The organism is Mannheimia kashgarensis, assembly GCF_041807705.1.
Taxonomy (GTDB): Bacteria; Pseudomonadota; Gammaproteobacteria; order Enterobacterales; family Pasteurellaceae; genus Mannheimia.
Window position 1 is genome coordinate 1 of the sequence record NZ_JBGTYY010000016.1, and the last position, 47,495, is coordinate 47,495.

The following is a 47,495-nucleotide window of genomic DNA, read 5'->3' on the forward strand; positions in this document are numbered from 1 at the left end:
CTGTTCGGTTTTTGTGATGAAAGTTATCGGCTCTCTAAGCTACACAACGAAGTGCTTTCAAGGGACGAGACGAGATGCCGATAACGGGTTGTGTTGCTTAGTTTAACTCATTTGAGATATACAAGACCCGTCCCTACACACAATTATTATTTAGAACTTTGCTAAACTCTATACACTAATGCGCCTCGTCCCAGTTATCGCCAATGCCCACTTCTGCAATTAGTGGCACTTTAAGCGAAATCGCTTTTTCCATTTCAGCTTTAATGAATTGGCTATATTGCTCTAGTTTATCGGCTTTTACTTCAAACACTAATTCATCGTGTACTTGCATAATCATCTTGATTTCATCATTACCACAAATCGCCTTATCAATGCCGATCATCGCTACCTTGATAATATCTGCTGCTGTGCCTTGCATTGGGGCATTGATTGCTACACGTTCTGCGGCTTTACGCAAAATCGCATTGCTTGATTTAATATCTGGCAGATATAAACGGCGACCAAACAAGGTTTCCACATAACCTTTTTCAGCCGCAACTTCACGAATATCCGTCATAAACAGCTGTACTGCAGGATAGCGTTGGAAATAGAGATCCATATATTTTTGAGCTTCAGCTCGCCCAATACCCAGTTGGTTTGAAAGCCCGAATGAAGACATTCCATAAATCAGCCCGAAGTTGATCGCTTTGGCACTGCGGCGTTGATCGCTCGTTACTTCATCTAATGCTACACCGAAAATTTCTGCCGCTGTTGCTCGGTGAATATCTTTGCCCTCTGCAAATGCGGTGATCATTCCTTCATCATTCGCTAAGTGAGCCATAATGCGTAGCTCAATTTGGGAATAATCCGCAGCTACAATTTTATAGCCTTCTCGTGCCACAAATGCTTGGCGAATACGTCTGCCTTCTTCATTTCGGATCGGAATATTCTGTAAGTTTGGATCGCTTGAAGAAAGTCGCCCCGTTGCCGTTACCGCTTGGTTGTATGAAGTATGCACTCGCCCTGTTTTTTTGTTAATAAGCTGTGGCAGTTTGTCCGTGTAAGTTGATTTCAGCTTACTTAAGCCACGATGTTCCATTAACAATTTCGGCACAAGATGACCTTGTTGAGCCAGTTCATCTAACACTTCTTCATTGGTTGATGGCGCACCTTTTGGCGTTTTCTTCAACACAGGCAAGCCTAATTTATCAAACAAGATTTCTTGTAGCTGTTTGGTTGAAGCAAGGTTAAACACTTGTCCTGCTTCTGTGTGGACCAGCTGCTCGACTTCACTTAAGCGTTTTTCAATTTCTGCCGATTGCGTTAATAATTTTTTCGGGTCAATCAAAACACCATTGCGTTCAATACGAGAAAGCACGCTAACTAACGGCATTTCAATTTCATTAAACAATTTTACCAATTCAGGCTCTTGTGCTAATTTTTGCCATAGCATTTGGTGTAGTTTCATCGTTACATCAGCATCTTCTGCGGCATATTCCGCAGCTTTGCTGATCTCAATTTTATCAAAGGTCAGTTGATTTTTGCCTTTGCCCGCTAATTCTTCAAACGGAATGGTTTTATGCCCTAAATAGCGGTAAGCCAAATCGTCCATATTATGACGACCTGTGCTGTTAAGCGTGTAAGATTCGATCATCGTATCAAATTCAACGCCTTGTAATTCAATGCCGTAGTTAGCAAAAATGGTTAAATCATATTTGATGTTCTGCCCGATTTTTTTGATCGAACCATTCTCCAAAATCGGCTTAAGTTGAGCTAAACAAGCGGTCAAATTTAACTGATTTTTTACTAATTCATCGCCTATTTCACTCGTTGAATCTTCACTCTCACCAAACATATCAGCTTGTTGTGGCTGTACTTTTTGTTTATGACCAAGCGGAATATAGCAAGCCTCGCCATTTTCAACAGCAAAGGAAATGCCTACTAAATTGGCAGACATAGAGTCTAAACTATCGGTTTCAGTATCCACCGCAATAATATTTGCTGATGTGAGTTTTTCAATCCAAGCAGCTAATTTTGCTCCTGTATCCACCGTTTCATATTTGCTACGGTCAATAGCGATAGGTTCTGCAAAATTTTCCTCATTTTTAACCGCTTGTGTTGCTTGGTAGTTATTCGGCACTTTCTCCGCTGGCGTTTGAGTAAGCGGATTTGCATTATGATTGACTTCATTTAACCAACGCTTAAATTCGTAATGTTCAAATAATGTGGCAAGCTCCGCACGATTTTGTGGCTGTGTTAAAAGCTGATCGTGAGTAAGCTCTAATTCCACATCGGTTTTGATGGTGGCTAACAGATAAGATAAATCCGCATTTTCTTTTTCTGCCTCTAACTTCGGCGCAAAATTTTTTGCACCACGAAACGAAAGTGTCGCAATTTGATCTAAATTTTCATAAATCTGTTTGAGCGAACCAATCCCTTGTAATAACGCTAATGCTGTTTTTCCGCCTACGCCTTTTACACCCGGGATATTATCGGCAGAATCCCCCATTAAGGCTAAGAAATCGATGATCAACTCAGGCGGAATGCCGTATTTTTCGATCACGCCTTCACGGTCAAGCAAGGTATTATTCATCGTGTTAATCAACATAATGTGATCGTTCACCAGTTGTGCCATATCTTTATCGCCCGTGCTGATTAACACGTCTTTTCCATCTTTGGCTGCTTGTACCGCTAATGTGCCGATCACATCGTCTGCTTCCACCCCCTCAATCGAAATCAGCGGAATGCCTAAGGCTTTGATGATAGCGTGTAACGGCTGAATTTGAGCTCTGAGCTCATCGGGCATTGGTGGGCGGTGCGATTTATATTGCTCAAACAATTCATCTCGGAAGGTTTTGCCCTTTGCATCAAACACTACCGCAATATGGCTTGGGTTTACTTGTGAAATCAGGCTTTTTAACATATTCAACACGCCATACATCGCCCCTGTTGGCTCACCATTGCGATTAGTCAGCGGCGGGAATGCGTGAAATGCTCGATATAAATAAGAAGAACCGTCCACTAGCACCAGTGGATTTTTTGCGATAGTTGCCATAAAAAATCTCTTGAAAATCAAATAAATATTGGCGTTATTATACAAGAATAGTGAAAGAAAGGGATAAAAAAAGCGTATTTCAGTCATAGCTAAAATACGCTTATTATTTTATTGAGTATTATTGCCCGAGAGAACCCATTCCCATCATAATCACAAATAACGCCATTTGGATTTCATCTTCAGTTAATTCACGACCATTTAAGATTAATTTTTCATTCTCAACTGATAATTCAATCTTCACATTGTTTTCATCTACTTTTCTCAAACCATTTTCAGCTTCTGCGTTTGAAAAGACAGCATCAACTTGTTGTTTGGCAACCGCTTTCGCCTCTTCTTCGCTTAATTTCTCTTTTACCATCGAGATTTGGCGAATAATATCTTCTGCATATTGACGGTTTATATTTGAAGTAAATTTACTCGTTGAAAGTGCTTTTAATACCTCTTGCGTATTGACTATATTTTGCGGATCAATTTGAGCGATATTCAATAATAGTGCTAAATCAACTTTACCTTTGCCATTTTCAAACGAGAAATTATTAAGATGGAACTTCACCGATTTTGCCAGCAACTGCATTAAAAGTTCTGTTGTTTGCGGATCTTCAAATCCTTCAGGTCTAGATAATAGTGGGGTAATATCATTGGTTAATTTGGCATCGAAATCATATGCCATATCCATTTTTAATTTACCCATTTCAACACCTTCAATGTTAAAAGATGCTGCCTCTAAATCGCCCGTAGACACTACACGATCACCTTTTAATAAGCTATCGCCTTTAACCACAATATCTTTTATTTGCGATAACTCGCCCTCTTTAGACTTAAATTCAATAGCTTTAACTTTACCACTGCCTTTTCCTAAGGTTAAATGTGGATAGCTTTCATTGTTCTCGGTTTGCATTTCATAAGAAACACCTTGAAGTTGCAAATCAAGTTCTTCTGCTGTTACTTTGACATTATCTAACTCAACGCTGCTATCAATTCCTTTCGCTTTCTGATCATAGCTATATTGCATCTTAATTGGTGTTGTTTCAAGAACACCTGTTTCATCACTATATTTAATTGGAGAAACATCAAAATACCCTTTCACATCGCCCGAATAGCTGATATTAGCCACACCAGAACCAATATGTTCTCCCATTAATTTTTTAAATGGTTCAGGGGCTTGGAGTTTGCTTTCTGCACTCATCATTACAGGTGCAAGATTAAGTTTCGCTAAGCGATTAAGCGGTAACGGCCCGTGATGAAGTTTATCATTACCGATAAAGTCTAATTTTTCTCCATCACCAAAATCCACTTCTAAACGATATTTCGCATCAGAGCTAAAGAAATGGCGATCAATCTGCACATCTTTAAGCTCAATATTTGCACCGAATTCATTACTTACTTGTTTAAGTTGATTATTTGCTGTAGCGACTAATTCTTGATATTTCTCTTCAACTTGTTTACCTGTGTACCAGCTACCGCCAACTACAGCTACACCAAGTACCGCGACTACTGAAAGAGCAATTTTACTTAATTTCATAATGTTCCTTTTAAATGTTAAAAAATAGTTACGCCGTTAGATTATCATTTTTTATAATTTATTCAACTTAAAAATAGATTTCAGATTTCTAAGAAATATTAAGGCGGATAAATTATCCGCCCAATAAATATCATAATTGCAAAATTATTTAAAAAGATGGCCGCTTGTTATTATCTTCTGCTTGCTTCTTTCATTGATTTCACAAACTCCGCCAACTCTTTAAGCAAATTGGCTTGATTGTCTAAATTACGTTCAATAATTTTCACAATCGCAGAGCCTGAAATTGCACCGTCAGCACCAAGTCGCAAAGCATCTTTTACTTGTTCCGATTTAGCAATACCAAAGCCTTGTAAGATTGGGGCAGCTCCGGCTTGCTTTAAACTTTCCACTAAATTATCTAAATTACTTGCGTGAGCTTGGTTTTCGGCACTGGTTACACCTGCACGAGAAACTAAATAAGTGTAACCTTCGGTTAATTGTGCAATACGTTCAATCGTATTTTCATCTGCATTTGGCGGACAAATAAAGACAGGCTGAATACCATATTTTTTAGCCGTTGGGACGAATTCTTCTGCCGCTAAAATAGGTAAATCCGCAATTAATACGGCATCAACGCCTGTTTGTTGGCAGCGTTGGAAGAATCTATCTGCACTTGGCACAAAAATTAAGTTCGCACAAAGCAATAAACCGATTGGAATGTCAGGATATTTCGCTCGAATTTTTGCGATTAACTCAAAGCAAGCATCTGTGCTATAACCTGCGTCTAATGCACGCTTGTTTGCGGCTTGAATAACTGGCCCGTCTAATAATGGATCTGAAAATGGGAAGCCTAATTCTAACGCATCTGCTCCATTGGCAATCATCGTTTCGATGATTTCAAAACTACGGTCGAAGTCAGGGTCGCATAAGGTTACAAATGGAACGAAAGCTCCTTCGTTTTTTGCCTTTAAGTTGTTAAATAAAGCATCAAAACGGCTCATTTTACTCTCCTCCATTTAAAATTTTATCGACCGTGAAAATGTCTTTATCGCCACGCCCTGATAAATTTACTACTAACAACTGCTCTTTTTCAGGATTTTGCTTAATCAATTTCAAGGCATAAGCCAATGCGTGTGAAGATTCTAATGCAGGAATAATCCCTTCATTTTTAGCAAGAGCTTGGAAAGCCTCTAACGCTTCTTGGTCAGTAATAGAAACATATTCTGCTCGCCCTGTTGCATTTAAATAAGCGTGCTGAGGCCCAACCGATGGGAAATCCAAGCCTGCGGAAATAGAATAAGATTCTTCAATTTGTCCGTCTTTATCTTGCATAATAGGCGATTTCATACCAAAATAAATACCCGTTGTACCGTGCTTAAGCGGTGCACCGTGTTCGCCTGTTTCAATGCCTTTACCTGCCGGCTCTACACCAATTAATTTCACTGATTTTTCTTCAATAAAGTCTGCAAACATACCAATCGCATTAGAACCACCACCCACAGCCGCAATCACTGCATCTGGCAAGCGGTCTTCTTTTGCTAGAATTTGGCGTTTGGTTTCTTCGCCAATCATTTTTTGGAATTCACGTACTATTGTCGGAATTGGGTGAGGGCCTGCTGCCGTACCAATTAAATAATGGGTAGTCTCATAGTTCGCTGCCCAATCACGCATTGCCTCACAGCAGGCATCTTTTAATGAGCAAGAGCCTTTCTGAACAGGTATCACCTCTGCTCCCATCAAATGCATACGGAATACATTTGGCGATTGACGTTCCACATCTTTCGCCCCCATATAGACCACACAAGGCATACCCAGCATTGCACAGGCAAGAGCAGTTGCCACACCGTGCTGCCCTGCTCCTGTTTCAGCGATGATACGGGTTTTGCCCATACGTTTTGCCAGTAAAATTTGCCCTAGCACTTGGTTGGTTTTATGGGCTCCACCGTGTAATAAATCTTCACGTTTTAAATAAAGTTTGGTATTCGTGCCTTTAGTCAAGTTACGGCAAAGGGTCAATGCTGTTGGTCGCCCTGCGTAGTTTTTTAATAAATCGGCAAATTCTGCTTGGAATGTTGGATCTTGTTGAGCATCAACAAAAGCCTGCTCTAATTCTTTGAGTACAGGCACTAAAATTTCGGGTACATACATACCACCAAATTCGCCAAAATAAGGATCAAGAAGTGTGTCTGACATAATATTTCCTTTTCTATTATCTACCCCTCTCCCATTGGAGAGGGGTATTAAATTATAAATTTCTAGCTACATTCAAGGCTGATGATGTTTGAGCCACCGGCATTACTTCAACTCGGTTAATATTAACGTGTTCCGGCTGTTGATTTAGCCAAAGCACAATATTAGCCACATCTTCAGGGCGAACAAATTCGACATTTTCATAAATTTTTGCGGCTTTCTCATCATCGCCTTTAAAGCGAACGTTGGAAAATTCTGTTCCTCCACATAGGCCTGGCTCAACGTTAGACACTCGCACTTTTGTACCCGCCAAATCGGCTCGCAAATTTAAGCTAAACTGTTTTACAAAGGCTTTCGTGCCACCATACACATTACCGCCTGGGTAAGGGTAAGTTCCTGCAATCGAGCCGATATTAATAATATGACCAGAATTTTGTTCCACCATTTCAGGAAGAACTAAACGGGTCATTGTGACTAAACCTTTAATATTAGTATCGATCATTTGATACCAATCATCTAAATTTGCTTTATGAGCAGGCTCTAAGCCTAGTGCTAAACCTGCATTATTAACCAATAAATCAATCTTTCGCCAACCTTGAGGGCGGCTGTTTAAGGCTTTTTCAACTTCCGATGAGTCTTGAATATCAAATGCAAGCGGTAGAAAATTATCGCCAAATTGCAAATGTAGCTCCTTTAAACGCTCGGCTCGTCTGCCTGTGCCAATCACTTTATAGCCTGATTGAAGAAGTAATTTACAAATTGCTAAACCAAAACCAGCAGTTGCACCTGTTACTAATGCTGTTTTCATCTTTTTCCCCTTAAAAATAAAATGTACTATTATAGTAGTACAAAAAAATTAAATTGCAAGAAATAATATAACCTATAAACGAAAAAAGCGTACCATAAAGGTACGCTAAATACATAGGAGGATCTTATTTTAAGATTTATATAACACAACATTCGATATCCATATCTTGAGTTGCATTCTATACCATAAAGAAATTTAATTCTGTGATTGCCTTCACATTTTTAGAAATTAATCTTTATTTTTCTGCTTTTTTGCTTTAAATATTAAAATTAAAACTGCCATCACTGCTGCTGTTGCCACAAATCCGAATAAAGCAGATTGCGTGAAACCTACGACTAAGTAGCCAACAATAGAAGCAGCAGCAACCAATAACGCATAAGGCAACTGAGAAATAACGTGATCCATATGGTTACATTGCGCTCCTGTTGAAGACAATATAGTGGTATCTGATACTGGCGAGCAGTGGTCTCCGCATACTGCTCCAGCCATTACTGCCGATAAGCACGGAATGATTAATGCAGGATCAGTATGAACCGCCATTGCCGCACCAATTGGTAACATAATACCAAATGTTCCCCAGCTTGTACCTGTTGAGAATGCCATAAATGCGGCTAATACGAATAAAATCGCCGGTAAGAAACCTGCGGCGATATGCTCGCCAACTAAACTAGATAGATATTTACCCGTTTGCATATCGCTTACTACACCGTTGATTGTCCACGCAAAGAATAAGATAGTAATTGCACCAGACATCATTTTTACACCTAAACCATAAGCACGAACGTAATTTTTTAGTGAAATATAACCGCTTGCCATAATACAAATAGTGGCAACAATAACTGATGCTAAACCGCCTACTACTAATGAAATGCCTACGGTGGTATTTTCAAAAGCACCTAAAATAGAGAATGGCGAACCTGCTTCGGCTAACGCATCAGCCCCCGTTTTGATCATCATTGCAACTGTAACCACAATTAAGGTAATAATCGGGAATACTAAATTACGCATACGACCTTTAACTTCAATAGCTTCTTCCTCTGTTTCTGCTAAAAGTTCGGCTTGGCGTTCAAAACGAGCCATTGAGCCAATATCAAATGAGAAATATGCTACAAAGAACACCATAATCATTGCAAAAATTGCATAGAAGTTCATCGCACTCATTGTCATAAATGCACCAAGTGGTGAATAGCCTGTGATTGAGTGCGTTGCTAATAAGCCAGCAATTAAAGTAATAATATAAGCACCCCAGCTTGAAATCGGCATTAATACACACATTGGTGCTGCAGTTGAGTCAAGAATATAGGCTAATTTTGCACGAGAAATACGGAATTTATCCGTTACCGGACGAGCTATAGCCCCTACCGCTAAACTGTGGAAATAGTCATCAATGAAAGTAAAGAAAACTAAACCTGCTGCCATTAATTTAGCACCACGTTTGCCCTTTATTCTTTTTTGCGCCCAATTTGCAAAAGCTTGGTTACTGCCTGAAATGCTTAATAAAGAAGTTAATACACCTAATAAAATTAAGAATAAAATAATATTAATGTTGTTAGAATTTAAACCTTCTTCACCGCCTTTATAGACTAACGAAACAACGCTATTTTTAATATAAGTAAGAGCATCAAGGAAATTGCTATTGGTTAGCATAAATGCACCAAAAATAATCCCGATGCTTAATGAAATGATCACTTTACGTGTAACAATTGCCAAAATTAATGCAATCAACGCTGGTAACACCGACCAGAACGATGTGGAATAATCAACTAGATTCATAAAACCTCTAAAATGACTTTGTATAATTTGTATATAAGAATAATAGCCAAACAAGAGATGTACTGAGATATTTATAGAAATAAATAAAAGGAAGGAAATATGAAAAAAACAAAAACCCACCCTAACAGTAGCACTCCGTAGCATTTACTACGACAGTGTCGTTTCTTTCGAGAACGACCCCAACCAATTAAGATGACGCTTAATTGATTTCGGCAAGTCCACCTTTCCTTTTTCTTCATCGTTTTCCACTCCGAAAAAATACTTATTGAATTTGCACCTCTACATTTTGTAGGACGGTGTAAAGATACCACGAATATCCTAAGATATAAAGCCCTCTTTTTATTTATATTTATTTACCTTAAATATCTTTTAATATATGATAAATAAGAATAGAATTAACCTCGTTACTAATACATAGGAGAATACAATGTCAGATTTAAAAAGCCTTTTAAATATTCGTAGCTTAAGAGTATTTGCTAAAGATTTAGCACTTGAACAATTAAAGTCACTTGCTGAAAAGTTAGATACTATTATTGCTGAAAAAGAAGAGGAAATTAGAAAAGAAGAGCAAGAAAGAGCTAAACAGTTAGAAAGTTTAAATAAATATGCTGAAATGTTAAGACAAGATGGGCTTTCTATTGATGAATTAGCTCAATTATTAGCAGATAAAGTAATTAAAGGTCGCAAAACACCTAAAGAACGCAAAGCAGTTGCTCCTCGCCCTGCTAAATATAAATTTGTTGATGCAGAAGGTAATGAAAAAACTTGGACAGGTCAAGGCAGAACACCAAAAGTATTGCAAGAAGCTCTTGATAAAGGCAAAAAATTAGAAGATTTTGCTATTTAATTTATTATTTAATAAAGATTAGATATGAGAGAACTCTAATTGAGTTCTCTTCTTTTTATAACAGGAAATCAAATGCTTGAGCATAAAATATTATTAACTGAATGCCCTGATGATACAGGATTAGTGGCTAAAATCACCAATATTTGTTACAAACACCAATTAAATATTATTAAAAATTCTGAATTTGTGGATAATGAAACTAAACGTTTTTTTATGCGTACTGAGTTAAATGGTATTTTTAATGATAAAACATTACTAGCCGATCTTGAATTTACTTTACCTGAAGGTTCTATTTATAAATTATTACCAAAACAGAGAAAGCGAGTTGTTATTTTAGTAACTAAAGAAGCTCACTGTTTAGGCGATTTACTAATGAAAAACTATTACGGTGGTTTAGATGTAGAAATTGCGGCGGTAATTGGTAATCACGATACATTAAGAGAGTTAGTTGAACGCTTTGATGTGCCGTTCCACTTAGTTAGCCACGAAAATTTAACACGAGTTGAACACGATAAACTATTAGCCGCTAAAATTGACGAATACGCTCCAGATTATATTGTATTGGCAAAATATATGCGTGTGCTTAATCCAGAATTTGTGGCTCATTATCCAAATCGTGTTGTCAATATTCACCACTCTTTCTTACCTGCATTTATTGGAGCGAAACCCTATCAACGTGCTTACGAGCGTGGGGTAAAAATTATTGGTGCAACCGCTCATTTTGTAAATGATGAATTAGATGAAGGTCCAATTATTATGCAAAATGTGATCAACGTTGATCATACCTACACGGCAGAAGCAATGATGCGAGCAGGACGAGATGTGGAAAAAACGGTTCTTAGCCAAGCATTAGAACTCGTTCTTTCCGATAAAGTTTTTGTTTATAAAAACAAAACCATTATTTTATAAAATAAATAGCCAGTTATTAAAAACTGGCTATTTTATTTAGAGGGAATGTCTTCCAACGTTTCAGGGGTTTTACCAATTAATAAATTAAATAGCATTACCGTTCTTGCTACAATCTCCCTTAATCTTACTTGATAAGCCCCTTCAGGATATTTCGCTGCATAACAAATTGCGTCAATATTTTTAAATTTAGCAATAAATAAAGCTCTCTCACAATGGAATTTCTGCGACACAATGATAAACGGTGGTAATTTATATACTTCAGTTGCTCTTACAATCGAATCGAATGTAGTGTACCCAGCATAATCTTGCTTAATTTGTGGCTGAGGAACCCCCATTTTTAGCAAATCATTAGTCATTGTTTTTGGCTCATTATAATAAGGGGTTTTATTATCGCCACTGACTAAAAGTTTATTTACTTTTTCACTTTTCACTAATTGCTTTGCGGCTTCTAAGCGGTATTTGTAATATTCATTAATTACGTTTTTTGAATAAAATTTCGCCGTACCAAGTACTACGGCATAATCCCTATGCGGCAGATCTTTAATCTCGCTGTAGACTTTATCCCGTACGGCATAGCTCGTTACTGAATCTACAATTAATAAGGTTGCAATGCCTATTAAATGTAAGCTCACAAGCACTTTTATGCCAAACTGTTTGATTTGATGAAAAAACGGCAATTACCTAACCTCTTAAGCTTCGACTTCCTATAATTGACTTTATTTTTATTACTTGAGCAATGAGTATATTACAGACAAGTAAAATTGTCTGATCGTTCAATCAATTTATGCTATTTCAGCGTATTTGTTAAGTCCTAAACCCTATTTATTGCACTGAAAACTTAAAATTTTTAGCCGTTTAAAAATCTAGACGTTTAGACGGCTAAAATTTCTTGACAATTAACAGTAACACCGTTAATTTAACCATATTATTACTATTACAAGCGGTTAAAAAAGCATAAATTTTTGCAAATAAGGATTCTATGGCTCAGCATATCACACTTTTTGAGGAAACGCCTTTATCCCTTTCATTCGGTGGCGAACTTTCCCCTATTACAGTGGCGTATCAAACTTACGGCGTATTAAATGCAGATAAAAGCAATGCGGTGTTAATTTGCCACGCCTTAACCGGCGATGCAGAACCTTATTACGATTCTGCCACCGAGAAAGGCTGGTGGCAGGATTTTATCGGCAAAGGCTTAGCCTTTGATACCGAAAAATATTTCTTTATTTGTAGTAACGTTCTAGGTGGTTGTAAAGGTACAACCGGTCCTACCTCCATCAATCCACAAACCAATAGACCTTACGGCAGCCAATTTCCAATTATTACCGTTCAAGATATTGTTAATGTACAAAAAGCCTTAATTGATTACTTAGAAATCCCTGCTCTCCACGCCGTCATTGGTGGCTCTTTTGGTGGAATGCAAGCCACACAATGGGGAATTAGCTATCCTGATCAGGTGCGTAATATTATCAACCTCTGTTCATCAATAACCCTTAGTGCTGAAGCGATAGGGTTTAACCACGTTATGCGTCAAGCAATTATTAACGACCCTCACTTCAACGGTGGCGATTATTATGATGGCATTGCCCCCGATAATGGCTTAAAAATTGCCAGAATGTTAGGAATGCTTACCTACCGCACCGATATTCAATTAGCCAAAGCCTTTGGACGAGAAACCAAGCAACAAGGGCAAATTTGGGGCGATCATTTTCAAGTAGAATCTTATTTAAGCTATCAAGGCACCAAATTTTTAGGGCGTTTTGATGCGAATACTTACCTTCGCTTATTAAGAGCCTTAGATCTATATGACCCTGCTCTTGGCTATGAAAACGAAGAAGCTGCACTAAAACGCATTAAAGCGAATTATGTGTTTGTCGCCGTTACCAGTGATCAGCTTTTCAAACAAGTTGATGTTTATAAAAGCAAACAGAAATTAGAACAAGCGGGTGTTAATTTAGAATTCCACGAATTCCACTCTGATTTCGGGCACGATTCATTCTTAGTCGATTATGATTTCTTTGAACCAATGATTAGAAAAGGGCTGGAAAAGTAATTTGCATTTTTTATAATAAGAACGACCGCTTGTAATAGCAAAAAAGCACACCGAAGTGTGCTTTTTGTCGTTTTATACTTATTATTTCTGACGCATTGCAGGGAATAAAATCACATCACGGATTGACGGAGCGTTCGCAAAAATCATTGCTAAGCGGTCAATACCTAAGCCTTCGCCTGCTGTTGGTGGTAAACCGTGTTCTAGTGCTACGATAAAGTCTTCATCTTTAAACATTGCTTCATCATCGCCCGCATCTTTTGCCGTCACTTGAGCATCAAAACGCTCTGCTTGGTCTTCCGCATCATTTAGTTCTGAGAAACCGTTACCAATTTCGCGTCCACCAATAAATAACTCGAAACGATCTGTTACTTCAGGGTTTTCATCATTACGGCGAGCAAGTGGCGAAATTTCTGCAGGGTGTGCCATTAAGAACGTCGGCTGAATTAACTGATGTTCTGCCACTTCTTCAAAAATTGCATTCACAACAGAACCTAAGCCCCACGATTTTTGAATTTCAATGCCTAAACCTTTTGCAATTTCAACAGTTTTCTCAAAGTTATCTAGATCTTCACGTTTAATGCCGTTGCCGTATTTCACGATTGCATCGTGCATTGTGATACGCTCAAACGGTTTGCCAAAATCAAACACATATTCACCATAAGGCACATCTGTTGTACCAAGAATATCTAACGCTAATTGACGTAACAACTCTTCGGTGTTATCCATTAAATCGTGGTAATCCGCATAAGCTTGGTAGTATTCAATCATCGTAAATTCCGGGTTGTGGCGAACAGAAACCCCTTCGTTACGGAAGTTGCGGTTTAATTCAAATACACGCTCAAAACCGCCTACCACTAAGCGTTTTAAATAAAGTTCCGGTGCGATACGCAAATACATATCCACATCTAAGGCATTATGGTGCGTTACGAAAGGTTTTGCTGCTGCACCGCCCGGGATTACTTGTAACATTGGTGTTTCCACTTCGATGAAATCTCTGTCTAAGAAGAATTTGCGAATGCCTGAAACCACTTGTGAGCGGATCATAAAGGTACGGCGTGATTCTTCGTTAGAAATTAAATCTAAGTAACGCTGACGATAGCGAGTTTCTAAATCGGTTAAACCGTGATGTTTATCCGGTAATGGACGTAACGCTTTGGTTAAAAGCTGAACTTCTGAACAACGAACGGTTAATTCACCTGTTTTAGTTTTAAATAGCGTACCTTCAACGCCGATAATATCGCCTAAGTCCCAAAGGCTTACCTTTTCTTCGTAAACACTTTCAGCTAAGTTATCACGAGCCACATAAAGCTGGATTGCACCGCTAACATCTTGAATGGTAAAGAAAGAGGCTTTGCCCATTATACGTTTTAGCATAATACGGCCAGCAACTTTTACTTGAATATTTTGTTCTTTTAATGCTTCGCCTCCCACTTCATCATATTGAACGTGTAAATCTTTCGCTAACGCATCGCGGCGGAAAGTATTTGGAAACGCGTTACCCTGCTCACGAATTTTAGTTAATTTCTCACGGCGGGCTAACATTTCCCCATTTAGATCTAATTCTTGATTTTCTACTTCAGACATTGAATTACCTTAGATTTCAAAATTTGGATAAATAAAACTGGTCGATTATACGTTATTTTAGGCAGTTTTGGTAGAAAACAAGCGGTAAGATTTTCGATAAATTTTGCAAAAAGAGGATTGAGGCTACCCCAATCCTCTTATTAATTACATTACCACCACATCAAACTGATCTTGATGATAGTAAGGCTCAACTTTGATTTCAATTTTCTTCCCGATAAAGGCTTGAAGTTCCGCCAATAATGCGTGGCTTTCTTCATTAATTAAGTAATCTGCCACATCTTTAGATGCATAAACGTGCATTTTTTCCGTTTTAAATAAGTGATGAACACGCACAATTTCACGCATAATTTCATAACAGACTGTTTCAACTGTTTTCACTGCGCCACGCCCTTGGCAAGCAGGGCAATCACAGCATAGAATACGCTCAAGGCTTTCCCGTGTACGTTTACGAGTCATTTCAACCAAACCAAGCTGAGTAAAGCCATTTACATTGGTTTTTACTCTATCTCCCTTTAATGCTTCTTGTAAGGACTGCAATACTAAATTGCGATGCTCTTCCTCTTGCATATCAATAAAATCGATAATGATAATGCCGCCCAAATTACGCAACTGGAGCTGATGGGCAATTGCCTGTGTTGCTTCAATATTAGTATTGAAAATGGTGTGAGCAAGATTTCGATGTCCAACAAATGCCCCTGTGTTGATGTCAATGGTTGTCATCGCTTCTGTTTGTTCAATAATCAGATACCCGCCCGATTTTAGGTTTACTCTCTTATCGAGGGCTTTTTGAATGGCTTCTTCCACACCATAAGCATCAAATAAGGTTTTTGCCCCTGTGTATAAACTCACAGAGTTTGTCAGCTCAGGCATAAACTCAGTTAAAAACTCTTTAACTTGCTCGCAAGTGATTTTTGAATCGATCCAGACCGCATTAATGCGAGTGCCGATAAAGTCCCTCAATACCCGTTGAGCTAATGCAAGCTCTCCATAAAGCATTGATTTAGCAGGATATTTTGTTTTCCGTTCTAATACTTTCCGCCATAAGCGTTTTAAGAAATCTACATCTTGCTTTAAGCTTTCTTCGCTTGCTTCTTCCGCAGCCGTACGGACAATAAAGCCGCCTAACTCATCGCAATAAGGCTCAAGCAATGCTTTTAAACGCTCACGTTCCGCCTCACTTTCAATACGTTGAGAAACACCCACGTGGCTATTTTCTGGCATAAAGACCAAATAGCGAGAAGGCAAGGTAATATCAGTAGTTAATCTTGCACCTTTTGTACCAATCGGATCTTTAACCACTTGAACCACAATGTCTTGCCCTTCACGAACCAACTCGGCAATATCTTTTACCACAAATTGTTTTTTCTCATTTTCATCAACACATTCGGTATGAGAAACAATATCGGAAGCGTGCAAAAAAGCCGCTTTTTCTAACCCAATATCCACAAAAGCAGACTGCATTCCGGGCAACACTCGGGTTACTCGCCCCTTGTAAATATTCCCCACAATGCCACGCTTTGCCTCACGCTCAATATGCAATTCTTTCAACAACCCGTTTTCAACCAATGCAACCCTTGTCTCACTTGGGGTTACATTAACTAATAATTCTGTACTGCTCATCGTTTATCTTCTTACTATAAAATTAAATTGGAATAAGTTTATCACTTTGTTTTTAAGAAAAAAATTAGATCACTCAATTTCTTATTTTGATTGGGAAAATTAAATGTTCTACAAGCGGTTATTTTTATGAGTTTTTTTGCAATTTTGCTCAAATTTTGCTATTTTCTACCACAAATTTTTAACAAGAGAAAAATTATGACTGAACAAACTTTTATCACAGGTAAAGATGCTGTACTTGAAGACAGTATTTCTACCTTTAAACACAAATTAAAAACTCTTGGTTTTAACATTGAAGAAGCCTCTTGGTTAAACCCTGTGCCGAATGTGTGGTCAGTGCATATTCGTGATGCGGATTGTCCGCAATGTTTCTCAAATGGTAAAGGGGCAAGCAAAAAAGCGGCATTAGCCTCTGCGTTGGGCGAATATTTTGAGCGTTTATCCACCAACTATTTCTGGGCGGATTTTTATTTAGGTCAAGAGATTGCAAATAGTGATTTCGTGCATTATCCAACCGAGAAATGGTTCCCGATTGATGATGAAGCCATTCCACCAATGGAGATGATGGACGAGTTTTTATGGGAATATTTTGATCCAAATGGTGAAATCACACCGGAGTTATTGGTTGATTTACAATCAGGAAATTATGATCGTGGGATTGTTACCCTACCTTACGTTCGCCAATCTGACAATGAAACGGTTTACATTCCGCAAAGTATTATCGGCAACTTATTTGTTTCAAACGGTATGTCGGCAGGCAATACAAAAAACGAAGCTCGAGTGCAGGGCTTATCCGAAGTGTTCGAGCGTTTTGTCAAAAACCGTATTATTACTGAGGCAATCAGCTTGCCTGAAATTCCGCAATCGGTGATTGATAGCTATCCAACCATTAAGTCGTCTATCGAAAAATTAGAGCAACAAGGCTTCCCGATTCTTTGCTACGATGCCTCATTAGGTGGAGAGTTCCCTATTATTTGTGTGATTTTATTAAATCCACAAAACGGTACTTGTTTCGCTTCTTTCGGGGCTCACCCGAATTTCCAAGTAGCATTTGAGCGTACGGTAACTGAGCTTCTGCAAGGTCGTAGCTTAAAAGATTTAGATGTATTTGCTCCGCCGTCTTTCAATAATGAAGATGTGGCAGATCACGCCAATATGGAAACTCATTTCATCGACTCAAGCGGTCTAATTTCTTGGGATCTTTTCAAACGTGATGCGGATTATCCATTCGTACATTGGGATTTCTCTGGCACAACCGAGCAAGAATTCAATAATATGATTGCGATTTTCAACAAGCACAATCAGCCTGTTTACATTATGGATTACGAGCATTTAGGCGTGTATGCTTGCCGTATTTTAGCACCGGGAATGTCGAACATTTACCCAAGCGACGATTTAATTTACGCAAACAACAATATGGGTATGGATTGGCGTGAAATCTTATTAGATTTACCACATTTCCACCACGATGCTGAAACCTACCAAGAATTGCTTGATGAGTTAGACGAGCAAAGCATTGATGATTTAACTCGTGTGCGTGAATTTATCGGTGTTGTGGCAGAAAAAGGTTCAGCAATGCAAACTCTGCGTATCGGCGAACTAAAATCAATGCTTCACTTAGCACTTGGCAACTTAGAGCAAGCGTTAGATTGGGCGAACTGGACAGCGAATATGAACGCCAGCGTGTTCTCGCCAGAGCGTAATAATTACTACCGTTGCTTAATCAGCACGATTGAATTATTCCTTGATGAAAATCGTGAGCCTGAGCAATATCGCCGTGTATTTGAGAAAATGTATGGTGCTGAAGCTGTAGAATTTGCTTGGAATGCGGTGCAAGGTGGTAATCCGTTTAACGGCTTAACAGCTTCTGATGAAAGCCTTGAAAATATGGTTGCTCATCAGAAATTATTAAACGCTTACCGCAAAGTGCAAAAAGCAAAAGTAAATCCGATTGCGAGATAATTTAACATTTTGTAGGGCAGGCTTGTGCCTGCCCTTTCTTTACTACCTTTCGGGCAAACTCTGCCCCTACACATAAATTTAAAAATGATCGACTTCCGTCCTTTTTATCAACAAATTGCAACTACTTCCCTATCAGCTTGGCTTGAAACCCTACCCTTGCAATTAAAGCAATGGGAAAAAACGACCCACGCAGATTATGCAAAATGGGCAAAAGTTGCAGATTTTTTACCAAATCCGACCGCTTGTATTAACCTAAAAGATAAAGTGGAGTCTATTCCAACTGCGCCTTTATCTGAGGGCGAACGCAAGCAAATCACCCATCACTTAAAACAGCTGATGCCTTGGCGTAAAGGCCCGTATCACTTACACGGTATTCATATTGATACAGAATGGCGTTCTGATTTCAAATGGGATCGTGTTTTACCGCACCTTACTCCACTTGCTGGCAGAACAATTTTAGACGTGGGCTGTGGTAGCGGTTATCATATGTGGCGAATGGTGGGCGAAGGGGCAAAAATGGTGGTGGGCATTGACCCTACCGAGCTTTTCCTTTGCCAATTTGAGGCAGTAAGAAAGCTACTTGGTAATGACAGACGAGCAAACCTTATTCCGCTTGGTATTGAGCAAATGCAACCTTTAGCTGCATTCGATACTGTCTTCTCTATGGGCGTGCTTTATCATCGCAAATCACCACTCGATCATCTCTCACAACTAAAAGCCCAATTAGTCAAAGGCGGCGAATTAGTGTTGGAAACCCTTGTGATTGATGGCGATGTGAATGATGTGTTAGTACCCGCTGATCGCTACGCTAAGATGAAAAATGTCTATTTTATTCCATCTGTGCCTTCTCTGATTAACTGGCTGGAAAAAGTCGGTTTTAAAAATGTACGTTGCGTTGATGAGGCAATTACTACACTTGAAGAGCAACGCAAAACCGATTGGCTGGAAAATGAAAGTTTGGTCGATTTTTTAGATCCGAACGATCATAGTAAAACCATTGAAGGTTACCCAGCCCCTAAACGTGCAGTTATTTTAGCAAATGCTTAAATAGCCTCTGTTACCTTAAAGAAAAAATACTGTAAATTATCACACTATTTTATTGACATAAAAATTCTCGTTTATTATACTGTATTTAAATACAGTAAATATAGCGAGGGATATTATGAAAACACTTGATATACGTTTTGTCAAAGAACGTGATAGCAAAAGGCTTGCAGAGCAACAAAAGACGATGGAGAAACTGATTGAGCGATTACCTGATCGGATTGCTGAAAAATTTTCAGATGTAAACGTCAGAGTTCGATTCTCTAGTTCGTCTGGCTTTGAAGCATCGGGCTTTAAAGGCGATGAAAGAGAGGAATTTTTAGCCTTTTTGGAAGAGATATGGGACGATCCATTTCTGCTTGATGACTAAATTTTCCCCTCAGTTTTAGCATACAAAAAAGTCCGCATAGTGCGGACTTTTATTTTAACTAGACATCAATCTGTGCATATAACGCATTGGTTTCGATGAAATCACGTCTTGGTTCAACTTCATCGCCCATCAGCGTGCTAAAGAGTTTGTCTGCTTCAATCGCATCGCTAATGTTTACTTGTAACATTTTACGAGCAACAGGATCCATTGTAGTTTCCCATAATTGCTCTGGGTTCATCTCACCTAACCCTTTATAGCGTTGAATAGTTAAACCTTTGCGAGATTCTTTCACTAACCAATCTAAGGCTTCAGAGAAACGGCTGATTTCTTGACGGCGTTCTCCACGCACTACATAAGCTGAGTCAGAAAGTAAATCGTTCAGCTCGTTGCCTAATGCCACAATACGAGCATATTCTGCACCGCTGATAAAGTTATAATCTAGGCGGTAAGTTGTATCCATACCGTGCGTTGTAACAATAATTTCCGGCTCGTAGATTTGGCGTTCTTCATTGAATACAGTATTAATACGATAGAAACTACCACCCACTTCTTTTTCCATTAATTTAGCCGCAAAGTTTTCACTCCAAGCGTTCATATTTGCTTCATTTTTTGCAAATTCTGCTGAAAGTGGTTTTGAGTAAATTAATTCATTCAACAACAAAGTTGGGTAACGGCGGCTTAAACGCTCAATCATTTTTTGCACGTTATTGTATTGAGAAATTAGGTTCTCTAAGGCTACACCACTTAATGCTGGAGCATCTTCGCTCACATATAAACCAGCACCTTCAAGGGCAATATCAATTTCATATTGTGTCATTTCATCGTTATCTTGAATATAACGCTCTTGTTTGCCTTTTTTCACTTTGTAAAGTGGCGGTTGAGCGATATAGATATAACCGTTTTCGATCAACTCTGGCATTTGGCGATAGAAGAAGGTTAATAAAAGCGTACGAATGTGTGCACCGTCCACGTCCGCATCGGTCATAATAATGATTTTGTGATAACGCAATTTCTCGATGTTGTAATCATCACGCCCAATACCTGTGCCTAACGCAGTAATCAGCGTTGCCACTTCTTGTGAAGAAAGCATTTTGTCGAAACGAGCTTTTTCTACGTTTAAGATTTTACCTTTTAACGGCAAAATTGCTTGATTTTTACGATCACGCCCTTGTTTTGCCGACCCCCCCGCAGAGTCCCCCTCCACTAAGTAGAGTTCAGATAACGCAGGATCTTTCTCCTGACAATCCGCCAGTTTACCCGGCAAACCACCTAAATCTAACGCACCTTTACGGCGTGTCATTTCACGGGCTTTACGAGCCGCTTCTCTTGCACGAGCAGCATCAATAATTTTAGTGACAATGTTTTTTGCATCGTCTGGGTTTTCGGCTAAGTAATCTGATAATGCTTCATTCATTGAGCTTTCAACCGCACCACGCACTTCTGAAGAAACAAGCTTATCTTTGGTTTGTGAAGAGAATTTTGGATCTGGCACTTTTACTGAAATAACCGCCACTAAACCTTCACGAGCGTCATCGCCTGAGGCATCAATATTCGCATCGGCTTTTTTCAGCACTCCGCTGTTATCCATATAGTTTTTCAACGCACGGGTTAAAGCCCCACGGAAACCTGCTAAGTGCGTACCGCCATCACGTTGTGGAATGTTATTGGTAAAGCAGTAAACGCTTTCGTTATAGCTATCATTCCATTGCAGAGAAATCTCTACGCCGATACCGTCTTTTTCAGTCGTTAAATAGAATGGCGTATTGTGAATATGGGTTTTGCCTTCGTTTAAATATTCAACGTAGGCTTTAATACCGCCTTCGTATTTGAAATGCTCTTCTTTGCCATCACGCTCATCAATTAGCTTGATCGAAACCCCTGAGTTTAAGAAGGATAATTCACGCAAACGCTTAGATAAAATTTTGTACTCAAATTCAGTTTTGTTTTTGAAAATATCTAAACTTGGCCAGAAACGAACTGATGTTCCTGTTTTGTCCGTATTACCAATAATAGTTAATGGTGCGTCAGGCTCACCCAAGCTATAGAACTGCTCATGAACGTGTCCTTCACGGCGAATAGTCAGTTGTAATTTTGAAGAAAGTGCGTTTACTACCGACACGCCCACACCGTGCAAACCGCCGGAAACCTTATAGGAGTTATCATCAAATTTACCGCCTGCGTGCAGAACGGTCATAATCACTTCTGCCGCAGAAACCCCCTCTTCCGGGTGAATGCCAACAGGAATACCACGTCCATCATCTTGTACCGAAACCGAATTATCGGAATGAATTGTAACGATAATATCTTTACAATGTCCTGCTAATGCCTCATCAATCGCATTATCTAACACTTCAAATACCATATGGTGTAAGCCCGTGCCGTCATCAGTATCGCCGATATACATTCCCGGACGTTTACGCACTGCATCTAAGCCTCGTAACACCTTAATACTTGAAGAATCATAACTGGTTGGTTGAGTTTGTTCAGACATTGTTATTCCTACTAATTTAAAATCAAAAAATTGTGTCGATTATAGCAGAAAAATGCCCGAATGTATCGCAAAACAAGCGGTTAAATTTTGGTTAAAATTTGCAAATTGCCGCCTAAATTTAACCGCTTGTATAGATAAAACTGCCAGATAAAAAATAAGGGCGAAAAATATTTCGCCCTTACATAACTAGAAATAAATCCCAACTAAAATCGCAATAAATACACCTAAGCCAAAATAGTGGTTGTTTAAAAAGGCTTTAAAGCATTCGCTGCGTTCTCGTTTTTTAGTGAGCCAGCATTGATAGATAAACAGCGTTGCACTTAATGCTAATACGATGAAATAGCCGATATTATACTCTTGTACGATGCCGACTAAGCTCAATAATATCAGGGTAATAAACTGTAATAGTGCGATGATTTTATTATCATATTGGGCAAACAAAATCGCAGTAGATTTTACCCCAATCCGCAAATCATCATCACGATCTACCATTGCATATTGAGTGTCATAAGCCACCGTCCACGCCAGATTGGCAAAGAAAAGCAACCAGCATTCAAGTGGCAAAGTTTCATTTACCGCCCCAAATACCATCGGAATTGACCAACCAAACGCCATACCTAGCACCACTTGCGGCAAATGAGTAAAACGTTTCATAAACGGATAAATCACCGCCAAAAACACCGCCACAAACGAAAGTAAAAAGGCATATCGGTTGAGCATTAAATCCAGCAAGAAGGCGAATAATAACAATACCGCAAAAATAATTTTTGCCTCTGTGGTAGTTACTCTGCCTGTTGCCAGCGGACGTTGAGAGGTGCGTTTAACGTGTCCGTCAATCTCTCTATCGGCATAATCATTAATTACACAACCTGCCGCACGCATTACAATTACGCCAAGCGTGAAAATCAACAAAATAGAGAATGGCGGCATTCCATCAGCCGCCACAAATAACGCCCACAACGTTGGGTGCAGTAATAGCAATGTGCCGATGGGCTTATCAAACCGCATTAATTGGGCATAAGCAATCCATTTTTGCTTAGAGAAGAAATTGCTTTTATTCATTACAAATTTTGACTGTTACATCTGATTGACTTAAAAGATGTTGTAATTCTAGCGGTAAATCAGTATCTGTAAACAAATAATTTACTTCCTTAACATTTCCTAAACGTACAATCGCATTACGGCTGAATTTTGAATGATCGGTAACTAATAAAACCTGTCTGGAACACTCCATCAAGGCTCTTTTTACTTGGACTTCGTGGTAATCATAATCCAACATTGAGCCGTCTAAATCCACCGCACTAATGCCTAAAATGCCGAAATCTAAGCGGAATTGGTTGATAAAACGCACGGTTTCTTCCCCAATTAATCCGCCATCGCTTCGTAAATTTCCTCCCGCAACGGTAATTTGGCATTCCGGATTTTTCATTAAAATATGCGCCGCATTCAGATTATTGGTTACAACTTTTAAATTTTTATGTGAAAGTAGTGCTAATGCTACCGCTTCTGATGTTGTACCAATATCTAAAAATACCGATGCTCCGTTTGGAATAAGTTTTGCTACTTGTTGAGCAATCGCATTCTTCTCTTGAGAAAAAAATTGCTTGCGGTGCGTATAATCACTGTTTTCATTATTAGAAGGTGCAGCAGCCCCACCGTGATGACGGCGGATTAGGTTATTTTCTGCCATCTCATTTAAATCACGGCGGATTGTTTGTGGGCTAACATTCATTTGAGCCACAAGCTCTTCTGTACTGACATAACCTAGCTGATTAACGAGTTCAATAATCCTTTTATGTCTATTTGCCTGTTTCATATTTCCCCTTTTGCAAAAAAGCTGCAGAAAAAGACCGCTTGCAAGCGGTCTTTTTTCAGTTAAATTTTACAATTTCTCAACAAGTTCAACAGCATAGCCGATATAGGTTGCCGGTGTCATCTCTTTTAAACGATTTTTTTCGTTTTCTGGAATGTCTAACTTATCAATAAACTCACGCATTGCCGTTTCATCAACACGTTTACCACGAGTTAGTTCCTTAAGTTTTTCGTACGGTTTTTCAATGCCATAACGACGCATTACCGTTTGAATTGGTTCGGCTAACACTTCCCAGTTTTGGTTGAGTTCATCACGCAAGTGTTGCTCGTTCACTTCTAATTTGCTAATGCCTTTTAAGGTTGAAGCATAAGCAATTAACGCATAACCTAAACCTACGCCTAAATTACGCAATACGGTTGAGTCGGTTAAGTCACGTTGCCAGCGAGAGATTGGTAATTTTTGCCCTAAGTGTGCCATTACTGCATTCGCTAAACCTAAGTTACCCTCTGAGTTTTCAAAGTCAATCGGGTTCACTTTATGCGGCATCGTGCTTGAGCCAATTTCGCCTGCAATAGTGCGTTGTTTGAAATGATTTAACGCAATGTATCCCCACATATCACGATCAAAGTCGATCAAAATAGTGTTAAAACGACCCACACAATCAAAGAACTCCGCAATATAATCGTGCGGTTCAATTTGTGTTGTGTACGGATTCCAAGTTACGCCTAAAGACTCTACAAATTCTTGGCTGAATGTATGCCAATCAATATCAGGGTAAGCCGATAAATGAGCATTATAATTACCCACCGCACCGTTGATTTTCGCCAAAATCTCTAAATTTTCTAACTGTTTATATTGACGTTGTAAACGATACGCCACATTTGCCATCTCTTTACCCATTGTTGTCGGGCTAGCTGGCTGACCATGCGTGCGTGAAAGCAATGGAATATATTGATAACGTTGTGCTAGCTCTACCACCACATCAATCACTTTTTTCCACTCAGGTAATAATACCTCTGCACGAGCAGTTTTCAACATTAAGGCGTGTGAAGTATTGTTGATGTCTTCAGAAGTACAAGCAAAATGAATAAATTCATTCACTGCTTGTAATTCAGGCAATGCCTCACATTTTTCTTTTAAAAAATACTCTACTGCTTTTACATCGTGGTTGGTCGTGCGTTCAATGGTTTTAATACGATTTGCATCTTCTAACGAGAAATTAGCGACAATTTGATCTAAGTAATCGTTTGCTTTTTCAGAAAATACTGGAACTTCCTTGATTTGTGCGTGAAATGCCAATTTTTGTAACCAACGAACCTCAACTTCCACACGGAATTTTAATAATCCAAATTCACTGAAAATTGGGCGAAGACTAGATACCTTGTCTTGATAGCGACCATCGATGGGGGATAACGCAGTTAAAGCAGTAAGTTCCATTGTGTAATGTTCTCCAAAATAATAAATGTTCGGTTAAATTTGACGATAAAGCTGTTGAGCTTGGTTGAAAATTTTCTTGCGTGAGAATAAAAACTGCCAGCGGCTACCACCTACTTGTTGCCATAAAATTGCCGCACGAATGCCCGCAAGCAGTGAAGCTCTAATTTTGTGCTGAATATCAGGGCGGACCAAGTAATCTTGCATTCCCATCACGTGAATTTTCGTGCCTAACGGGCTAATAATATCGCTGTAAATTGCGGCTAAATTCGCAATCATCTGATCAGCTAAAACATCATCTTCATAAAGTGGTAATTGACGTTCAATTTGCTGTAAACGCTGCGCAAGTTGTTGTTTTGCTTCAGGATTTTTATCTAGTTTTTGGCTAAGAGCAATCAGGCTTATCCAATAACGCCCCACTTCAGTATCTAACTTACCATTGCCACCACCTGTTTGAGATAACGCCGTTTCCAATCCAATTTTTAGATGAGAAAGGTCATCGCCAAACACACTTAGCGTGGATTCAGGCTGAGTCACTAATAAGCTACGGATAGATTGCCTAAACACATCTCTATCTGCCGTACCTTTATGTGCAAATTGCTGTACTAAATTCGCTGCTTGGCATACGCCTGCATAAGCAATGGTAATATCGTGATAATCTGCCATTTTTCTAAAATCAGTCTCTATTTCAAAATTGGTGGAGAATATAGCATTTTTTAGCCTTGTTTTGAATGCTAAAAGGCATTTATCCAGAGAAAAAGATAAATGCCTTTAATTTAAATATTAGTAATTTGTTAAAATACGTTCACTTGCCACTTGAGCTAAAAAGCCACTTCGGGTTTTATATGCAGGGTTTTGAGCAACAAACTCATCAATACGGCGAATTAATAATGAGGGTAAAGTTACATTAATTTTCTCTGTTTTCCCCATTAAATGCGTTAAATCTACATCTACTAAAGCGAAAATAAAATCTTTGTATTCTGGATTATTTTTATGATTTTCAAGTGCTGTAGGTTGTGGAATAGCTTCACCATCTTCAATTAATGTTTCGATATGAAATGATATAGCCTCTTTAGCATTATTAAAAGCCTCTTCTAAGGTATCTCCTGCTGAAAAGCAGCCCTCCACATCAGGAACAATAACTCCGTAGGCTTGTTTTTCATTCCCCATCTCGATTGCAATAGGATATAACATCATTTACTCCTTAATAGCAGCTTGTTTTAATATTGATTTAACTGTTGCAGTCGGTAAATCTTTTTTCGGATGAGGGCTTGTTACTCTTCCCTTTTTAGTTGGATGTTTATATTGATGATGGCTACCTTTAATTCCAACTAAAAACCAACCATCTGCAACGATTAATTTTACTAAACTTCGACTATCCATAAATGCCTCGCCTAAGTTTAATAGAGTTACTATAACTCTATTAATAGCAATTACAACAATTTATTGATAGTCTCCTGTTTTATTAAGTTATAAACAACTGCATAAATCCAACTTTTCGATCCACATCACAAAAATAAGCTACCCCACCAGTCTTCCATTATCCATTCGATAAACCACATCAAATCTATCTAATCCGCTTTGTCTGTGGGTGATCATCAATAAAGTTCTGTCTGCACAGTGAGTAAGGATAAGGTTTAAGATCTGCTGTTCGGTTTCACGATCTAGCCCTTCGGTTGGTTCGTCTAGTAGCACTAATTCGGCTGAACTTAGTAGCAAACGAGCTAGCCCTAAGCGGCGTTGTTCACCGCCTGAAAGGGGTCTACCGCCTTCGCCTAGCCAAAGGTTTAATCCTTCGGTTTCCAGCAAGTAGCCTAAGCCGACTTTTTGCACCACATCAATCATTTGCTCATCTGTAGCTTCTGCGTTGCCCATTAATAAATTATCGCGCAGCGTTTGGCTAAAAATATGGACACGTTGGCTTAAAGTAACTAATTTTGAGCGTAAGGTTTGTTCGGAGAAATCATCAATTTTGTAATTATTTAGCCAAATTTGACCGCTTGTTGGGTCATAATTACGGTTTAATAATTGGAAAATGGTTGATTTACCGCTGCCTGTTTTCCCTAAAATAGCCACTTTCTGCCCTTTTAACACTTCAAAAGAGAGGTTGTTTAATACCTGTTGTTCGCCATTCAAATAAGCAAAATTAGCCTTTTCAAAACGTACAAGAGGTTGATTTTGGCTCAAATTTTGCCATTCTGCCGAGCCATTAAATTCTACGCTTGGTTTTTGTTCAGTAATTTCATTAATGCGTTCTGCCGCTGTAATCACTTGCCCTAAATGTAAAAACGCCATACCGATAGGTGCAAGAATTTCAGCCGATGCCATCACACAAAACACCACTAATGCAATTAAAGCCTCTGGATATTTTGCACTCGGTACATTTATCGCAGTAGAAACTAAATAAAGGATTACACAGGTTAAAACACCGTTTGAGAGCATCACGATACTATTTGATACTCCTGCCAGTTGGCTTTCTTTACTTTGTGCATTCAGCCATTGGCGTTCGACATGCTGTAGTTTTTCAGAGGCTTGATTGAGTTGCCCGAAAAGCAAAAACTCCGCATTTAGCTGAACCCATTCAATAAATTGGCTGCGGTAATTTGCTCTATTTTCTACCGCCTTTTTCCCAAGATTTAACCCTAATCGATAAAACACAATAGGAATAATCACTAATAATGCCAATAGACTTCCACAAATAATAAGCATTAATGGTACTGACACAAATGACAACCCAATTGCCATAAATAAGATCACCATTACTGCACTTATAAAAGGTGAGATGAGATTCAGGTAAATTGTATCAAGGATATCAACATCCGCCACCAAACGGTTTAACAATTCACTATTTCTAAAATGGCTTAAACCACTTGGGCTAAGTGGAATAAGTTTTTTGAAAACGGTCACTCGTAAGTTTGCCAAGACACGGAAAGTCGCATCGTGCGTTACCAGCTTTTCAAAATAGCGGACTGCAGTTCTAGAAGCGGCTAACCCTCTTACCCCTGATGATGGATAGAAAAAGTTGAAGATCATCGCATTCCCTGCCAAAAAGGAGGCCGCTAAAAACCAACCAGAAAGGCTTAACAAGCCAATACTGGCTGAAAGCCCTAAAATAGCAAGCACAATGCCTAATAATAAACGCCCAAAATGGGTTTGATAGAGAGAAAAAAATGGGAATAATGCTTTCATTAGATTTCTCCCTGATGAACTAATTCATTACGCAATAACTCGGCAAAAAAGCCTGTATGTTCCAATTCGCTAAAGCTACCTTGTTGGATAATCTGCCCCTGTTTCATTACCCAAATTTCATCGCATTGAGTTAAATCTTCCACACGGTGAGTAATCATCAAGGTGGTTTGCTCTCGGCTTAGATGGTGTAACGCCTCTAACACTTGCTGTTCGGAGTCGATATCTAAACTTGCCGTTGGCTCATCAAGTAGCAATAACTCATAAGGGCGTAACAAGGCTCTAGCAATCGCAATACGCTGTGCTTGCCCACCTGAAATACCGATATTACTATCTTGAACTTGATGTTCTAAGCCTAAACGAGAGACAAATTCGTCCGCTTTTGATAAACGTAAGGCTCTAGCAATTTCATCTTCAGTTGCCTCTGCATTACCCATTAAAATATTCTCTTTTAAGGTTCCACGCATTAACTGTGGGTTCTGCCCTACCCAAGCTAATTTCGCTCTCCATTCGCTTAAATTTAGTTCACGCAATTCTGTGCCGTTAATTTTGACCGATCCTTCATAAGGCAAGAAGCCGAGTAACATATTCATTAACGAGCTTTTACCTGCCCCACTTTGCCCAACTAACGCAATATGTTGATGTGCATTTAGTATAAAATTCAATGGTTGTGTAAGAGCTTTCCTTTGTTGAGAAAGAATCACACAGGCTTTTGCTTCAATCACAAGCGGTCGATTTTCTATAGATTTTTGCAAATCATTTGATTGTATTTTTACTTCTTCTTTCAGAATACGTTCAATATCATCTGCTGCACTAATCGCCGCTGCTTTATCGTGATAAAACACACCTAATTCACGCATTGGCTGATAAAATTCAGGGGCTAACATTAAGCAGAAAAAGCCGATAAACAACGTAAATCCCGTTCCATAATAACCAAAATCTAACTCACCTAGAAAAAGAAAGCCAAAATAGACTGCCATCACAGCAATAGATACAGAAGTAAAAAACTCTAACACGGCGGACGATAAAAACGCCATTTTGAGAATATCCATCGTACTGGTGCGGAAATCTTCTGTACTTTGGTAAATCTGCTCGGTCTGTTTTTCAGCTTGCCCGAATAAACGGATTGTTTCCAAGCCTTTCAATTTATCTAGGAATTGCCCGCTGATACGGGAAAGAATACCGATATTACGCTGATTTGCCTCAACCGCTTTCCAACCGGCTAAAATCATAAATAAAGGTAATAATGGAATAGTCGCAAACAGAATCACGCCTGCCAACCAGTTAATCGGAAAGACAAAACAGAGAATAACAAGCGGTATAATTAATGAGAGAAATTGCTGTGGCAAATAACGAGCGTAGAAATTGTGCAGGTTTTCCACTTGCTCCAACATTAATGTTGCCCAGCTCCCTGCCGGTTTTTGTTGAAGGCTCATCGGGCCGACCGTTTCCATTTTCGCTAAAATTTGCTTACGAAGATGTAAACGCAATGTTTGTCCTGCCTGAAAGCCCACTCGTTCACGTAGAAAAATAAACAACGCTCTTGCCACAAAACAGCCAAATAGCGTAATAATTTCTAACACAAAATGATTCGGCGATTGCTTTTCAATAATCATTTTTTGCAACATTATGGCAATCAGCCACATCTGCCCAATCATACATAAACCGCTGAAAATCCCTAACAGCACGTTTAAATACACCTGTTTTTTAATGACTTTTTGCTGACTTCTAAGCCATTTCTGCAATTCACGTTGGCGTTGTTTTTCCATAACTTTTGTAAATTTTTCTGCTTTTTTAACCGCTTGTAAATAAAGCTGCCATTCTACTATAAAGCAAAAAGGTTGTTAATGCTCTGATTAACAACCTTTTGAATTAAAACAGTTTATCAAACTGGAAGCGGTACATTAAATCAACCGCTTGGTTTACGTTGGAAACCCATTGTAAATAGAGTCTTGGGGTTAAGTTGTATCGCAATGTCAGCTCGGTAAGTGGAGCAAAAACACCCACGCCGTATTTCACACGGAAGCGAGGCGAGAGGCTGGCACTCACTTCTACTTTGGTGTTGTCGCCAATGCCTGCGGTACTGACGCTAAGATCTTTTAAGCCAAAGACACTGCCTACATCGCCTACCAATTTGCTGCTTTTTGACAAACTCATACTTAATAAAGCCGCCGCAACCGCATTGCTTGAGTCTGCATCGCCACTGCTTTCGAGCGACCGCCCTGTTAAGATGTAAGAGAGAGCTTCATTTTGCGACATTGCAGGATCGGAGAATACTTTTACATTTGGCGAATCCGCCAAGCCTGTTACCCGTACCCCTGCGGTAATGGTTGGATCTTCCATTGCATCAGGGTTTCTCACCGCTTCAATATCTAAGTACGGCTGTGATGGCGAACCTGCGAAGCTGATATTTCCTTTGCGGATCAACAAGTCTTGCCCATAAGCGGCAAAACGTCCTTCGTCTAAGCGAACTTGTCCGTAAAGCCCTAGCCCCTGTTTGCCTTGACGCACCGAGAGCAAGCCGTTTAGATTACTATTCAAGCCGTATGCTTTGAGCTTAACATCGTTGCCGATGTTAATTTTAATATCCGCATTAATCGCCATTCCGCCCGCAGTTTCGTTTGGAATAGTGCGTTGATTAAACGGCACTTTGTTTCTTGCCGAGCCGTCCATAATCACTTCATCGCTACTTACGCTAACCGCCTGTGCCGGCAATTCTTCCACTTCAATTCTTGCCCACGGCACATCAATATTACCGCTTAAAGTTAAAAGCGTTGGGGTTGCCACAACTTGAATATCAGGGCTAATTTCTACTCTTGCTAAATTAGGAACATCCACCCTAAAACGGTTAGCTTGGGCATGAACTCTGGTTCGCCACGCATTAATATTTCGCCAGTCTGCATCTCCTTCTAAGCGTAACTCACTTTCTTTTGTTTGCAGCCTACCTGTTAAAGTGGAGGTTGCACCGTGAAAGTTCATCGCTAAATTACCGCCTGTTACATCAAACGGCATTGTTACAGAGCGTGCTTTTAAGCCTGTTAAATTCAAGTTACCCTGTAGCAACGGCGAGGTTGCATTACCACTTACCGTGAGGCGAGCATTAATTCTGCCATCAACAAAATCACCTCGCTCAAGTAGTGGACTAATCAGTTTTAACGTTAATTGGTCAATATTAATATTGCCCGATAATGTTCTCGCATTATTTAAATCCCGCATCACAATATCGGTTGTCAGTGTGCCGTTATTTTCAACTCTTAAATTTGATTTAAGGGCTAAATTGTTATCCGACATTTTCAAATTGATTTTTAACGGCGAAACCGTAAGCGGGAAGGTTTTTCCACCTTCCATTTTCTGTACAAATTTAATAGAATTGGACGTGAGATCCAAATTAACCTGTGGCTGTTTATTTTTAAACCACGCTGCTTCGCCTTTGGCATTCACAATACCTGAAATTTGACTGGTATTATCAAGATAATCTTGCAACACCACTAAATTAAAATTGCGAATATCGAAAGGCACTTTCCCCTCTTGTCCTGCATTAAATGCAGTTGGGAAACAGAGATGAATTTTCGGGTTATGCCAACAGTGAGCCGACACATTGGCATTAATCGCCTTGTTGTCATATTTCACATTAACGGTTTTATCGGTTTGGAACTTGCCAAACTCGGTGGATTGAATAGCCACGTTGCTTAGCTGCCCTTCCCAAATCTGTTGCAAGCGGTCAAATTTTCCGGAAATTTGCAAATCTGATCCTGCAGGATTACCTTTTGAGGTTAATTTCAGAGTGTGATTTGCTTCATTTCCTTTTGCCAATAAAGTAGCACTTTCCACCTTAATATCATTATAGGCAAATTGACGTAGCCCTAATTCCACATCGCCTTGAATAGTTTGTTCGGTGGTAATTTTTCCCTTTGCAGTTAAATGCTGTAATTTAAACTGATCATAGCTAACATTTGAAGCCACTAAATCCAAATCCACATTTGGCTCGGCAAGTTTGCCTGATAATTTTACATTACCATTCATACTCGCGTTTAAATTCGGCACCAAGCCTTGTAAATTCGGGGCTTTGATATCAGCATAAAAGTCTGATTTTTCGCCTAAAAGCCCTTTCAGATCAATTTTGTTTTCGCCATAAATCAGCGATAAACCCGGCACATCTAAAAGTTGCTGATTGCTAGCGTTTAAATTCCCTGTTAATTGCAGATTTTTTTGATGCAATGAGCCTTTAATATCAATATTTGACACATCTGCTTTCCAATCTGAACCTGTATTACCACGCCCTGCATAACCTTGAGTAGCAAGAGAGCCTGATAATACCGCCGCCCAATCAGGCACTAATGCCTTAGTATTGATATTGTTCAGCTTAAGGTTGGAATCCCACTCAACTCCTTCCGTCCAATCAATTAAGCCTGTCAGTTGAGCATTACCGTCTAAAGTATTTAGCAGTAAATCGTGAATATTAAAATGCGTTAATTCGCCATTGCCTTTTAAATCAGCAGAACTTGGCGGGATGCCCATTCCTTTGACACTCACTTTGGCAGCCAAATTATAGGCAAGCAAATTGCCATTGAGGTGAATATCGATATTCTCTAACTGCAACACATCATCGCCTTTTTGTGGGGCGAAAGGATACTTCATTGCTTCACTCTTAAGCACCAGATCAAAAGGCATTTTTGGGGTTGCAAGCTCAATATCCCCCTCTAAAGCAGCGTTAATTGCTCCGTCTGTTTTTAAATTCAGCACAGTCTTATCATACAATTCGCCTGAAAGCGTGGCATTGATATGACTAAACGGCAGTTTCATTTTGGCGTCTTTTGCCTCAACGCCTTCTAACTGCCAATTTAATGGATAATTATCTTTAAGAGAAAGTGTACCTGTGGCAGTGAGATCGCCCTGATCGCTTTTGAAATCCAAACGTTGCAGGGTTACCAGCTCATCTTTCGCCTGTGCTTGAAGCTGTAAAGAATGTACGTTGATAAGTGAAATCGGCTCAACTAAGTTACCGTTTTCATCTTGTGCTTTTTGAGCAACCGAAACATCAGTAATATCAATCTGCTCAATGGTTAAATCTAACGGCAAAGAGAGTTGGATATTTTTATTTAAGATCGGCTGTTCTAACTGAGCTTTAATTTCTGCCCAATCCACTTTATTATACGGCTGTTGCTCCGCTTCTGCGATTGTTTTGCCTTGTAATTGGTGGAAGCCTTCTACCACTTTTTCGCCCGTTTTTTCCACTGCCTCTTGTGCATTAGCAGGGTTTCTCGTTACTGTTGCTTTTTCTGAGTCAGAATTGACCGCTTGCGTTTCTAGCTCTTCCTCGACTTTTAAAGCTAAGAGCAGATTTAACCCCTCTAGCGTGGTAGGCTTCACAATAACCTCACGCCCTTTGCCAGAAAGGGAAGTATTGAAGTGATTGAGATGAATATCCATATCATCAACCCTGACATCAATATTCTCTAATGTGATATTTTCTGCTGAAATGCCGAGCGGTAAATTTAACTCAGTAAAAGGGGTGTTATCTTCTTTTTCTTCTTGGGAAGGTGGAAGTTTTGTTGTATCAATAACAACCTTGGTATCCTTCACGTTAAAATTGTTTAGGCAAACTTCGTACTTAATCAAGCAGTTAAAATCAATGTGTAAATCTACCTTGCCGACTTGCACATTTACGCCATCAGTTACAAACTGCGTATTAGAAAGCTGTAATCCCTCTTGAATGCTGCCTTCCACGTTGCCGATTTGTAAAGGTTCAATTAATTGATCGACCCATTGAACCGTTTTACGCTGCCCAAAACCTGTACATAAAAATAGAATAACAGCCAAGAGTAGCATTAAAAAAATGCAAATACCCCATTTCAAGAATCGCCATTTTGATCTTGATTTTTTCTTTGGCACTTCTTGTTCTGCTGCCGTGTCTTGGCTATCTATTATTTCTTGTTGTTCATTCATCATTTTAAATACTTATCTAAAGTTATCATTGGTAAAATTTTAGTAAAATACAACCGCTTGTATTAAAGATCTGAACCTAATCCAACGTAAATTTGGAAACCATTTTTACCATTAGGCGATTTTACAGGCACGCCCACATCAACTTTAATTGCCCCAATCGGCGAAGCCCAGCGAACACCTAAACCTGTTCCGTGATGTAACTGTTTTGTCTCAAATTTATTCGCCGCTAAGCCCACATCATAAAACACTGCTCCCCACCAGTTTGGATAGGCTTGATATTGATATTCAAACGAGCCTGTAGCTAAATGTGAACCGCCTACACGTTTTCCATTTGATGGATCTCTTGGCGAAATATCTTTATAACCAAAACCACGCACACTCATATCGCCCCCTGCAAAAAAACGTAATGAAGGTGGAATACGTTCAAATTGATTTGCTTTCAAGTAGCCTAATTCTGCCCTTAAGTAGAATCGATGATTATCTGCATAAGTTCTCACAAACGACGTAGAAGCTTTATAGCTATAAAAATTCACATCTGAGCCAAATATTTTGTTTCCCCAATTTACGGTAAGTCTTTGGCTATCTCCCCATAATGGATAAGGCTTGCCATCAGTACGAGTACGGTTTAAGGAGGCAGTTGGGTAAACTAATAACGTTTTAAATTTATCATTCGCTTGCGTAAAGGAATCATAACGGGTTCTTAAACCAGTAGAGAATGACCAACCTGTTGTTCGAGTCCAAAAACGTTGTAGAGCGAAACTTGCTGCTGTTGATTTCGTATCCTTCTGATCTTCATTTTCAACCGTACCCGATATCTGATAGTAGTAATGAAGCGGATCTTCTTTTAGCGGAATATTGTAACCAAATTCAAATCTCTGCTCAGGGGCGGAAATATAAGTTCGAGTATCGATACTATGCCCTCTTTTATTTCGCCACGGTTTTTTCCAGTTAAATTGTAGGCGAGGTCCCACTTCCGTTTCATAACCGATACCAATTTCAACCTCATTTTTCTTTTTCGGTTGGAATAGCACATTTAAATCTACCGTCTTATCTTGTTCATTGAGATGTGGCTCAACCATTACCGATGAAAACCAGTTACTGGATAAATAATCTTGGGTTAAGTTTGAAAGATCATTGGCAAAGTAATGATCGCCCGAATTAATTTTCAGAATATTGCGTAAATATTCCTCTTTAATTTGGCTATCTACAAAATTAATTTGTCCATAGCGATAGCGAATACCACTGTCATAACCTAAACGCCAATCAGCTTTATGATCGGTTGGGTAAATTTCTAAACGGTGATAAAGCCAATGCCCGTCAAAATAACCTTTGCTGAATGCATTGCTTTCAATATCGCCTTTAAAGTTTTCATAGGTTTTATGATTTAAACGAGTGCCTTGCTTTGGGGCTTTTTTGATAAGAGCCGTGAAATCTTCATCATTTTTTGCCTCACCTTGTAGCACAATATCGGTTTCATCAATTTTGACGGTTTCTTTGTCCAGTTTTACATTTAGCACCAATAAAGGCTTCTTATCGCTTCTAGGCAGTTGCACAAATTGATATTGGCTGTTGTAATAACCCAATGCACGCAGGGCTTTATCCACCGTTGTTTGCACCAAATATTGGTAGCGTTCTGAACCGTCTGCATATTCATTGGCAATTTGAGCTAAATACAAATTGACATTTTTCTTTGCTTCTTTGTCGTGAATACCTTTGACTTCTAAATCAACTAAGGCTTCAACTTTTTCCTCATCAGAATCATCTGTGAGTTTATCTTCTAATTCGCCGATTCTTTCTTGATCAACATCGGTAATTCTATCTTGTTGATTTTTCTGATCTTGCTCATTAGCCTGTGGTTGATTAGCCTGAGCCTTTGAGGCAAAAGCCATTAAACAGCAGAATGTTAAAAAATGCAGTTTTGTATTCATTGATAACCTTTTATTTATTTTGGAATACCGCGTAGTAGCGGCACACTTTCATAAGGTGGCACAGAAGTTAATGCAGGTTCTTGTTCAAATATCATAATGAACGGTTTTTCCGGCACAACTTTTTCATTTCGCCATAATTCTCCAACCCCGATTAATTCAATATCTTTGGGTAGTTGAGCTAAATGTTGTTTCAGTACGCTAATCGTATTCTTGCGAGGGTGTCCGATTACAACGGCTACGCCATTTTTGCGAGCATACTGAATAGCGTGCGAAAATTGTTTTTGTACATCAGAAAGTAGATCGCTGTCGTCTAAAAAAATATCTCTTTCTAAGGCATTTACCCCAAATTGGCGGGCAGTCTTAGCTGCTACACTGCTACCAATGGTTTTGCTATCTAGGAAGAACAAGGAATGTTCTTTCAATACCTTCATTAAAGGTTGCATTGTGGCTAGATCAGAGGTTGCACCGCTACCCATATGATTATTTAAACCAATCGCATAAGGTACTTGACTACGAGAATGCTCAATAAGTTTCCGAATTTTTTCTTCACTATCGCCAATTTTAAGGCTATTTTTCTCAATCAGTTGTTTAGATTTTGGCTGCATTGGCAAGTGAATTAAAATATCACGCTTTTGAGCATAAGCCTCCTTCGCCCTTTCTGTCGCATAAGGGGCATCAGGAATAATCGCCACGCTCACTTCTTTAGGCAACGATAAAATTTCCCGATCTTCTTTTACACGATAGCCCACATCATCAATCACAATAGCAATTTTAGCGGCTTGAGCAAGCGGTAGAAAAAGCACAAAAATTTGCAAAAAAATCGTAAAATTTAACCGCTTGTAAATCTGATTTCCCATTTACTTCACCAAATTCAACGGATTAACAGGCTTGCCTTTACGAGTAACGCCAAAATAGAGAGCCGGACGGCTTTGCCCGCCTGTATTACCAACCCTTGCAATAATTTGACCGCCTGTTACCCGACTACCTTTACTGACTGAAATGGATTGATTATAACCATAAAGTGAAATATCGCCGTTACCGTGATCGATTGCCACCATATTGCCATAGCCCGCAAGCCATTGTGCCATAATCACACGACCACTTGCAATTGCTTTTACAGACGTGCCTGCCGCTGCCCCAATTACTACACCGTGCCAGTTATTACCAAATTTAGTGATTATATTACCTGAAACAGGCATTGCGTATCTACCCACTTTAATCGGCTTATTATTCACTTTATCTGAATTTTTAGAGGATTTTGCTGCTTGTTGCTCACGTTTTTCTACTTGTTGAGCTTCTTTTTGGGCTTTTTCTAATTGCTGTCTTAACGCAATTTCATTATTACGTAAATTTTCTAAACGACTTTCATCTTTTTCCAGCGTTTTATTAAGAGATCGCAAGGTATTTTCGCGCTGGCTTTGCACTTTCTTTAAATCTCTTTCTTGCTTTTTTTGCTCATTAAGTTGAGATTGATGCTCTTTCTGTTGCCCTTTCAATTCATCACGTCTGGCTTTTAAATCAGCTTGAGTTTTTCGAATATCCGCAATGGCATCAATACGAATATTATTCATATGCTCATAATAAGCGCTCATTCTTTCTGCATTTTTTGCATCTTCTGACATTAACCGTTCTAAAATAGACGGGTTAACCCCTGAGCGATAAGCTGAATCTAATTGCTCTTTTAATTTCTCTTTTTGATCTTTTTCTAATTTTTCTAAGCGAACAATTTCTGCCTCAGTATTTTTTATAGTTTGACGTACTTCGCTCAATGACATCTGTGTTTTTTGTAGTTTATCTAATACCTTCCCCATTTCAACTTCTTGCGTTTTGAGTGTGGATTGCAGCTCATTACGTTTTTGTTTCTGCTCATTAATTTTTGAAGTTTGCTGCTGAATTTTTTGCTGAATCTGATTGAGATTATTCGCAAAAGAAAGTGGCACGGCAGTACCAATCACTCCGCCTAAAATAACAGCCCAAGCGTAAGAATTTATTCGTTTCACAAATATACCTTTTTAATCCAAAACATCACTAAGGTTATATTCTAATCGGTTATTTGTTTAAGATCAGCTTTTTAATGAAAGAATTTAACTATCTATTTCAAAATGGAGCGAATTTTGCTATAACTATAAATAGTACAGTTTTAAATCCATTAATTTTCAAGACTAAGGAGTCATTATGAAATTAGTATTTATCCGCCACGGTTTCAGTGAATGGAATGCTAAAAACTTATTTACAGGCTGGCGTGATGTGAATTTAACAGAACGTGGTATTGAAGAAGCAAAATCTGCGGGTCAAAAATTAAAAGATGCGGGTTTTGAGTTTGATATTGCGTTTACTTCTGTTTTAACCCGTGCAATCAAAACTTGTAACATCGTGTTAGAAGAATCTAACCAATTATGGGTTCCACAAATCAAAAACTGGCGTTTAAACGAGCGTCATTACGGTGCGTTACAAGGTTTAGACAAAAAAGAAACCGCTGAAAAATATGGTGATGAGCAAGTTCACATCTGGCGTCGTTCTTATGATATTTCTCCTCCGGATTTAGACCCACAAGATCCAAACTCAGCACATAACGATCGCCGGTATGCTAACTTACCGAAAGATTTAATTCCAAACGCAGAAAACTTAAAAATCACCCTTGAGCGTGTATTACCCTTCTGGGAAGATCAAATCGCACCTGCATTAATTTCAGGTAAAACCGTATTAGTTACTGCACACGGTAACTCATTACGTGCTTTAGCAAAACATATCGAAGGAATTTCTGATGCTGACATTATGGATTTAGAGATCCCAACCGGTCAGCCATTAGTATATGAATTAGATGACAACTTAAAAGTAATCAGCAAACGTTACTTATAATTTGTAAAGTTTTGATAGAAAATGACCGCTTGTATCACTACAAGCGGTCATTTTTGTTACCTATTTTGCAAATTAGAAATCTAATAACTCTTTCTCTTTTGCTGCTAATACTTCATCTACTTTCTTGATGAATGTATCCGTGATTTTTTGGATATCTTCTTCAGCTTTGTGTTGTTCGTTTTCGCTGATCTCTTTATCTTTTAATAACGCTTTGATTTGATCGTTTGCATCACGGCGTACATTACGAATTGCCACTTTACCTTGCTCGCCTTCTGCTTTTACGATTTTAATTAAATCACGGCGACGTTCTTCCGTTAATGGTGGAAGTGGAACACGAATTGTTGTACCCGCAGATGATGGGTTTAAGCCTAAATCTGACGTTAAAATCGCTTTTTCTACCGCAGAAATGAGCGATTTATCGAATACGTTTACAGCCAATGTACGAGCATCTTCTGCCACTACGTTCGCTACTTGGCGTAAAGGTGTTGCAGAACCATAATATTCTACTTGAATACCATCTAATAAAGAGGGTTGAGCACGACCTGTACGGATTTTTGCGATGTGACCTTTTAAAGCCTCAAGGCTTTTTTCCATACGATCTTGTGTATCTTTTTTGATTTCGTTAATCATTGATTTTTTATCCTTTTACTTAAAACAGAGTTAAAAATAGAGAAATTATTCAGAAATAGTTGTACCTTCTTCTGTGCCAAACACTACTTTACGCAACGCACCCGGTTTACCCATATTAAATACACGGATTGGCATTCCGTGATCACGAGCAAGAGTGAATGCAGCTAAGTCCATTACTTGTAATTCTTGATCAATCACTTCAGCATAGGTTAATTGATTGAAAAGTTTTGCGTTTTCAAATTTTGCAGGGTCTTTGTCATAAACGCCATCTACTTTTGTTGCTTTTAATACGACATCTGCTTCAATTTCAATACCACGCAAACAAGCGGCTGAATCAGTGGTAAAGAATGGGCTACCAGTTCCTGCTGAGAAGATCACTACACGTTTTTCACGCAACATTTTAATCGCTTCAGACCAGTTGTAAGTATCACAAATCCCGTTTAATTGGAATGCTGACATTAATTTTGCATTCACTTCAGCACGGTGTAGAGCATCACGCATTGCTAAACCGTTCATCACGGTTGCAAGCATCCCCATATGGTCGCCCACTACACGGTTCATACCTGCTTTTGCTAACTTCGCTCCACGGAACAAGTTACCACCACCAAGTACAACACCAACTTCAATACCTTCTTCAAGTAGCTCTTTAATTTCTAATGCCATACGATCTAAAATAGACGGATCGATACCAAAGCCTTCGTTGCCTTGTAAGGCTTCGCCACTTAATTTGAGTAGAATTCGCTTGTAAATAGGTTTGCTCATTTTATTTGCCTCTTAACTGTATGGACTAAACACAAAATTACGTTATTATAGAACAATCCACTTCATCGATAAACCGAAAAATTTTAACAACAATGAGAAAAAAACAAATTTTTGGCATTATTATTGCCCTTTTACTTGCTACTCTTGCAAGTTACTTAATGCTTATTGGCTCAGGCTTTTTTCCAGCACCTACAATCCTCGAAATTCTGTTCGGGGTATTTCTAATCATTATCTTAGCCAGCTCCAAATGGACTTATTATGCTTTACTATTGCCAATTAGCATTGCTTATGCTTTTTACACACCTATTGGGCTTAATTTTGGCAAGCCGACCTATGAATATATTGCTTCTGTATTCGCAACTGATATGATGGAGAGCAAAGAATTTCTGGCACAGCTTTCCATCTTACATATTTTAGCAGGCATAGCGATTGTACTAGCGGTCATTTTTTTCAAAAAAATTACCAATGCTTATCAGATCCATTTTTTAAGAAATAAAACTTTCGTCATAGTTGCTTCTCTTTTAATGTTAGTTCAACTTGCTCCATTTAAATTTTTCCAAGAGTTTGTCCGTTCAGGCACCAAAGTTGCAAAAGAGTTGGAGCAATTAAATAATTTAAATTTAGAATCTCAATGGGGAGAATCAACACTTAGCGAAAACGCAAAATATGATGATTATGTGCTGATTATGGGTGAGAGTGCGAGGAAAGATTACCATCACGCCTATGGCTACCCTATTCCTAACACGCCTTTTATGAGCTCGGCAAATGGCACATTAGTTGATGGTTTAACCTCTGGCGGAACAAATACCATTGCCTCACTACGTTTAATGCTAACCAAGCCTGATACGGAAAAATGGGAAGCAAATTATGGGCTGACTTTAGTTGATTTAATTAAATCAGCAGGTATTAAGACTTATTGGATTTCCAATCAAGGCTACTTAGGCAATTATGACACACCTATTTCTTCTATCGGCAATAAAAGCGATGTAAAAATTTTTACTAAATCAGGCAGTTCTTTAAATACCAATGTCAGCGATTTTGAACTGCTCCCCCATTTTGCGGAAGTGATTGAAGAACCAATACAAGGTAAGCGTTTTATTTTCTTGCATTTATACGGCTCGCACCCTATTACTTGTGATCGCTTAACTGATTACCCAAAAATGTTTGATGATGGAAAATTACCAAAACGTTATTTCAATGTGAATTGTTATATTTCTTCCATTAAGAAAACCGATGAATTGCTAAAACGAGTTTATGATCTGCTAGTAAAAAATAATGAGAAAAACCAACGTTCTTTTTCAATGATTTATTTGTCTGATCACGGTTTATCTCACGGAGTTTCTAAGGATAATATCGTCATTCAAAACGGTAAAGACAGAAGCAAATTACACTATGATATTCCGCTCTTTAAAACTTCAAGTGATGATACCAAACGGAATGTATATAAAACCTTTAAATCAGGGCTGAATTTTACCAATGGCATTGCGAATTGGATTGGCATTGAAAATCCGTTACTAGATAAAGAGCTTGATCTTTTTAATAATAAAAGCGATAAAAGCGATTATGGGTTGAAGAAAATAATTGAAGCTGATGGTAGTATTGATGATCCAGCAATCCCAATTCCCAAAAGTCATTTGAAATAAAGCAGGGACAATCATTTTACAGTAAAAAAGCAGGCTATTGCCTGCTTTTATATACATTTAGTAACGAAGATTAAGCATTACCGCCTGTGATTTTAGCTACTTCTGCAGCGAAATCTTCTTCTACTTTCTCGATACCTTCACCCACTTCTAAACGAATGAAGTTAGATACTGAAGCACCTACTGATTTTAAGAATTGACCAACAGAAACAGATGGATCCATTACAAATGGCTGACCGGTTAATGAAACTTCACCTGTGAATTTAGCCATACGACCTTCAACCATTTTCTCTGCGATTTCTTTTGGTTTGCCAGAGTTCATTGCGATCTCAATTTGGATTTCACGCTCTTTAGCAACTACGTCAGCAGAAACATCTTCTGGCTTTACAAATTCAGGTTTGCTTGCTGCAACGTGCATTGCCACTTTCTTAAGTTCGTCTTCAGAGCCTGTACCAGCTACTAATACACCAATTTTCGCACCGTGTAAGTATTGAGCAATTACTTCGCCTTCTAAGTATTGAACACGACGAATATTCATATTCTCGCCGATTTTTGCAACTAATGCTGCACGTTTTTCTTCAAATTGTGCTTGTAATGCTTCGATAGTTGTACCTTTATTTGCTGCTGCGAAATCTGCAACTTCGCTTGCTAACTCTAAGAAGCCAGCATCTTTTGCTACGAAGTCTGTTTCACAGTTCATTTCAACTAATACACCGAAACCTGAAGCTACGCGAGCAAGGATCACGCCTTCAGCTGCAACACGACCCGCTTTTTTAGCCGCTTTTGCTTGACCAGATTTACGCATATTGTCGATCGCTAATTCAATATCACCGTTCGCTTCTACTAATGCTTTTTTACATTCCATCATACCAGCGCCGGTACGTTCACGAAGTTCTTTAACTAATGATGCTGTAATTTCAGCCATTTTACTATTCCTCTAAGATGATTTTTAATACGATAAAAGCAGAGGTTTTCACCCCTGCTCTCAAATGATAATCAAATGATTAAGGGCTATGCCTTATCGTTTGCCAAGTACGATTATTCTGCTGCAACTTCTTCAGCTTCAACTTCTTTTGCTTCAACGCCACGACCTTCTTTGATTGCAACTACTGCTGAATCTAAGTAAAGTTGGATTGCACGAGTTGCGTCATCGTTACCTGGAATGATGTAATTAACGCCATCTGGAGTTGAGTTAGTATCAACAATCGCAAATACTGGAATACCTAAGTTGTTTGCTTCTTTGATTGCGATATGTTCGTGATCAGCACCGATAACAAAAATTGCATCTGGTAAACCGTTCATATCTTTAATACCGCCTAAGCTTAACTCTAATTTCTCTAACTCACGAGTACGCATTAACGCTTCTTTTTTAGTGATTTTGTCAAAAGTACCGTCTTGAGTTTGAGTTTCTAAATCTTTTAAACGTTTGATTGATTGACGAACTGTTTTCCAGTTAGTCAGCATACCACCTAACCAACGGTGATTAACGTAGAATTGTTGGCTCTCTACTGCTGCCGCTTTAACTGCATCTGACGCTGCACGTTTTGTACCAACGAATAATACTTTACCGTTATTGCTTGCAATGCGAGTTAATTCTGCTAATGCTTCATTGAATAATGGTAATGTTTTTTCTAAGTTGATAACGTGAACACCGTTACGAGCACCGAAAATGAATGGTTTCATTTTTGGGTTCCAGTAACGAGTTTGGTGACCGTAGTGAACGCCTGCGTTAAGCATATCGCGCATAGAAACTTGTGCCATAAGAATTTTCCTTCAAAGTTGTTTGTTTTGCCACTTATGAACGGCAAAACGGGGTTTAGCCTCCACATATCCTAGAAAATCGATCTTTAAAAGACACCCCAATTTCTAGCTTATGATATGTGTGTGTTTTAGTGTTAAAAAATAAATGTGAAAGTTTTCTATCTTTAAGAGACAAAAAACGGCGTGTATTATCCCAAAAAATAAACAAATTGCCAATCACTTTCTTCTTTATTTTGTAATTAATGCCACTCAACAAACAAAAACCGTTCTCATTATTGACGAAAGAAATAAGAGCATTTAGAATTACTAATATTGCTATGCAAATTCAATCAAAAAAGGAGACTATCAATGAAAAAAACACTTTCTGCACTTGCTATTGCTGTGGCAACCTTTGCTTCAACCTCAGCTTTTGCTGCCAACGAAGTGAATGTTTATTCTTACCGCCAACCTTACTTAATTGAGCCAATGCTGAAAAACTTTGAAAAAGATACCGGCATTAAAGTAAATATCATTTTTGCTGATAAAGGTTTGGTTGATCGTGTAAAACAAGAAGGCGAGTTAAGCCCTGCTGATGTGCTTTTAACAGTAGATATCGCTCGTGTAATGGAAATTGTGAATGCAGGTCTTGCACAAAAAATTGACTCTGAAGTATTAGAGAAAAATATTCCTGAACAATTCCGTGATTCTAACGATCAATGGTTCGGCTTAACCACACGAGCTCGTGTCATTTACACCTCAAAAGATCGTGTAGGCAGATTACCTGCTGGTTTCGATTACTTAGATTTAGCAAAACCTGAATATAAAGGCAAAGTTTGCGTTCGTTCAGGCAAAAACTCTTATAATGTTTCATTATTTGCAGCGATGATCGAACACTATGGTGTAGAAAAAACCAAAGAATTCTTGGAAGGTTTAAAAGCGAACTTAGCTCGTAAACCACAAGGAGGCGACCGTGATCAAGTCAAAGCAATCAAAGAAGGCATCTGTGATTATGCTATCGGTAACAGCTACTACTACGGCAAAATGTTAGATGATGAAAAACAAAAAGAGTGGGCTGAATCAGCATACCTCAACTTCCCTACAGGTAAACACGGTACGCATAAAAACATTAGTGGTGTAGTAATTGCAAAACACTCGCCGAACAAAGCAAATGCCGTGAAATTAATTGAATACCTCAGTGGTGAAAAAGCACAAGGCTTATATGCTGAGCTAAACCACGAATATCCGGTGAAAGAAGGCATTGAACCGTCTGCAATCGTAAAAGGTTGGGGTACATTCACAACTGATACTATCAAACTAGAAGATATCGCGAAAAAATACGAAGCTGCGTTAAAACTGGTTGATGAAGTGAAATTTGACGATTTTGCTGAGAAAAAATAATTGAAATACAAGCGGTCTCATTTTGGTAAAATTTTACAAAAATGAGACCGCTTGCAAGAGGACGCATTGATGCGTCCTTTTTGTGTTTTTGAAAAATATGAATCTCACTTCGGTGAGGGCTTCTGCCAAATCTCCCCTCTTTGCTAAAGAGAAGAAAGGGAGATTTGGCAGAAGTCAAAACGGAATAATTATTAAGAAAATGAATCATAAATTTGGCTGGACAGCCCTTGCCTTATTGATTACCTCAATTATCCTCCTCCCTCTCCTTGCCATTGGCTATCACGCCTTCGGTGGTGAAGCGGAGAATTTGGCACATCTATGGAACACGATGCTGCCAGTCTATATCAAAAACTCCACTCTGCTGGTTGTCGGCACAGTGTTACTTTCACTCGTTTTCGCCCTGCCAACCGCTTGGATTGTAGCGAACTACCGCTTTTGGGGGCAAAAAACCTTACAGTGGCTGCTCTGCCTGCCTTTGGCAATGCCTGCTTATCTGATTGCTTATCTCTATACCGATTTACTCGATTATTCGGGCAGTTTCCAAGAAATGCTGCGAGGCATTTTCGGCTGGCAAACCCCACAAGATTACTGGTTTCCGCAAATTCGTACGCTTTATGGTGCGTGTTTTGTGCTGGCGTTGGTGCTTTACCCTTACATCTTCCTGCTGGTGCGGGTTGCCTTGCTGGAACAGTCTGAAAACCTCACCCACAGTGCCAAAATGCTCGGAGCAACGCCAAGCCAAATTTTCCGCCGTATTACTTTCCCGCTGATTCGCCCGTCTATTGCGGTCGGCATTGCGTTGGTGGCAATGGAAACGCTGGGGGATTTCGGCACAGTGGCGTATTTTGCGGTGCCAACCCTCACTACTGCGATTTATGATTCGTGGCTTGGCTATCACGATCTCGGCACCGCCAGCCAGATTGCGATTTTTATGTTGCTGATGATCTTCCTCTTTTTAAGCTTGGAACAGTATAGCCGTCGCAAACAGCAGAGCTATCAACGGGGCTATGAGAAGAAATCAGGCTTTAAAACGCTCAGCGGCTGGAAATTAGGCGTGGCTCTGACGTGGTGTTGGGGCTTGTTGGCAATGGCGTTTTTCATTCCGGTCGGGCGGCTGCTCTACTGGGCGTATGACTATTTTGAACAGTCGTGGAATTTAGACTTTGTACAATTTGCAACCAATAGTCTGAAAGTGTCGATTATCGCCTCGATTGTTACCGTGATTTTTGCCCTGATTTTGCATTTTGCCCAACGCCTTTCCATTGGTAAATTTTCGGCAAAAACGACCCGCTTGTCGTTACAGCTTTCCTCATTGGGTTACGCAATTCCCGGCACGGTGTTAGCCATCGGCTTGCTTTCACCGCTGACTTTTGCCGATCACAAACTGCACGCAATCTTAAAAAGCCTCGAACTTTCGCCTGTTGGCTTGATCTTCTCAGGCTCACTCTTTGCCCTTGTGCTGGCATACACTGTCCGTTTCTTGGCGATGGCGATTGGCAGCCTCGACACCTCATTGAATAAAATCTCGCCGTCATTAGATATGGCCAGCCAAACGATGGGTAAAAATGGGCTGACGATGTTTAGAAAAGTGCATATCCCTCTGATTTACAAAGGGATTTTAACTGCGGGCTTGATGGTCTTTATCGAAAGTATGAAAGAGCTGAACGCCTCGCTCTTACTTCGCCCATTCAACTTCGATACGCTGGCAACTTATGTCTTCACTTTCACCTCTGACGAACAGTTGGAACGGGCGGCACTGCCTGCGATTGTGTTAGTGCTGGTGGGCTTACTGCCGGTCATCTGGCTGACACACTCGCTGATTTCGCAGTCTGAGAAAGAGAGATAATAAAAATGTAGCAACTGTATCTCCCCAACATTTTTGGCGAGATACAAATTCGTTAATTAAACCGCGTGAGCATTCCACTGTGAGCCATCACGGACGATGGCATTAATCACGGTTAAAAGCTTACGCATAC

At 39.2% G+C, this 47,495-nt stretch carries 36 protein-coding genes and 1 riboswitch; of the genes, 10 read left to right on the forward strand and 26 right to left on the reverse strand.

Translation table 11 applies throughout. The features are described from left to right. Positions 1 to 175 precede the first annotated feature (175 nt). The 6 genes from polA to ACERCF_RS07505 all read right to left on the reverse strand — a co-directional run bounded on the left by polA (position 176) and on the right by ACERCF_RS07505 (position 9,306). The gene (gene polA / locus ACERCF_RS07480) at positions 176 to 3,034 is read right to left on the reverse strand and encodes a DNA polymerase I (RefSeq protein WP_373625177.1); all 2,859 of its coding nucleotides are present in this window, start codon (positions 3,032 to 3,034) and stop codon (positions 176 to 178) included. A 118-nt stretch (positions 3,035 to 3,152) separates the two neighbouring features. Continuing rightward, positions 3,153 to 4,556 carry a YdgA family protein gene (locus ACERCF_RS07485; RefSeq protein WP_373625178.1) on the reverse strand — a complete coding sequence of 468 codons (1,404 nt, stop codon included), beginning with the start codon at positions 4,554 to 4,556 and terminating at the stop codon, positions 3,153 to 3,155. Between the two features lie 170 nt (positions 4,557 to 4,726). Further along, the gene (gene trpA / locus ACERCF_RS07490) at positions 4,727 to 5,536 is read right to left on the reverse strand and encodes a tryptophan synthase subunit alpha (RefSeq protein ID WP_373612203.1); all 810 of its coding nucleotides are present in this window, start codon (positions 5,534 to 5,536) and stop codon (positions 4,727 to 4,729) included. 1 nt (position 5,537) lies between these two features. Next, entirely contained in the window at positions 5,538 to 6,728 is a 1,191-nt protein-coding gene (trpB, locus tag ACERCF_RS07495; RefSeq protein WP_373625179.1) for a tryptophan synthase subunit beta, read from the reverse strand. Positions 6,729 to 6,780: 52 nt separating this feature from the next. Beyond that, positions 6,781 to 7,533: an SDR family oxidoreductase gene (locus tag ACERCF_RS07500; protein ID WP_373612201.1), complete on the reverse strand. Its 753-nt coding sequence runs from the start codon at positions 7,531 to 7,533 to the stop codon at positions 6,781 to 6,783. Positions 7,534 to 7,761: 228 nt separating this feature from the next. Continuing rightward, positions 7,762 to 9,306, reverse strand: a complete 1,545-nt coding sequence (locus ACERCF_RS07505; protein ID WP_373625180.1) for a Na+/H+ antiporter NhaC family protein — start codon at positions 9,304 to 9,306, stop codon at positions 7,762 to 7,764. A gap of 120 nt (positions 9,307 to 9,426) precedes the next feature. Beyond that, a riboswitch (Lysine riboswitch) is annotated at positions 9,427 to 9,596 on the reverse strand. A 137-nt stretch (positions 9,597 to 9,733) separates the two neighbouring features. Here ACERCF_RS07505 and ACERCF_RS07510 point away from each other — a divergent pair. Next, on the forward strand, positions 9,734 to 10,153 hold the full coding sequence (locus tag ACERCF_RS07510) for an H-NS family histone-like protein (RefSeq protein ID WP_373625181.1): 420 nt from the start codon (positions 9,734 to 9,736) through the stop codon (positions 10,151 to 10,153). A 72-nt stretch (positions 10,154 to 10,225) separates the two neighbouring features. Beyond that, positions 10,226 to 11,062 carry a formyltetrahydrofolate deformylase gene (gene purU / locus ACERCF_RS07515; protein ID WP_373625182.1) on the forward strand — a complete coding sequence of 279 codons (837 nt, stop codon included), beginning with the start codon at positions 10,226 to 10,228 and terminating at the stop codon, positions 11,060 to 11,062. 32 nt (positions 11,063 to 11,094) lie between these two features. On the opposite strand, the gene ACERCF_RS07520 is transcribed toward purU, so the two are convergent. After that, entirely contained in the window at positions 11,095 to 11,721 is a 627-nt protein-coding gene (locus tag ACERCF_RS07520) for a SanA/YdcF family protein (protein WP_373625200.1), read from the reverse strand. A gap of 320 nt (positions 11,722 to 12,041) precedes the next feature. On the opposite strand from ACERCF_RS07520, the gene metX reads away from it, so the two are divergent. Continuing rightward, positions 12,042 to 13,115: a homoserine O-acetyltransferase MetX gene (gene metX, locus ACERCF_RS07525; protein WP_373625183.1), complete on the forward strand. Its 1,074-nt coding sequence runs from the start codon at positions 12,042 to 12,044 to the stop codon at positions 13,113 to 13,115. Positions 13,116 to 13,196: 81 nt separating this feature from the next. Here metX and lysS read toward each other — a convergent pair whose 3' ends face one another. Next, the gene (gene lysS, locus ACERCF_RS07530; protein ID WP_373625184.1) at positions 13,197 to 14,699 is read right to left on the reverse strand and encodes a lysine--tRNA ligase; all 1,503 of its coding nucleotides are present in this window, start codon (positions 14,697 to 14,699) and stop codon (positions 13,197 to 13,199) included. A 144-nt stretch (positions 14,700 to 14,843) separates the two neighbouring features. Then, on the reverse strand, positions 14,844 to 16,319 hold the full coding sequence (gene rng / locus ACERCF_RS07535; protein WP_373625185.1) for a ribonuclease G: 1,476 nt from the start codon (positions 16,317 to 16,319) through the stop codon (positions 14,844 to 14,846). Positions 16,320 to 16,514: 195 nt separating this feature from the next. On the opposite strand from rng, the gene ycaO reads away from it, so the two are divergent. The 3 genes from ycaO to ACERCF_RS07550 all read left to right on the forward strand — a co-directional run bounded on the left by ycaO (position 16,515) and on the right by ACERCF_RS07550 (position 19,692). Continuing rightward, positions 16,515 to 18,278, forward strand: coding sequence for a 30S ribosomal protein S12 methylthiotransferase accessory factor YcaO (ycaO, locus tag ACERCF_RS07540; RefSeq protein ID WP_373625186.1), 1,764 nt, complete (start codon positions 16,515 to 16,517; stop codon positions 18,276 to 18,278). Positions 18,279 to 18,362: 84 nt separating this feature from the next. Further along, positions 18,363 to 19,325 carry a tRNA 5-methoxyuridine(34)/uridine 5-oxyacetic acid(34) synthase CmoB gene (gene cmoB / locus ACERCF_RS07545; protein ID WP_373625201.1) on the forward strand — a complete coding sequence of 321 codons (963 nt, stop codon included), beginning with the start codon at positions 18,363 to 18,365 and terminating at the stop codon, positions 19,323 to 19,325. Positions 19,326 to 19,440: 115 nt separating this feature from the next. Continuing rightward, positions 19,441 to 19,692 (forward strand): DinI-like family protein, encoded by a 252-nt coding sequence (locus ACERCF_RS07550; RefSeq protein ID WP_373612013.1) that lies wholly within the window; start codon positions 19,441 to 19,443, stop codon positions 19,690 to 19,692. Between the two features lie 58 nt (positions 19,693 to 19,750). On the opposite strand, the gene gyrB is transcribed toward ACERCF_RS07550, so the two are convergent. The 13 genes from gyrB to ACERCF_RS07615 form a co-directional block, all read right to left on the reverse strand. Beyond that, positions 19,751 to 22,183 (reverse strand): DNA topoisomerase (ATP-hydrolyzing) subunit B, encoded by a 2,433-nt coding sequence (gene gyrB, locus ACERCF_RS07555; RefSeq protein ID WP_373625187.1) that lies wholly within the window; start codon positions 22,181 to 22,183, stop codon positions 19,751 to 19,753. A gap of 186 nt (positions 22,184 to 22,369) precedes the next feature. Then, positions 22,370 to 23,245, reverse strand: a complete 876-nt coding sequence (gene ubiA, locus ACERCF_RS07560) for a 4-hydroxybenzoate octaprenyltransferase (RefSeq protein WP_373625188.1) — start codon at positions 23,243 to 23,245, stop codon at positions 22,370 to 22,372. Further along, entirely contained in the window at positions 23,238 to 23,999 is a 762-nt protein-coding gene (locus ACERCF_RS07565) for a DeoR/GlpR family transcriptional regulator (protein WP_373612009.1), read from the reverse strand. Before ACERCF_RS07565 ends, ubiA begins: the two co-directional genes overlap by 8 nt. 66 nt (positions 24,000 to 24,065) lie before the next feature. Continuing rightward, positions 24,066 to 25,433 (reverse strand): adenylosuccinate lyase, encoded by a 1,368-nt coding sequence (purB, locus tag ACERCF_RS07570; protein ID WP_373625189.1) that lies wholly within the window; start codon positions 25,431 to 25,433, stop codon positions 24,066 to 24,068. 33 nt (positions 25,434 to 25,466) lie between these two features. Continuing rightward, the gene (hflD, locus tag ACERCF_RS07575) at positions 25,467 to 26,096 is read right to left on the reverse strand and encodes a high frequency lysogenization protein HflD (protein WP_373625190.1); all 630 of its coding nucleotides are present in this window, start codon (positions 26,094 to 26,096) and stop codon (positions 25,467 to 25,469) included. A gap of 117 nt (positions 26,097 to 26,213) precedes the next feature. Further along, positions 26,214 to 26,624, reverse strand: a complete 411-nt coding sequence (locus ACERCF_RS07580; protein WP_373625191.1) for a type II toxin-antitoxin system HicB family antitoxin — start codon at positions 26,622 to 26,624, stop codon at positions 26,214 to 26,216. A gap of 3 nt (positions 26,625 to 26,627) precedes the next feature. Next, positions 26,628 to 26,813, reverse strand: a complete 186-nt coding sequence (locus tag ACERCF_RS07585; protein WP_373625192.1) for a type II toxin-antitoxin system HicA family toxin — start codon at positions 26,811 to 26,813, stop codon at positions 26,628 to 26,630. A 138-nt stretch (positions 26,814 to 26,951) separates the two neighbouring features. Next, the gene (gene cydC, locus ACERCF_RS07590; protein WP_373625193.1) at positions 26,952 to 28,619 is read right to left on the reverse strand and encodes a heme ABC transporter ATP-binding protein/permease CydC; all 1,668 of its coding nucleotides are present in this window, start codon (positions 28,617 to 28,619) and stop codon (positions 26,952 to 26,954) included. Next, positions 28,619 to 30,385, reverse strand: coding sequence for a heme ABC transporter permease/ATP-binding protein CydD (gene cydD / locus ACERCF_RS07595; protein ID WP_373625194.1), 1,767 nt, complete (start codon positions 30,383 to 30,385; stop codon positions 28,619 to 28,621). The genes cydC and cydD overlap by 1 nt, the downstream gene beginning before the upstream one ends. A gap of 103 nt (positions 30,386 to 30,488) precedes the next feature. Further along, entirely contained in the window at positions 30,489 to 34,565 is a 4,077-nt protein-coding gene (gene tamB, locus ACERCF_RS07600) for an autotransporter assembly complex protein TamB (protein WP_373625195.1), read from the reverse strand. A gap of 59 nt (positions 34,566 to 34,624) precedes the next feature. Beyond that, complete coding sequence (gene tamA / locus ACERCF_RS07605; protein WP_373625196.1) at positions 34,625 to 36,490, reverse strand: autotransporter assembly complex protein TamA; 1,866 nt, start codon at positions 36,488 to 36,490, stop codon at positions 34,625 to 34,627. A gap of 14 nt (positions 36,491 to 36,504) precedes the next feature. Next, positions 36,505 to 37,347: a divergent polysaccharide deacetylase family protein gene (locus ACERCF_RS07610; RefSeq protein ID WP_373612002.1), complete on the reverse strand. Its 843-nt coding sequence runs from the start codon at positions 37,345 to 37,347 to the stop codon at positions 36,505 to 36,507. Then, entirely contained in the window at positions 37,348 to 38,457 is a 1,110-nt protein-coding gene (locus ACERCF_RS07615) for a peptidoglycan DD-metalloendopeptidase family protein (protein WP_373625202.1), read from the reverse strand. Positions 38,458 to 38,665: 208 nt separating this feature from the next. Here ACERCF_RS07615 and ACERCF_RS07620 point away from each other — a divergent pair, with 208 nt between their 5' ends. Further along, a complete protein-coding gene (locus ACERCF_RS07620) occupies positions 38,666 to 39,349 on the forward strand; it encodes a 2,3-diphosphoglycerate-dependent phosphoglycerate mutase (protein ID WP_025235831.1) in 684 nt (227 codons plus the stop codon). 72 nt (positions 39,350 to 39,421) lie between these two features. On the opposite strand, the gene frr is transcribed toward ACERCF_RS07620, so the two are convergent. Beyond that, entirely contained in the window at positions 39,422 to 39,979 is a 558-nt protein-coding gene (gene frr, locus ACERCF_RS07625; RefSeq protein ID WP_006248085.1) for a ribosome recycling factor, read from the reverse strand. 45 nt (positions 39,980 to 40,024) lie between these two features. Next, positions 40,025 to 40,741: a UMP kinase gene (gene pyrH / locus ACERCF_RS07630; protein ID WP_373612000.1), complete on the reverse strand. Its 717-nt coding sequence runs from the start codon at positions 40,739 to 40,741 to the stop codon at positions 40,025 to 40,027. A 92-nt stretch (positions 40,742 to 40,833) separates the two neighbouring features. Between pyrH and ACERCF_RS07635 the strand changes: the two genes are divergently transcribed. Then, positions 40,834 to 42,384, forward strand: coding sequence for a phosphoethanolamine transferase (locus ACERCF_RS07635; RefSeq protein ID WP_373625197.1), 1,551 nt, complete (start codon positions 40,834 to 40,836; stop codon positions 42,382 to 42,384). Between the two features lie 70 nt (positions 42,385 to 42,454). On the opposite strand, the gene tsf is transcribed toward ACERCF_RS07635, so the two are convergent. Both tsf and rpsB read right to left on the reverse strand, forming a co-directional pair. After that, positions 42,455 to 43,306 (reverse strand): translation elongation factor Ts, encoded by an 852-nt coding sequence (gene tsf / locus ACERCF_RS07640; protein WP_373625198.1) that lies wholly within the window; start codon positions 43,304 to 43,306, stop codon positions 42,455 to 42,457. 113 nt (positions 43,307 to 43,419) lie between these two features. After that, positions 43,420 to 44,142 (reverse strand): 30S ribosomal protein S2, encoded by a 723-nt coding sequence (gene rpsB, locus ACERCF_RS07645; protein ID WP_373611997.1) that lies wholly within the window; start codon positions 44,140 to 44,142, stop codon positions 43,420 to 43,422. 348 nt (positions 44,143 to 44,490) lie between these two features. On the opposite strand from rpsB, the gene ACERCF_RS07650 reads away from it, so the two are divergent. Together ACERCF_RS07650 and ACERCF_RS07655 are read left to right on the forward strand one after the other, a co-directional pair. Continuing rightward, complete coding sequence (locus ACERCF_RS07650; protein ID WP_373611995.1) at positions 44,491 to 45,519, forward strand: Fe(3+) ABC transporter substrate-binding protein; 1,029 nt, start codon at positions 44,491 to 44,493, stop codon at positions 45,517 to 45,519. A gap of 199 nt (positions 45,520 to 45,718) precedes the next feature. Then, positions 45,719 to 47,365, forward strand: a complete 1,647-nt coding sequence (locus ACERCF_RS07655) for an ABC transporter permease (RefSeq protein ID WP_373625199.1) — start codon at positions 45,719 to 45,721, stop codon at positions 47,363 to 47,365. The last annotated feature ends 130 nt before the right edge of the window (positions 47,366 to 47,495 follow it).

Bases quoted from the DNA above. Each gene is read 5' to 3' on its own strand.
- tsf (WP_373625198.1), bottom strand. From the start codon at position 43,306: ATGGCTGAAATTACAGCATCATTAGTTAAAGAACTTCGTGAACGTACC.
- gyrB (WP_373625187.1), bottom strand. From the start codon at position 22,183: ATGTCTGAACAAACTCAACCAACCAGTTATGATTCTTCAAGTATTAAG.
- tamB (WP_373625195.1), bottom strand. From the start codon at position 34,565: ATGATGAATGAACAACAAGAAATAATAGATAGCCAAGACACGGCAGCA.
- frr (WP_006248085.1), bottom strand. From the start codon at position 39,979: ATGATTAACGAAATCAAAAAAGATACACAAGATCGTATGGAAAAAAGC.
- lysS (WP_373625184.1), bottom strand. From the start codon at position 14,699: ATGTCTGAAGTAGAAAATCAAGAATTAGATCTAAATGGGGAAATGTTA.
- rng (WP_373625185.1), bottom strand. From the start codon at position 16,319: ATGAGCAGTACAGAATTATTAGTTAATGTAACCCCAAGTGAGACAAGG.
- ACERCF_RS07500 (WP_373612201.1), bottom strand. From the start codon at position 7,533: ATGAAAACAGCATTAGTAACAGGTGCAACTGCTGGTTTTGGTTTAGCA.
- trpB (WP_373625179.1), bottom strand. From the start codon at position 6,728: ATGTCAGACACACTTCTTGATCCTTATTTTGGCGAATTTGGTGGTATG.
- pyrH (WP_373612000.1), bottom strand. From the start codon at position 40,741: ATGAGCAAACCTATTTACAAGCGAATTCTACTCAAATTAAGTGGCGAA.
- polA (WP_373625177.1), bottom strand. From the start codon at position 3,034: ATGGCAACTATCGCAAAAAATCCACTGGTGCTAGTGGACGGTTCTTCT.
- purU (WP_373625182.1), top strand. From the start codon at position 10,226: ATGCTTGAGCATAAAATATTATTAACTGAATGCCCTGATGATACAGGA.
- ACERCF_RS07635 (WP_373625197.1), top strand. From the start codon at position 40,834: ATGAGAAAAAAACAAATTTTTGGCATTATTATTGCCCTTTTACTTGCT.
- ACERCF_RS07485 (WP_373625178.1), bottom strand. From the start codon at position 4,556: ATGAAATTAAGTAAAATTGCTCTTTCAGTAGTCGCGGTACTTGGTGTA.
- ycaO (WP_373625186.1), top strand. From the start codon at position 16,515: ATGACTGAACAAACTTTTATCACAGGTAAAGATGCTGTACTTGAAGAC.
- ACERCF_RS07620 (WP_025235831.1), top strand. From the start codon at position 38,666: ATGAAATTAGTATTTATCCGCCACGGTTTCAGTGAATGGAATGCTAAA.
- ACERCF_RS07610 (WP_373612002.1), bottom strand. From the start codon at position 37,347: ATGGGAAATCAGATTTACAAGCGGTTAAATTTTACGATTTTTTTGCAA.
- ACERCF_RS07580 (WP_373625191.1), bottom strand. From the start codon at position 26,624: ATGTTATATCCTATTGCAATCGAGATGGGGAATGAAAAACAAGCCTAC.
- ubiA (WP_373625188.1), bottom strand. From the start codon at position 23,245: ATGAATAAAAGCAATTTCTTCTCTAAGCAAAAATGGATTGCTTATGCC.
- ACERCF_RS07505 (WP_373625180.1), bottom strand. From the start codon at position 9,306: ATGAATCTAGTTGATTATTCCACATCGTTCTGGTCGGTGTTACCAGCG.
- cmoB (WP_373625201.1), top strand. From the start codon at position 18,363: ATGATCGACTTCCGTCCTTTTTATCAACAAATTGCAACTACTTCCCTA.
- cydD (WP_373625194.1), bottom strand. From the start codon at position 30,385: ATGGAAAAACAACGCCAACGTGAATTGCAGAAATGGCTTAGAAGTCAG.
- purB (WP_373625189.1), bottom strand. From the start codon at position 25,433: ATGGAACTTACTGCTTTAACTGCGTTATCCCCCATCGATGGTCGCTAT.
- rpsB (WP_373611997.1), bottom strand. From the start codon at position 44,142: ATGGCACAAGTTTCTATGCGCGATATGCTTAACGCAGGCGTTCACTAC.
- metX (WP_373625183.1), top strand. From the start codon at position 12,042: ATGGCTCAGCATATCACACTTTTTGAGGAAACGCCTTTATCCCTTTCA.
- ACERCF_RS07585 (WP_373625192.1), bottom strand. From the start codon at position 26,813: ATGGATAGTCGAAGTTTAGTAAAATTAATCGTTGCAGATGGTTGGTTT.
- ACERCF_RS07565 (WP_373612009.1), bottom strand. From the start codon at position 23,999: ATGAAACAGGCAAATAGACATAAAAGGATTATTGAACTCGTTAATCAG.
- ACERCF_RS07655 (WP_373625199.1), top strand. From the start codon at position 45,719: ATGAATCATAAATTTGGCTGGACAGCCCTTGCCTTATTGATTACCTCA.
- tamA (WP_373625196.1), bottom strand. From the start codon at position 36,490: ATGAATACAAAACTGCATTTTTTAACATTCTGCTGTTTAATGGCTTTT.
- cydC (WP_373625193.1), bottom strand. From the start codon at position 28,619: ATGAAAGCATTATTCCCATTTTTTTCTCTCTATCAAACCCATTTTGGG.
- hflD (WP_373625190.1), bottom strand. From the start codon at position 26,096: ATGGCAGATTATCACGATATTACCATTGCTTATGCAGGCGTATGCCAA.
- ACERCF_RS07510 (WP_373625181.1), top strand. From the start codon at position 9,734: ATGTCAGATTTAAAAAGCCTTTTAAATATTCGTAGCTTAAGAGTATTT.
- ACERCF_RS07550 (WP_373612013.1), top strand. From the start codon at position 19,441: ATGAAAACACTTGATATACGTTTTGTCAAAGAACGTGATAGCAAAAGG.
- ACERCF_RS07650 (WP_373611995.1), top strand. From the start codon at position 44,491: ATGAAAAAAACACTTTCTGCACTTGCTATTGCTGTGGCAACCTTTGCT.
- trpA (WP_373612203.1), bottom strand. From the start codon at position 5,536: ATGAGCCGTTTTGATGCTTTATTTAACAACTTAAAGGCAAAAAACGAA.